The sequence below is a fragment of the Staphylococcus simulans genome (genome assembly GCF_003043455.1).
Lineage (GTDB): Bacteria > Bacillota > Bacilli > Staphylococcales > Staphylococcaceae > Staphylococcus > Staphylococcus simulans_A.
In genome coordinates this window covers 1-57,671 of sequence record NZ_PZGG01000010.1, presented here as the reverse complement: position 1 = coordinate 57,671, position 57,671 = coordinate 1, and the positions used below count along the sequence as shown (strand labels likewise).

The window sequence follows — 57,671 nt, the reverse complement described above, 5'->3', positions numbered from 1 at the left end:
ATCATGATGACACGTTTCACACTTTGAACGTTGTTTCAAATAGCCAAAGTTTAATCGCTTAACAAAACAAAGTTGATATAAAAAACTTTCAATCACTGAAGTCATCAGGATAGCTACAAAAATGTGCAGAGGCTCCACCTACTTTCTGAATTATCAACGTTATTATACTTACTGTAAAGGGTATTTTCAAATAGAATACTTAATTTATTTTATTTTAAAATTTTGCGCATAAACCTCCTATACAATTGTCTTTTTTTCATGCTGAAAACATGAAAACTCCTTCTGAAATGACTTTGAATAGATATCATCTCAAAAGGAGTTTTAAATTGAATATTTAATTTTGATAGTTATGCTTCAAAATTCACTTTGGCTTTCACTTCACTAATGAAGTATAAGCTTCCAGTAATAACTAATGCATCACCTTCATAATTCTCTATAAAGTCAACATAGTCATCAATTAAAACTGGATCAAAATTTTCTGCTTCATTTGCGATTTCTTCTTTTGGCTTCGCACGATAGAAATCAAAGTCTGTAATGTAAACACGATCTGCAATCTGGCTTAAATCTTCTAACATATGATGAATCGGTTTGCCACTCACAGCTGAGAATAAAATATCTACTTTATCTTTATGGTAATAGTTTTGGATTGTATCTACTAATGCATCGATACTTTCATTATTATGAGCACCATCAATAATCATAAGTGGTTTTTCTTTTACTTCTTCAATACGTCCTGTCCAACTGACTTCTTCCATGGCTTTAATCATTTTATTGAAGTCTAATTGAATCTGACCCGCTTCAAACATCACAATTAATGCTGTAATCGCAAGTGCCGCATTCTCTTTTTGATGCTCACCTAACATATGCAATGCAATATTTTCTAATTCATAATCTTTAAAGCGATACGTAAACTCATCTTCTTCTGAAACTACAGAAATATCCTTATCTAACTCATAAGCAGGCGCTTGTTGTTTTTCTGCATATTCGCTTAAGTATTTTAAAGCTTCATCTTCTTTAACAGCATAAACAAATGGCGTATTCGCTTTAATGATATCACCTTTATCTTTAGCAATATCTAAATAAGTTGAACCTAATAAATCTGTATGATCTAAACCGATACTCGTCAGAATCGTCAAGATAGGTGCAAATACATTTGTTGAATCATTTTTAATACCAAGTCCTGCTTCAACAATTACAAAGTCTACAGGTCGTATCGCACCGAAGTATAAGAACATCATCGTTGTGATAATTTCAAACTCAGTTGCAGTTCCATATTCAGTTTCCGCTTCCATCTCTTCACTTACTGGCTTCACACGCGCAACCAGCTCAACGATAACATCATCACTGACAGGCGTCCCGTTCAAGCTGATTCTCTCATTGAACGTTTCAATATAAGGTGAAGTAAATGTACCGACATCATAACCATTTTCGACAAGTGCAGCGCGCAAGTATGCGACTGTAGAACCTTTGCCGTTTGTGCCGCCGACATGGATGCCCTTAATATTTTGCTCTGGGTGGCCTAAACGTTCAAGCATCCATTCCATGCGTTTTGTGCCTGGTTTGATACCAAACTTATTTCTTTCGTGTATCCAATATAAGCTGTCTAGGTAATTCATTATCAGGACTCCTATGCTCTTAATTGTTCAATTCTAGCTTTGACGCTATCATATTTTTCTTGATAGTCTTCTTTTTTCGCACGTTCTTCATTAATAATTTTTTCAGGTGCTTTGTTTACGAAGTTCTCGTTTGATAATTTTTTATCAACACGATCAAGTTCGCTTTGCCATTTATCTAATTCTTTTTCAAGACGTGCAATTTCTTTATCCATATCGATTAAACCTTCTAATGGTAAAATCACTTCACCAGCGCCGACTACAGAAGTCATTGCTTTGTCAGGTGTTTCGATATCTGTTGAAATGATTAATTCGCTTGGGTGGCCGAAGCGGTCAATATAATGTTTGTTATCTTCAAGCATTTGTGTAATTTCCGCATTTTTAGTTTTGATATAAATCGGAATCGCTTTAGAAAGTGGTGTATTCACTTCTGAACGTGCTTGACGGACAGCTTTAATAATTTCTACAACATATTGCATTGCTTGTTTACTGTCTTCATACATAAATTCAGTTTGAACTTTTGGCCATGCACTTGTCACAATTGTTTCACCTTCATGTGGTAAGTTTTGCCAAATTTCTTCTGTTACAAATGGCATGTAAGGATGCAACATGCGCATAGTACGGTCAAGCACATAAGATAATACTGAACGAGTGACTTGTTTTTGTGCTTCGTCTTCACCGTTCATTGGAATTTTACTCATTTCAATATACCAATCACAGAATTCATCCCAGATAAAGTTATATAAAGCACGGCCGACTTCACCAAACTCATATTTATCACTTAAGTCAGTCACAGTTTTAACTGTTTCGTTTAAGCGCGTTAAAATCCATTTATCAGCAAGTGATAAATTTTGTGATAGATCAATATCTTCAAATTTGAAGTCTTCACCGATATTCATCAAGCTGAAACGTGCAGCGTTCCAAATTTTGTTGATGAAGTTCCAAACTGATTCTACTTTTTCAGTTGAGTAACGTAAATCGTGACCTGGTGATGAACCTGTAGCTAAGAAGTATCTTAAGCTGTCTGCACCATATTGGTCGATAACATCCATAGGATCGACACCGTTACCTAATGATTTACTCATTTTACGACCATCTTCCGCACGTACTAAACCATGTAATAACACGTCGTTGAATGGACGTTGATCTGTGAATTCTAATCCTTGGAAAATCATACGTGCAACCCAGAAGAATATAATATCATAGCCTGTCACCAATGCATTTGTTGGATAGTAGCGTTCAAAATCTTCTGCTTCCGTATCTGGCCAGCCAAGTGTTGAGAATGGCCATAATGCACTAGAGAACCATGTATCTAATACATCTTCATCTTGCGTCCAGTTTTCAATATCTTCTGGTGCTTCTTCTCCTACATAAATTTCGCCTGTTTCATTATGATACCAAGCTGGAATTTGATGACCCCACCATAATTGACGTGAAATTGTCCAGTCACGAATATTTTCCATCCATTGATTGAAAGTATGTTCAAAACGTTCAGGTACAAAATTCACGCGGTTATCTGTTTTTTGATTATCAAGTGCACGTTTCGCAAGAGGTTCCATATTGACGAACCATTGCGTAGAAAGATATGGCTCTACAATCGCACCGCTTCTTTCAGAATGACCGACCGCATGTGTATGATCTTCAATTTTAATGACTAAGTCTTCAGCTTTTAAGTCTTCTACTAATTGTTCACGGCATTCGAAGCGGTCCATACCTTCGTATTTACCAGCTTTATCATTCATTTTACCTGATTCATCCATAACAATAATAGATTCAAGATTATGTCTTTTACCTAATTCAAAGTCATTTGGATCATGGGCAGGTGTAACTTTCATTGCACCACTACCAAATTCAACATCAACATATTCATCAGCTAAAATTGGCAATTCACGACCGACAATCGGCAAAATAACTTTTCTGCCAATAACATCTTTATAACGTTCATCATTAGGATTAACAACAATCGCTGTATCCCCTAACATTGTTTCTGGACGTGTTGTAGCAATTTCAATATAGCCTTCGCCGTCCGCGTAAGGATATTTAAAGTGATAGAATTTACCTTGTGTATCTTCATGAATCACTTCAATATCTGAAATCGCAGTTTTCGCAACAGGATCCCAGTTGATAATACGTTCGCCGCGATAAATTAAACCTTTGTTATACATGTCGACAAAGACTTTTTTAACCGCTTTGCTTAAACCTTCATCTAAAGTGAAACGTTCTCTATCATAATCAAGACCAAGACCTAATTTCGCCCATTGCTGACGAATAAATGAAGCGTATTCTTCTTTCCAGCTCCATACTTCCTCTAAGAATTTTTCACGACCTAAGTCATGTCTTGAAATGCCTTGTTCTTGTAATTTCGCTTCAACTTTTGCTTGAGTTGCGATACCTGCATGGTCCATACCAGGCAGATACAATGTATCGTAACCTTGCATACGTTTCATACGCGTTAAAATATCTTGTAAAGTTGTATCCCAAGCATGACCTAAATGTAATTTACCAGTTACATTCGGAGGTGGGATAACAATCGTATACGTTTCTTTTGTAGTATCTCCGCTAGGTTTGAAATAACCTTTCTCTACCCATTCTTGATAGCGTCCAGCTTCAACCTCATTCGGATTGTATTTTGGTTTCATTTCCATAGGACAATTCCTCCTTAAAATAAAAAACACCCGTTCCTATACATAGGACGGATGTTCCGTGGTACCACCTAAATTCAACATAGTTCATCTATATTGCACTTCATAATGATTAACGCTCAATACACGCTTTAACCTACTTTGTTGTTCAGCTAAAGATCCAAGCGGGCTACCTTCAACAGCATCAATTATGTATTTTCACCAACCATACATTCTCTTTGAAATTAATAAACTGTCTACTCTTCCCGAAATCATATTCTCTACTAATTTATAGTATAATAGAACTCTAAAATAAGTCAATGCGAAGGAATGAAATTTTATGAATGAATGTGCATTCAACACAACTGACCCACTCTATATAGAATATCATAATGAAGAATGGGGTCATCCGCTTTATGATAGTCGAAAATTATTTGAATTAATGGCTTTAGAATCACAACATGCAGGTTTATCTTGGTTAACCATCTTAAAGAAACGACCTGCTTATCGCGAAGCATTTCATCAATTTGATCCTTATAGAATTGCACAAATGACAGAAAAAGATATTGATGAACTCATGGAATTTCCTAATATCGTTCACTATAGAAAGAAATTAGAAGCAATTGTCAGCCAAGCCAAAGGCTATATACAAATCGAAAAGGAACATGGCAGTTTTAGCGATTTCCTTTGGTCATATGTCGATTATCAACCGATTGATTTGCAATATCGTTCAACTAAAGACCGCATAACAGTCGATGAACGTGCCAAACAAATGTCTAAAGACTTAAAAGAGTATGGCTTTAAATTTATGGGACCTGTTACTATGTTTTCATTTTTAGAAGCAGCAGGTCTTTATGATGCGCATCTAATTGATTGCCCTTTTAAACCTTCAAAACAATAGGAGCACAACAGTGCCCCTATTTTATTTTAATATTTAAAATTGTCGTAAAATTCTCTCTATTTTATGCTAGAATATCAATTATATTATATTTTTAGGGGGTATTTTATGGAGTGGTTGAAATTAATAGGTATCTTAGTCATTATTGTTGGATTCCTATTTAAGTTTGATACAATTGCGGTTATTTTAGCTGCTGCGATTGTAACCGGGCTAGTATCCGGTATGGATTTCTATGAAATATTAGATGTCCTCGGCAAAGCCTTTGTCGATAACCGTCTTGTTTCTCTTTTCTTATTAACATTGCCGATGGTCGGGCTGATTGAACGCTTCGGCTTAAAGAAACAAGCAACGGTATTAATCGGTAAAGTTAAATCAGTGACCAGTGGACGTTTATTATCTTTATACTTATTGATTAGAGAAATTGCAGGACTCGCTTCAATTCGTATTGGAGGACATCCTCAATTTGTGCGTCCATTAATTAATCCGATGGTCCAAGGTGCATTAAAAACAAAGTACAATTTAAAACCAGAACAAATTGATGAAAAAGATGTAGAGAAAATAAAAGCAGAAGCTTCAGCTATGGAGAACTACGGTAACTTCTTTGGGCAGAATTTATTCGTAGGTGCTGCAGGCGTGCTATTAATGGTTGGTACTTTTAACTCACTTGATATTAAAGTCAATGCGGTAAGTTTGGCATTAGCTTCCGTCCCAATTGCTATCATCACTATTATTATCGTGGTAGTTAAAAACATCTTATTAGACCGTTATTTAGAACGTAAATACAGAAACAAGGAGGACCAAGCATGAGTCAACACACATTAGATACTATCCTTGAATTCTTTTATATTTTAATCGGTATTCAATTACTTTATACAGCGTACCGTGTACTTCGAGACCCAAACAAAGGGAAACGTATAGGCACTGCTCTATTTTGGATTTTGCTCGCAATTACGTTTATTTTCGGACCCTATATTCCAAACGTAGTCAATGGCGCACTTATTTTATTGATGGGTCTATTAACACTAACACGTCAAGTCACAATCAAAAATATTGTGGACGTCACTGAGAAACAAGGTGAGCAAGGCGCTGAACGTTTCGGCAATAAACTCTTTTGGCCAGCTGTTGTTTTAGCTGTTGTTGCGGTTATAGTTTCGAACTGGACACCGTTAGGCGGTGCGATTGGCTTAGGTGTTGCTTCAGTTGTCGGTTTAATTGCTGCATATTTCATTATCAAGCCTAAAGCAAAATACATTTTATATGACAGTGATAGATTGACACAACAAGTTGGGACAGTCGGCATCTTACCACAATTCTTAGCTGCTCTAGGTGTGTTATTTACAGTCAGCGGTGTGGGAAAAGTCATCTCTAACGGGATTTCAAGTTTCTTACCTGAAGGTAATCATTTAATTGGTGCGACTGCCTATATTTTAGGTATGGTCATTTTCACAATGTTGATGGGTAATGCATTTGCAGCCTTCACTGTTATTACCGCAAGTATTGGTATTCCGTTTGTTATTGCACAAGGTGCTGATCCTGCAATCGCGGGTGCACTAGCGATGACTGGTGGTTTCTGTGGTACTTTATTAACACCGATGGCCGCAAACTTCAACACGTTGCCAGTCGCTTTATTAGAAATGAAAAACGAATTTAGCGTCATTAAAGCACAAATTCCAGTTGCCTTTTTATTAATCTTAGTACACATCGGATTAATGTATTTTTGGGCATTTTAATATATAGATAAAGGAGAAGATAACATGAATATACTTGTAACAGCTTTTGATCCATTTGGTAAAGAAAAAACAAATCCAGCTTTAGAAGCGGTGAAGTTATTACCAGAAACAATTGGTGAACATACGATTACTAAATTAGAAATCCCTACTGTATTCAATGAATCTGTCGAAGTCATCAAACAACAACTTAAAATTGAAACATATGATGCGGTGCTTGCTATTGGACAAGCTGGCGGCAGATTTGATTTAACACCTGAGCGTGTCGGTATTAATGTAGATGATGCGAGAATTGCTGACAATAAAGGCAATCAACCGATTGATGAAGTCATTCAAGAAGACGGTGCACCTGCTTACTTTTCAAATATGCCAGTTAAACGACTGACACAAGCGATTAAAGATGCAGGTGTTCCTGCTTCACTATCAAATACTGCAGGAACTTTTGTTTGTAACCATGTGTTATATCAATTGGGATATTTACATGCGACTACTTTCCCATATATTCAATTCGGTTTTATCCACGTACCGTTCATTCCTGAACAAGTGACAAATAAACCAAATACTCCTTCAATGGCACTAGATACTATTGTTAAAGGATTAGAAGCAGCAATCTCAGAATTATCAGCAGATAACAGCGATGAAAATATCGCTTTAGGAGAAACACATTAATTTAATTGTATGAATACAAAATAACCGCCTCATCGGCGGTTATTTTCATGTGTTACTTATTCAATTTACGCTCAGTATAACTTAAGAAGTATTTTATGATTGGCGCAATTATGAACAGGATAAAGAAAATTCTAAAGATATGGAAACTAGAGATGATAGCTACATCCGCATGTGTTTCCATTGCGACCAAGACAATTTGACTCATGCCGCCTGGTGCTGCGCCTAAGAATAAATCGTTCAATCGCATATGATTAAAGAGTGAAATTAAATAAACCATTACACCTGCTAATAAAATGAGCATCACATTTTGAAATGCGATAGCAACTGCAACACGTCCTTTTAAATCATTCATTAATTTAGAAATTTGAATACCAATTCGAATCATATATGCAATTTGTGCTGCTGCAATTAAATAGTTATCTAGTGAAAATGTTTCATTCGTAAACATATTCCAAGCAATCAATACCACTATCGGTGCAAGTAATTGTTTCGTTGGAAAATTAATTTTCGCCATCACAAAGTAAACAATCGCAATGCCAACTACCAACAAAGCAATTTGTCCGAGATTCAATACGCGAGTCAACGGTTCAAGTTCCACTACCTTACTACTAGAGGCATCTCCGCTTCCACTCGACATAAAATAAGACATCATCGGTACTAAAATCACCACGAAAATGACACGTGACGTCTGTGTTAAACTCACCACTAAAATATTTGCACGTTTATCTTCTTCAGCCATAATCAACATCTGACTCAACGCACCAGGTATAACACTTAGCAAAGCTGTTTCATTATTCACTTTCGCGATTTTTTTAAAGAAGTACGCAATCAGTATTGCCATCCCCAACAGCAATACTGTTACTAAAACAATTGATAACCAGTTTTGCGTAATATCATTTAATACCGTACGTGTAAATGTGGATCCGATTTGCACCCCAAGTAAAATCAAACCCAACTGACTGAGCCAAAACGGCCATTCTACTTCCAACTTAAAAACACGGATACAAATGATACTTGCGATGATAGGTCCAAACATATAAGGCAGCATGATATTCATTGCAGATAGAATCAAACTGATAACGATTGCCAGTAACAATACAATAAGATTATTACGCAATTTTTTATTCATTGATTACCACTACCCTTATCCCACTACTTTTCATTCATTACCATCATAACACGCTTTATTCTAAAGTTATAAGAATTGATTTCTAACCGATATTATAATCGTTTTCAAAATTATTATATATAAAAACAGAGTGAGACATCCTTATATACGATGTCTCACTCTGTCATATAGCAAATGATTATTTGTTTGTCACACGTTCAAATGCTTTATCGAACGCTTCAATTGTTTTCTCAATATCTTCTTTTGTATGAGCAGTAGATAAGAATGTTCCTTCGAATTGTGAAGGTGGTAAGAATACACCTTCTTTCGCCATTTCACGATACATTTCTGAGAATAACTTCAAGTCACTTTGATTAGCTTGAGCAAAGTTTGTCACTGGCCCTTCGTTTAAGAAGTAACCAATCATTGAACCTGCACGATTAACTGTTAATGGTACATTATGTTTTTTCGCAACTTTTTTCAAACCTTCTTCTAATAAGTCACCTAGTTCATTGAAGTATTCATAACTTTCAGGTGTAAGTTGACTTAATGTTTCATAACCACTCGTCATAGCTAGCGGGTTACCTGATAATGTACCTGCTTGATAAATTGAACCGACTGGTGCAATTTTATCCATGATTTCAGCTTTACCGCCGAATGCACCGACTGGTAAGCCCCCACCGATAACTTTACCTAGACAAGTTAAGTCAGGCATAACATCAAAGTAACCTTGTGCACAGTTATAACCTACTCTGAAGCCTGTCATCACTTCATCAAAGATTAATAATGAACCATATTCATTCGTGACATCTCTTAAACCTTGTAAGAAACCTTCAATTGGTGGTACAACACCCATGTTGCCAGCTACCGGTTCTACAATCACACCCGCAATATCATCGCCATACATTTCAAACGCTTGTTTAATCGCATCTAAATCATTGTATGGTACTGTAATTGTACTTTTAGCTGTACCTTCAGGCACACCTGGAGAATCTGGTAAACCTAAAGTAGCAACACCTGAACCTGCTTTAATTAAAAGTGAGTCACTATGGCCATGGTAGCAACCTTCAAATTTTACTATTTTATCACGGCCTGTATAACCTCTAGCCAAACGAATTGTATCTTGAGTTGCTTCTGTACCTGAAGAAACCATTCTGACTTTCTCAATTGATGGTACACGGTCAATCACAAGTTCAGCCAATTTGATTTCTTCTAATGTAGAAGCACCGAAGCTTGTACCTTTATCAACTGCTTTATGCAAGCTCTCAATGACTTGTTTGTTTTCATGACCTAAAATTAAAGGTCCCCAACTTAGCACGTAATCAATATATTCATTGCCATCGATATCATAGATTTTTGAACCTTTACCATGATCCATAAAGATGGCCGGCATATCTACAGATTTGAATGCACGTACCGGACTGTTCACACCACCGGGCATTAATTGTTCTGCTTTTTTAAATGCTTCAATAGACTTTTCGTAACTCATTTATTTGTCCTCCTTATCTAAATAACGACAAACATCTTTTGCGAAATACGTAATAATCATGTCTGCACCTGCACGTTTCATTGAAACCATTTGTTCCATAACGTTACGTTCTTCATCAATCCATCCTTGTAATGCTGCTGCTTTAATCATGCTGTATTCACCGCTGACATTATATGCGATAACTGGAACATTCGTTCTTTCTTTTACATCTCTGATGATGTCTAAGTAACTAAGTGCAGGTTTAACAATCATCATATCTGCACCTTCTTTTAAGTCACTTTCAAGTTCAAGCAGTGCTTCACGACGGTTAGCAGGATCCATTTGATATGTTCTGCGATCACCGAATGATGGTGTAGATTCAGCAGCATCACGGAAAGGACCATAGAAACTTGATGCATATTTAATACCGTAGCTCATAATCGGAATATTGTAATAGCCTGCTTCATCTAATCCTTTACGAATTTCAGTCACAAAACCATCCATCATATTACTTGGTGCGATGATATCTGCACCCGCTTCTACTTGAGAAATTGCTGTTTTCACAAGTAAAGGTAACGTTTTATCATTATCCACATCATGCGTATGGTCATCAATTAGACCGCAGTGGCCATGATCTGTATATTCACAGAGACAAGTGTCTGCTAAGACTAACATGTCTGGATAAAGTTTTTTAGATTTTCTTGTTGCTTGTTGAATGATACCTTCATGTGCGTATGCACCTGTACCCACTGAATCTTTTTCATTTGGGACACCAAAGAACATCACTGCTCTGATACCTAAATCATAAGCTTCTTGTAATTCTTCCTCTAGGTGATTCAAGCTGATTTGATATATTCCAGGCATTGATGGAATTTCTTTTTTAACATCGTCTCTTTCTACGACAAAGATAGGATAAATCAAATCTTCTTTACGTACGTGATTTTCTCTTACAAGACTGCGCATTGATTCATTAATACGTAATCTTCTGTGTCTGTCAAAACTCATTTAAGATTCCTACTTTCTTTTATTGTATTGATTAAACCATCAATTGTTTGCTTTTGTGCTATAACAGCGTCATAACCATTTTTGCGAACTGTTTCATAAGTTGGTTGACCTATAGCATAACATTCAAATATTGGTTGAATTCGGTATCGTTTCAACGCATTAAAAAAGTTTTCTGCGGAAGATGAACTTGCGAATGCAATTCCATCCGCTGAACGATTTTTCAACAATTCAATTGCTTCATGAATATTTTGTTGATGCTCAACAGGTTCATATAAATCGATTTTAACCACATCTGCCCCACGTTCTTTTAATTCCTCTTCTAACAAAGGACGTGCTGCTTTACTGCTTGGTATAAAAATAGAGGCGCCATTTTCAAAAGAAAATTTGTCTAGAAATCCTTCTTGTGAAAAATCATCAGGACAAAAATCTACTTCTATCCCATGCTGTTCGCAAAAACGTTGTGTTTTTTTACCGATGACTGCCACTTTTTGATAACTTAGTTGTGAAAGATACGGTAAAAAATATCTCACTGCATTTTTAGAGGATAAAACTAGCCACGTATAGGAACGCTTTAATACTGATTCATCAAAAGATAACGGTTCTAATTTGATGAACGGCAAATGTATCCACGTTTGATCCTCTGTGTGCATTGCACTGGATTGCGTCATTATGACTGATGCACTCATAGCAATTCATCTCCAACTTATAGATTAGGCTTCATCATTGAGTGCTTCAATGATTTCATATGCACCTTGTTCTTTCAAGACATCACTTGCTTCTTTACCAAGTTCAACAGGATTTTGTCCGTTAACTGTATGCTCAAAGCGTTGCTTGCCATCTGGTGACATAATTAAACCTGTAAATGTCAGTTGGCCATCATTATCAACTGTTGCATAACCTCCAATAGGTACTTGGCAGCTGCCGTTCATCTCTTTAAGGAAAGTACGTTCAGCTGTGACACATTCTGCTACACTTTGATTATGCACTTTTTTCAATAAGTCCAAGAGTTCTGTATCATCACTACGACATTCTATGCCTAGCGCACCTTGACCGATTGCCGGAATTAATAAGTCTGGTTGTAAATATTCAGTTACAATATCATCAGACCAACCCATTCTGCGTAAACCAGCTGCTGCTAAAATAATTGCATCATAATCTTCAGTTTCTAATTTATTAAGACGTGTATCGATGTTTCCTCTAATCCATTTGATTTCAAGATTAGGATATTTAGCTAAAATTTGAGCGCCGCGTCTTAAAGAACTTGTACCGACGATGCTGCCATCTGGCAAGTCTGCTAGTTTCACATGATTTTTAGAGATAAATGCATCGAATGGAATTTCTCTATCAGGAACACACCCGAGTGTTAAACCTTCTGGTAATTCACTTGGTACATCTTTTAGTGAGTGGATTGCTAAATCAATTTCACGGTCAAATAAGGCTTGTTGTATTTCTTTCACAAACAAACCTTTGCCACCTACTTTAGAAAGTTGTCTATCTACAATCTGATCGCCTTTAGTGACGATTTCTTTAATTTCAATATCTAAATCTGGTTGTACTTCTTTTAATTTTTCAATAAACTGACGACTTTGAGTCAACGCCAATTTACTTCTTCTTGAACCAACGACAAGCTTACGCATGCCAACGTCCTCCTCTGCATAAAGTTATACTTTATCCGAAGAAATTCGGAAAATGAGAAATAAACAATAAGTTGAACATACTGAAAAGATAAATCAGCATGTTAAATAAAACATGATTTAACGGACTCACCCATTTTCTTGTTCGTAAGAGAATATAGATGCCATAACAAATCATAACAATTATTGAAGATACGACTTTAGGATCTAACAAAATATTGAAACCTATTGTCTGAAAACCCCATTGTGCGCCTAATATAACTCCGATAATTAAAATTACTAATCCAATGACTGTTGAATAAAACGTCATTTTTTCTAAGCTGTACACACTACCTATTCTAAAATATTTTTGATCGAAATGCTTGTGTTTAAGGTTACGATACTGCAATACATATAACACACCATTCACAAAAGCGAGTGAAAATAACGCATAACTGATAATGGCGAGTGAAACATGTATAATCAACAATTCATGATTCACATTAAACGCTGCATCTCGAATATACGTTTCATTTGGTCTGAAGGTATGTATCGACATCACTACAAACCCAATGGCATTAAACAAAAATATAGAAAAGTCTAAGTGCTTTACGACACTGATGACTATCGAAATTGATAATATCATCCAGTTTAAAAAATAAAACACATCAAAGACCGAACCCAGTGGAACTGATCTGGCCATGTTGATATATAAAGACAAAGAGATTGTTTGTAGTAACCAAACAATCCCTAGTGTGTAGAACCCTAAGGTTCTAATTTTATGATTCTTTTTAAAAAAATCATAAAAATAGCAAGAAATACTGAGTAAATAAATCAGCAAGGTTACTTCATGGAAACGCACGAAAAATATATCTTGCATATCATCACCATACTATGGCTGTTTAATCAAAACCTAAGATTTGTCTTGCTGAAAGTCGGCGTTCTTTTTTAGCAACACTCTTTTCATATTCGCTTTCAGCTTCAATATCAAAGATATTTTGGAACAGCTCTAATTTTTCACTGCTATTTTTATCATTACTCAATTCTTTAGCTTGTTTAATCGGGTCTTTCAACATTTGATTAATGATACTTTTCGTATGCTTAGAAATCACTTTACGTTCACGTTCACTTAAATCAGGTAATTTACGATCAATGCTGTCCATAGTTTCTTGTTGGATATGCATTGCTTTCTCACGTAAAGCTCTAATCACTGGAACGACACCTAACATGTTAACCCAATCATTATGCGTTGCGATTTCATTTGGAATTTGTTCAGCGATTTGAGCTGCTGCTGCTTCTCTTTCGCGTAAATTCGCATCAACAAGTCCTTTAAGGTCATCGATATCGTAGCTGAAAATGTTCATATCAGATTCAATAGCTGGATCAATATCTCTAGGTACCGCAATATCAATTAAGACCATTGGCTCTTGTTTACGTTGATGTCTTACAGATTCCATCATATCTCGAGTAATAATATAATCAGATGCACTTGTTGAACTAATCACAATATCTGCATTGACTAATAAAGATTCTAACTCTTCCATTGAGGCATAAGAAGCTTGATGCTTCTCAGCTAATTGGCATGCACGCTCAGCTGTTCTATTCACAACCGTAACATGTTCAATACCTGAACCCATCAAGTTCAGTAGTGAAAGTTCACTCATTTCTCCAGCGCCGATAATCACAGCATGTTGTGATTTAAGATGGCCGAATACTTTTTTAGCTAATTCTACGGCTGCATATGAAACACTGACAGCATTATCAGCAATATCAGTTTCATGATGTGCACGTTTCGCAAATGTGATTGCTTGTTTAAATAAATGATTGAAAATCGTACCTGTTGTACCTACTTCTTGTGCTGTAAAGAATGCATCTCTCATTTGGCCAAGAATTTGTGTTTCCCCTAACACAATAGAATCTAAGCCTGAAGTTACATTAAATAAATGTTCTACAGCTTCATCCCCCACCAATGCTTCAGACATTGATTTAATTTCATCAACTTCTAAACCGAATTTACGTGCTAAGAAGCGTTGGATATAATAGCGTCCAGTGTGAATCTGGTCTGCTACTGCATACACTTCAGTTCGGTTGCACGTTGATAAAATCACGTTTTCTAATATTGATTTTGTTTCAAATAAATCAATATGCGATTCATGTATGGCATCAGCTTTGAAAGCAACTTTCTCTCTCAATGCTACATCAGCGGTACGATGGTTGATGCTTATCGCAATTATATGCATTTTTAACGCCCTCCATACTATTGACAATACACTAATTATAACACACATATTTAAACCTTAAAGTCATCAAACCTTTTTAATTAGAAATATTCTAATCTAGAAAAAGCGTAGTCATAATTTTGTCATATTTCACTTTGATTGCACTATTCATTCATATTTATGACATATTTGCCGAAAGCCGTGATGTAAAGTCGTTACCAAGATTCATCTAAGGCACAAAAATCAAAATTCACATTTTTAGATAAGACTCATTATAAATAACTTTGAATCGCATTCCATATCACTTGTTGATTCTTATTATTAATCGATGAATAACTGATAATTGTATCTTCACTTTCCATTTCTAGTTTTTCTCTAATTACTTTTAGATGTTTTTGGATTTTGCCTTTTGCGATTTTATCTTGTTTTGTCGCAATGATTAATACTGGCAGATCATAATATTTTAAGAAGTCATACATCAACACGTCATCTTGCGTCGGTGCATGTCTAATATCAATCAATTGAATTACCAATTTTAATTGTTCGCGTTCAGTGATATATTTTTCAATCATTTTACCAAACTGTTCTCTTTGTTTTTTACTTACTTTCGCATAGCCATAACCTGGTACATCCACGAAAACAAGTTGTTCATCAATATCATAAAAATTCAGTGTTTGTGTTTTACCTGGTTGTTGTGATGTTCTCGCCATATTTTTACGTCCAATCATACTATTGATGAATGTAGATTTACCTACATTCGAACGACCACTTAAGGCTACTTCATCTAGACCAGTTTCAGGATATTGTTCTGGTTTGACCGCACTGATTAACAGTTCTATATTATTTGGGTTGATATTCATATTCGACCTCTTTTCTACTACTTTTAGATTGATTCGCGTTTCATTATATCAAATTTTAATTTTAAAAGTGAATCCATTACTTAAAATGTACATAAAAATAGCACTCTCCTACCCTCATTAGAGTAAAAGAGTGCTCGATTTATCTTAATTACGCAGAAGTTTTTTCTAAATTCACTTTGTTTCCTTCTGCATCATACAATTCTGGTGTAGATTCATTATTGATTGTATCAGCAGTGATAACCACTTTTGCTACATCGTCTGTAGATGGGATATCATACATGATTTCAATTAATGATTCTTCAATGATTGAACGTAAGCCACGTGCACCAGTTTTACGTTCGATAGCTTTTTCGGCAATCGCTGATAAAGCTTCATCAGTAAATTCTAGTTCAACATGATCGAGTTCAAGCATTTTTTTGTATTGTTTAACTAACGCATTCTTAGGTTGCGTTAAGATATTTTTCAACGCTGAAATATCTAACGTTTCTAAGTTTGCAACAATTGGAATACGTCCGATAAATTCTGGGATTAATCCATAAGATTGTAAATCTTCTGGACGGATGTGTTCTAATAGTGCACTTTCATCAACTTTCGCTGCATCATTGCTTGCGAAGCCGATTACTTTTTCACCTAAACGACGTTTAATCACATCGTCGATACCATCAAAGGCACCACCAAGGATGAATAAGATATTCGTTGTATCGATTTGGATAAATTCTTGGTTCGGATGCTTACGTCCGCCTTGAGGTGGAACGCTTGCAGTTGTACCTTCTAGAATTTTAAGCAATGCTTGTTGTACACCTTCACCTGATACATCACGTGTAATTGAAGTATTTTCTGATTTACGTGCAATCTTATCAATTTCATCCACGTAAATAATACCTTTTTCTGCTTTATCAATATCAAAGTCAGCTGCTTGGATTAAACGTAATAAGATATTTTCTACGTCTTCACCTACATAACCTGCTTCAGTTAAACTTGTTGCATCTGCAATCGCAAATGGAACGTTTAAAGTTTTAGCTAAAGTTTGTGCAAGTAATGTTTTACCGCTACCTGTAGGTCCGATTAAAGCGACGTTACTTTTTTGAAGTTCTACATCGTCATCATTAGGTCCTAATTGTTGGATACGTTTATAGTGGTTGTATACAGCAACAGATAATGATTTCTTAGCTTTCTCTTGACCAATTACATAGTTATTTAATTGATCCATAATCTCTTTCGGGGTCGGTAAATCTGTAAATTCTTCTGTAGCAGTTTGTGCAAGTTCTTCCTCTACAATTTCAGAACATAATTCGATACATTCATTACAAATGTATACGCCACTGCCAGCTACAAGTTTTTTAACTTGGTCTTGGTCTTTGCCACAGAAAGAACATTTCAATTTCTCTTCATCTTCATTGAACTTAAACATTTATTATTTACACCTCTATTCCATAAAGACTATACTAAAACACTTTATAGTATGCAATAAATGTGTTTATAGACTTTATCGTTACTTTTAAAACCTGTATATATCCGACATTTTTTCAGGTTTTAGTTCATTTACAATTAATATTATTATATCTATGGTGATTTCATTACTTTATCAACTTGTATATTGAATATATCATTTTGTAAAGGTTATGCAACAAAATTGCTTACAAACAATATAGCATAAGCATCTCTAAAACGAAATGATTTCGACCATAAATCACTGTAGAGGATGAAATCACACATTATAATTCATATGATGCACATGCATCTTAGTATGAATCAGTTACTATGCAACTTCACCCTCTACCTATTCATTTATTCAATTGGAAATGAATGAATTATTTTTCTTCTTTTTCTTCTTCTTTGTTATCTTCTTTACCTTCAACAAATTTAGCATTGTCTACCAATAAATCGATAACTTTTTTAACACGTACATCACCTTTAATTAAGTCAGTGTTGCCTAATGTTTTCTTGATATCTTCTGCAGAGATACCGAATTGTGTACTCATTGCTTCTAACTCTTTATCTACATCTTCTTCAGATGCTTCTACGTCTTCAGCATTCGCAATTGCAGTTAATGTTAAGTTAGTTTTAACACGTGCTTCTGCATCGTCTTTCATTTGTTCTCTTAATTGAGATTCATCTTGACCAGAGATTTGGAAGTAAGTTTCTAAGTTTAAACCAGATTGTTGAATACGTTGTTCGAATTCTTGCATCATGCGGTTTAACTCAGTGTTAATCATTGCTTCTGGGATGTCTACTTCAGCATTTTCAACTGCTTTGTTGATTGCTTCTTCTTTTTCAACATTTTCAGCATTGACTTTCTTTTCTTCTTCAAGACGTTTGCGAAGATTTTCTTTATATTCTTCAACGTTATCTGCATCTGAATCTAATTCATTTGCAATTTCATCGTCTAATTCTGGAACATTTTTGTATTTGATTTCATTGATTTTAACTTTGAATGTTGCTTCTTTACCAGCTAATTCTTCAGCGTGGTATTCTTCTGGGAATGTAACTTTAACGTCTTTTTCTTCACCAGTTTTTAAGCCAACTAATTGTTCTTCGAAACCAGGGATGAACATACCTGAACCGATTTCTAAATCGTAACCTTCAGCTTGTCCGCCTTCAAATTGTTCACCATCAACATAACCATCGAAGTCTAAGTTTACAGTATCGCCTTCTTCAACTGTACCGTCTTCTTTGATTACCATTTCAGCTAAGTGACCTAAGCTGTGATCAATTTGTTCTTGTAATTCTTCGTCTGTTAATTCAGCATTTTGTCTTTCAATTTCAAGACCTTTGTATTCACCAAGTTTTACTTCTGGTTCAACTGTAACAGTAGCGTTGAATTTCAAGTCTTTACCTTTTTCGATTTGTGTTACTTCGATTTCTGGTTGATCAACTGGTTTGATACCAGTTTCTTCGATAGCTTCACCATAAGCTTCTGGTAATAAGATATCTACTGCATCTTGGTAAAGTGCTTCTACACCAAAACGTTGTTCAAAAATTTGGCGAGGAACTTTCCCTTTACGGAAACCAGGAATATTTACTTGTTTAACTACTTTCTTGAATGCTTGATCGATTGCTTGATCTACTTTTTTAGCAGGAACTGTAACTTCTAAAACGCCTTGGTTACCTTCCTTTTTTTCCCATGTTGCTGTCATGTATAAAAACCTCCATGATAATCCTTTTTTAATTTTTCAACTTTTTCATTATAGCATACGTATAAATTGGTTACAAACCTCGTGATTAGAACGACTACGCAATGTTATAACAAACTGTTTTTTATATTTCTATCAAGGTCAATAATATCATATTACCCCAATTATTGAGTGATATTCTGTTCAATCGCATGAATCCACTTTAAGACAGGCTCACTCATATCTTTTTCTGCTGATTCCGAAAGATTCAACATACTTTCTATATAATTAAAGAATGTGTCTATCCAATCTTCTACAGGTGCTTCCTCTTCGATTTCCAGTGGATAAATACCAATAGCGAAGCCTTGTAACATCTGTGAAATTTCACTACGCATCTGACTGCCGAATTGGTCTTCAAAACGCTGCATCACTGCTGGAATCACTTTTTGTGTGAAAGCCGCATTTTCGAGTCCCGGCAATGCTTTTGGCAACACTTCGAATGCTGCATTATTTTTAATGAAATGAATTTGATGTTGATACTGGGCTTTTTTCAAATATTCTAAGATAATCGTCTGCACATGTGAATGAAGTTGCTCTTGGTTTAATATTTCAGCGAAAGTTTCAGCAAAGCCATATTGACCTTCATGCATCATATCAAACAACAAATAAAGTTGTTGATCAATATTTAAAGATGTAAAGCGGCTCATTTTTGAAATATAGTGTTTCTTATTTTGATTCAGCTGCATTTGCGCATCTTCTTTTATAGGAAACAACTGCATACGTATATCATGATCTTTCACTTGATCAATAATTTGATTGAAAAGTTCTACACATTCATAATATTGACCTAAGCCATGCAAACTAGTCATGTAGTAAACCATTAAACGATTGTATGCATCGAAACCTTGTTTCAATAAGATAATCGCTTCTTCTCTCAACTCTAAATATTGTTCCATTCGTAAAAGCATTTCACACTTTAATAAAGCTAATTCAGTATCGAGCTCAAAATCTTTCTCATACTTCATAAAAGTGTCATACATCTCATCATATTGTTCATGCTTAAAAGATGTTTTAATATCATTAATCAATTTGGCTTGATTTTGTGGAAATGGGATTATATCAGTCATTGTTTACACCCGCTTCTAATTAAATGCTTTTAAGATTAATGCACTCCATGTTTCAAAGTCATCGTAATTATCAATTTTGCCTTGATTCATCCATTTGATTTTAAGTGTATCAGTTTCTTTTGCTTCAACACTATTAGAATCTACTCTAATTTTAAATACGACACCTAAATGAACTTCTCCGACTTCATTCGTGTCATCATTTATAAAACCGATGTATTCCATATTTTGTGTTTTACTGCTATTTAGTCCTACTTCTTCTTCTAATTCACGTTGTGCGTTAACACGTAGGACCTCATTAATGGATTGTGCATCCATCACATCATTCATATGACCGCCGACACCTATCGATGACTGTCCATGTAAACGACTTTCACCACCACCTGACAGACGTTCATATACTAATATTTCGCCTTTTTCGTTCTCTAATAAACAATATGAGATTAATTGTTTATATGTCGGATCTTCTTCCATATCGCCGCGACGTTTCACTTCATACTTTTCTAAGTTATCGAAAATCGCTTCCCCTGATGGATCATTTTTTGATAAGAAACCATTGAATGCATCTTTTTCTTGGTTAAAAACAATTTCTCTTGGTACTACAATTATTCTTTCATCAAATTTCGACATGTGTTTCTCCTTTACTTTGTGTTTATGTACTTGTCTGTATTCTATCAAAGTTTTAAAATCCACGTAAAGTTGTATTAAAAAACTCAATCATCAGTATGCTTATCTACCAATGATTGAGTATTGTAAGTGCATTATTTTAAAGCTGCTTTAGCTTTTTCAACTAATTCACCGAAAGCTTTGTCGTCTGAAATCGCAATTTCAGAAAGCATTTTACGGTTGATGTCGATGTCAGCTTGTTTTAAGCCGTTCATTAATTTTGAGTAGCTTAAGCCGTGGTTACGAGCTGCCGCATTAATACGAGTAATCCATAATTTACGGAAATTACGTTTTCTTTGACGGCGGTCACGGAATGCGTATTGACCTGATTTCATTACTTGTTGTTTAGCTACTTTATATAAAGTATGTTTAGAGCCGAAGTAACCTTTAGCTAATTTGATTACTTTTTTACGACGCGCTCTTGTTACTGTTCCACCTTTAACACGTGGCATATTGAATTCCTCCTTGGTTATATCTATAACTCTGATTATTTTTAATTGGTTTCAGGCGCTTTCTTTATTTCAAAGCTAAAGCTGACCTGTGCGTTTATCTCATTAATAACTTATTTTTTGTAAGCTAATAATTGTGCTACACGTTTCATATCACTTTTAGAAACTAAAGCTGATTTACGTAATTGACGTTTTTGTTTAGTGCTTTTGTTTGCGAATAAGTGAGAAGTATAAGCTCTTGAACGTTTTAATTTACCAGAAGCAGTTCTTTTAACACGTTTAGCTGCTCCGCGGTGTGTTTTCATTTTAGGCATAATGAAATTCCTCCTGTAATATCTTTAAAAATTATTTTTCTGCTAGTGGTGCTAGCATAATAAACATTTGACGGCCTTCCATTTTAGGCTTTTGTTCAACTGAAGCGATGTCTTTGCATTCTCCTGCAAATTTCTCTAATACACGTTGACCAATTTCCTTATGTGTAATGGCACGTCCTCTGAAACGAATTGAAACTTTACATTTATCGCCTTTAGTTAAGAATTTGCGTCCTTGTTTCAACTTAGTTTGGAAGTCATGTTCCTCAATAGTTGGACTTAAACGAATTTCTTTAACGTTGATAACTTTTTGTTTTTTCTTCATTTCTTTTTCTTTTTTCTGTTGCTCGAACTTGTATTTACCGTAATCCATAATACGAGCAACAGGTGGTTTAGCGTTAGGCGCTACTACGACTAAATCTAAACCAACACGATCCGCCATTTCTAGTGCTTCACGTTTTTGTTTAACACCGATTTGTTCACCGTCTTGACCAATGACACGAATTTCTCTTGCGCGAATTCTATCGTTAACTTGCGTTTGATCTTTTGCTATGGTTAACACCTCCGTTATATTTACGAAATATCCCAAGTAAAAAAAGAGCGGACACAGAAGTGCCCGCTCTTTTCCATAAAGTCAACGTTATCATTGTAACGTTGTTTTGGACCTGCCAACAGCCTTAAGCGTCGCTACAGGTGAGAAGCGGGAAGCTTCTACTTGGTTCGTTTCGTATTCAACGTATACAATCATATCAACATTACAAGACAAAGTCAATTAAAATTTCAAACTTTATTTAAATTGGCTCATATCCACATCTTGACTTAAGTCAACTTGTTTCAATGGTATTTTTTTAGTTTTATATCTGATTTTGTGATACAAGAAGAATGCTAAGAAAACTGGAATACCCATATAAGTGATGATAAAGCGGTTCGGATCAAAATCACCTGTTTTAATGAAGTCAACATCTTGGCCGATAATAACGATTACACATAAGATACCTGCGAAAATCGGGCCGAATGGGAACCATTTAGCTTTATACTTCAATTCATGTTTATCATAATTTTGGACTTTAAATGCACGTCTGAATCGATAGTGACTAATTGCAATACCGACCCATGCGATAAAGCCTGTCATACCACTTGCTGCAACGATATATTCATATGCGTCACCGCTTAAGTGTTGTAATAAGAAGATGAATACTGTTACCACACCAGTAGCAATCAATGCTAAGAATGGTACACCATGCTTAGTTGTTTTACCAAAAGCTGATGCTGCCAGTTTATCTTTACTCATAGAGTACAACATACGTGTTGATGCGTACATACCTGAGTTACCTGCTGATAATACTGAAGTTAAGATAACTGCGTTCATAAATGACGCCGCAAATGCTAAACCAGCATTTTTAAACACTAATGTAAATGGTGATGTTGCAATATTATCTTCTCCACCCATCAATGCCGGATGAGTATAAGGAATAATCATACCAATTACAAAGATAGCTAAAATATAGAATAATAAAATTCTCCAGAATACTTGTTTAATTGCTTTTGGTACTGCACGTTCAGGGTTTTCTGATTCCCCTGCTGTAATTCCGATTAACTCTGTCCCTTGGAATGAGAAACCAGCAATTAAGAATACACCTAAGATTGATAATAAGCTTCCGCCTAAATTACCACCTAGGATTGGACCATCACCAGAAGTGAATGTTTCAAAACCAATGAATTTTCCACCCATAATTCCGACAATAGTAAGTAAGCCGATACCAATAAAGACAATAACTGTTACTACTTTAATTAATGCAAACCAATATTCACTTTCACCATATACTCTTACTGATAAAGAGTTTAAAGAGAAGATGATGATAAGGAAGAGTACACTCCATGCCCATGCAGGAATGCCTTTCATTGGATCCCAGTACTGGATAACTTGTGCTGCGATGGTTACGTCCGCTGCTACAGTGATGACCCAGTTAAACCAATAGTTCCATCCTAAAGCAAAGCCTAATGATGGGTCTACAAATCGTGTTGCGTACGTACTGAATGAACCAGATACTGGTAAGTACGTTGCCATTTCTCCTAATGATGTCATCAAGAAGAACACCATAATACCGATAACCGCGTATGCGATTAATGCTCCAAGTGGTCCAGCGTCATGAATTGCACCGCCTGATGTAACGAATAATCCTGTTCCGATACATCCCCCGATAGCAATCATGGAGATATGACGGTCTTTCAGACCTCTTTGGATGCCTGCATCCTGATTAGATTGATTGTTCATAATCGATTCCTTTCTTTAGTATAGAGGCTTGCATGAATACAAAAAATGATGGCCGCTTGATATGCGACCATCATTTGAAATTTATCATATACGGTAGCACATCACATTATGTGACAGTTCAGTTCCTATTCGGAAACTGACCCAAAATACAATAGTTATGGCTATTGTAAATTTCGGCATCTTTGCCTTTAACTTATTCAACCTACGCTCCAATAAAGCTTCTGATAAGCAACTCATCAAAGATGCAACCTCTAACACTTTTTTAATATTTAATTAACTACATTGTAATATACCTTAATTCACGCCTGATTTCAAGGTCTTAATTCGAACGTTGTTTTTTTAAACGGATTTCATCCACTAAATTCCAAATGAATTCATCTTTTTCTACAGTTTCTTGATCTTTAGAACCATACTTACGCACGTTCACTTCGTTATTTTCAATTTCTTTGTCTCCGATTACAAGTTGATATGGGATTTTGTGCATTTGAGCTTCACGGATTTTATAACCCATTTTTTCATTACGATCATCAATTTCAACACGCACACCTTGTGATTTTAATTCATCTTGGATTTGACGTGCATAATCGTAATGTAAATCAACGTTAACAGGGATAATTTCAACTTGCATTGGTGCCAACCAAGTTGGGAAAGCCCCTTTTGTTTCTTCAGTTAAGAATGCGACGAAACGTTCCATAGTTGATACCACACCACGGTGAATAACTACTGGACGGTGTTCTTCTCCGTCTTTACCAATATATGCTAAGTCGAAGCGTTCTGGTAATAAGAAGTCAAGTTGAACTGTAGATAAAGTTTCTTCTTTACCCATAGCTGTTTTAACTTGAACGTCTAATTTAGGACCGTAGAATGCCGCTTCACCCACCGCTTCTTCATACGGTAAGTTCATTTCATCTACTGCTTCTTTCAACATCGCTTCTGCTTTATTCCACATTTCATCATCATCGAAGTACTTCTCAGTATCTTCTGGGTCACGGTAACTTAAACGGAAGCTGTAGTTTTCGAAACCGAAATCTTTATAAACTTCTTGAACCAATTCAACAACACGTTTGAACTCTTCTTTAATTTGGTCTGGACGTACGAAGATGTGCGCATCATTTAAAGTCATACCACGTACACGTTGTAATCCTGATACCGCACCACTTGCTTCGTAACGGTGCATTGTACCTAATTCAGCAATACGAATTGGTAATTCTCTATAAGAGTGTGGTTTATTTTTATAAATCATCATATGGTGTGGACAGTTCATTGGACGTAAAACCATTTCTTCAGTTTCATCCAATTTCATTGGTGGGAACATGTCATCTTGATAATGATCCCAGTGTCCAGAAGTTTTGTATAAGTCAACATTTGCTAAAACTGGTGTATAAACGTGGTCATAGCCTAAGCTGACTTCTTTATCAACGATGTAACGTTCGATTTCACGACGAATTGTCGCACCGTTTGGTAACCATAGTGGTAAACCAGCACCTACTAATTGACTGTTCATGAACAAGTCTAACTCTTTACCGATTTTACGGTGGTCACGCTCTTTACGCTCTTCAAGCATTTTCAAATGCGCTTTTAATTCTTTTTTATCGAAGAACGCTGTACCGTAAATACGTTGCAGCATTTTATTATTGCTGTCACCACGCCAGTAAGCACCCGCTGTAGATAACAGTTTGAACTCTTTAATTTTTGAAGTTGAAGGTACATGTACACCGCGGCACAAGTCAGTAAATTCACCTTGTGTATAAAGTGTCACGTTTTCATCTTCAGGAATTGCATCGATTAATTCTTGTTTATATGGATCATCTTTAAAGAATTCTTTTGCTTCCTCACGGCTGACTACTTTACGTTCAATTTTATGATTTTCATTCACAATTTGTTTCATTGTTTTTTCGATTTCAGGGAAATCGTCTGATGAAATTTTAGCATCTGTATCGAAATCGTAGTAGAAACCACCTTCAATAACAGGACCTACACCGAATTTCACGTCACCATACAAACGTTTTAATGCTTGTGCCATTAAATGTGCAGTTGAGTGACGTAATACTTCAAGTGCTTCTTCGCTACCCGGTGTAACGATTTCAATTGATCCATCTTCTTCAAGTGGACGAGTCAAATCAACCATTTGTCCGTTAAATTTACCTGCTACTGCTTTTTTTCTTAATCCCGGACTGATTGATTGTGCGATTTCTTCAGTAGTAATGCCTTTGTCAAATTCAGAACTGTTGCCATCTGGAAATGTAATACTAATTTTATCCATTCATAAACGCCTCCATTTATAATCTTCACGTAAAACAAAAAGAACCCCGCCCAATAAAGGGACGAGGCTCTCGTGATACCACCCTAGTTTAAGAAACAGAACATTCCCATGATACTGTTTCTTATCTCTGCATAAGATAACGGTCTTGAGCCGGATACTCATTACGAATATCATATATCTAAAGGGAGTAACATATTAATATGTTAACTGCTTTCTCATCACCAGCAACTTTCTGTATAACAGGGAATAACATGTCATATCCTTTAATGTTTACGTTGATTTAGATTTAATTCTATTATAACTGATTTTCAAAAAATATCAATCGTCACGATAATTTTCGCCGACTAATTCATAAGGCTCTGCTAACGATTTAATACGTTCCATAATTCTAGCTGCTTTCGTCTGTTCCGAGCCATCTCTTGTCATCGCTAAATGATGTTCCAATGCTTTAAAATCGAAGTTTGAGCTAAAGAAGGTCGGCAATTCTTGAACCATTCTATAATGCAGTAATGGACCGATGACTTCATCGCGCACCCAAGGTGTAACTTCTTCTGCACCGATATCATCTAACATTAAAATATTAGCTTCTCTGACCACTTGTAATTTACGTTCAAACGAACCGTCTTTAAATCCGTTTTTTAACGTACGGATAAATTCAGGTAAATACACAATTGTTGAAGGAATCAGTTTAGATTTCAATTGGTTCGCAATCGCACCTAAAATAAAAGATTTTCCTGTACCAAAAGAACCATATAAGTATAAACCTTTGACACTTTCTCCTCTTACAATCGCTTTACACAATTCGTCTGCTTTCATAGCTACATTTAAACGCTCACGATTATCCATATAAATATCGGCTAATTTAGCATCTAATGTATCTCTTTGCATATGGTGTGAAGTGATTAAATGTGCTTCTCGCTGTTCTTGATCGTGTTTGATTTTACATGGACATGGAAGGTATTTGATTTTAATTCTGCCATGTTCAATATAGAGTTCAGGAACATGCCCTTTAACAAAGTTAGGACAATCTTTGAATTCATGGCCGTCATAATGTTTTTGTTGATCTTTGTATTCTTGTAGAATATTCAAATCTTCTTCAATCATCCGATTTGTTACTTCAGATTGATGTTCTTCTAAGAAGCGTTTAACGTCAGGATCATTAATGACATCTCTTTTGATTTTCTCAAATCTTTTTTGGAAATCTGGAGATGTTTGCATGATATTGCTAAAACGTTTCATATTATTCATCCTCCTTCCATGTTTCTTTTAAGTGTTGTAAAAAGGCTGCACTGTCTTGTGCGAGAGATTGGTCGGTTGAAGCGGATGACCGTTTTTCACCTTTCTTACGACGTTTTTCATGTTCACGGTTCAATAGCCATTCAGGTGTGATTTCTTTGGATATAGTATTTCTTCTATTATTAAAGCGTTTTTGACCGCTTGGTTGCTGATAACTTTTATTTTGACGTTCTTGTTCAGCTTTTTTCAATTTCATCACATGATGATAGGCTTCTTCAGCTGAACTGATTTCTAATTTCTTCCAATTCGATGCAATTTCTAAAATGTATGACTTCGTTAATTTCATATCATTTTTCAACATAGCATATTGTAACAACATGTTAATTACACCAAATGGCAATTGTTCACGCACAATCAAGTCTTCAATCAGATACTTTTGCTTCGGAGTTGGCTCTGCTTTGGCCCACCCTGTCAACATATCAATTGGACTCAAACTATCCATCAATTTAAACCATTGTTTAAATTCTTCATCGGTTTGAGGGATAGAAGTAATTTCTATTTGAGTTTCTTCTGCAGCTTCAGGACGAACAGGTTCTGCTTTCGTTTCTAGAGCCGGCAATTGATTTTCATGTTCAATCGCGTAGTATGCACGTGCTTGTTTACGTAACTCTTCAAATGAAATCTTTTGCGCACTTGTCAGTGATTTAAGTATTAGATTTTTCATCCCTTCAGGTGTAATACCATATAACACAGCTAATTGTGTTATGAGATGTTTTGTGTTTTCTTCTATAATTTCAGCGCTGACAAAATGATTACTTAATAATTGATATAGTAATTCAAAGTCAAAACGAACACGGTCTAAATTCATACCTTCGTATTTTTGACTTTCGATTATTTGATGTGACATATCTATTTTATCAATTGCTTGATTCGGTACTTTAAATACATCTGTAAAGTTTTTTGTCACTTCATGATAATTTGATAAATCGATCGGTGTAGTTTCAAAATAACGGCGTAATTCATGAAATCGTTTGCCTTCAACTTCTTTATAAAGATAAACGGATAACATAGGATCATTGAAAAATGTTTTTGGTGATGGCGGATCGACTAAGTGGTATACAAATTGCGATTGATTTTCATCATGTTTCGCATAAGTTTTAATCAGTCCAATCGCTTCTAAACGATTCATTTCTTCTCTAAATTGACCCAAATTCAACTTCAACTCACTCATTATCACATAATGTGTATAGTCGTTTTGTTGCTTTGTCTCTGTAAATTGAGAAAGATAATGATAAACACCGATTGCTGTTGTACCAATTAGCGGTGTAAATAAACGGTTTAATACTTCAAGTTGAGATGCAGAGAGTTTTTGCGCTTGCAGTACTTTAAATGGATCTTGCGGACGTAATCCAAAGTCATTTTGACTCAACTTCATCAAGATTCACTCCGTTTATTTTTTTCCTGCAATATGCCTTGCATTGATTCAAGCAACTGATCCACATCTTTAAATTCTTTATATACAGAGGCGAATCTTACATAGGATACTTGATCCACATGCATTAATAAATTCATCACATGTTCACCAATTTCTCTTGAAGAAACCTCTGCTTGGCCTTCATCTCTTAAACGCCATTCTACTTTATTTGTAATATCTTCAAGCTGTTGATAACCGACTGGTCTCTTTTCACACGAACGAACGAGCCCATTCAATATTTTGTCACGTGAAAACTGTTCACGTGTACCATCTTTTTTCACTACAATCAGCGGACTCATTTCTATATGCTCAAATGTAGTAAAACGAGTGCCGCAATTTTCACATTCACGACGTCTGCGAATGGCATTGGCTTCATCAGCATGTCTGGAATCTATCACGCGAGAATGCGTAGAATTACATTTTGGGCATTTCATTCATTTTCACCTCTTTGATTGATTACGCCTATTATACTATAAAAGTGCAAGTCACAAAAGAAAGGAAACTAACGCAGAAAAAAACCAGTTAATCAGAGCCCTACTTCTGATTAACTGGTTAAAAATTTATGACAGCAGTTTCAATTAAGCTGTTGCTTTTTCTTTTGTTTTTAACAATTCACCAATTTGAACTGCAATATCAACAACGCGGCTAGAGTAACCCCATTCATTGTCGTACCATGCAATAACTTTAACTTTCTTATCGTCCATTACAAGTGTAGACATTGAATCAACGATTGCTGAGTTAGGGTTAGTATTAAAGTCAACTGATACTAGTGGTTCATCTGATACAGCTAAAACGCCTTCTAAGTCAGCATCTTCAAATGCTTTGTTCACTTGCTCAGCTGTAACGTCTTCTTTTAAGTCTACTACTAAGTCAACTAATGAAACGTTTTTAGTAGGAACACGAAGTGCCATACCATGTAATTTACCTTCTAATTCAGGTAATACTTCTTTCAATGCTTTAGCAGCACCTGTTGAAGTTGGGATAATACTTTCGTTACAAGAACGTGCACGGCGTAAATCTTTGTGTGGGTTATCAATATTTTTTTGGTCGTTTGTAATCGCATGAACTGTAGTCATTAAACCGTTTTCGATTCCGAAGTTATCGTTTAATACTTTTGCTACTGGACCGATACAGTTTGTCGTACATGAAGCATTACTGAAGATATCGAATTCTTCAACGTCTAAGCTGTCATCGTTCACACCTTTAACAACCATTTGTACGTGACCGCCTTTTGAAGGACCTGTTAATAAGACTTTTTTAGCGCCTGCTTTAATATGTGCATCCGCTTTGTCTCCGTGATTAAATTTCCCAGTCGCTTCTATGACAATATCAATATCTAAATCTTTCCAAGGTAAATTTTCTGGATTACGATCTGAAACTAATTTAATATCATGACCATCAATACGAATACCGTTTTCTGTCGGTTCTACATCACCGTCATATTTACCATGTGTTGTATCGTATTTTACTAAATGTGCAATCGTTTCAGGTGGATAACTCGCATTGATTGCTACTACATTTAAATCATCATTTTTAGAAGCAATGCGCAAAACCATGCGCCCAATGCGTCCCATTCCGTTAATTGCAATATTCGTTGTCATAAAAAGCACCCCTCGTTTTATATGTGTTATACTTTATGGAATCAGTATAACATATTCACGACAGAATGAAAGCGTTTTAGCAAAATAATTAAAAAAATTACTTATCACTAATGATAAGCAATTTTTTGTATTCAAGTTCAGAATTAAATTACGTTCACATTAAACTTCTTCATAACCTTGAATATAACCTTCTTCCATTAACAACGCTTCAAGATTTTGTTTAAGTTCTAATAATGTACCGCGATTATCAATGACGCGATCAGCCATACGACGTTTCTTATCAATAGAAATTTGACTATATACACGTGCTTTCGCTTCTTCTTGTGTTAAGTCATTACGTTCCATTAAACGTTCAACTTGGATACTTTCTGAAGCATAGACTAACCATGTTTCATCTACTGTATCTTGAAGATTATTTTCAAATAATAACGGAATGTCCATTATTACATTATAACCATCATTTAAATATGCTTCTTTTTGTTTTTCCATTAAAGTTCTCACGATAGGATGAATAATTTGGTTTAATTTTTCTCGCATTTTGTCATCATTAAATACGATTTCACCGATGTATTTGCGATTCATTTCACCATTTTCATCTATCGCTTCATCGCCAAATACTTGGCGGACTTGTTCTAAACCTTCAGAACCTTTTTCTACTGCTTCTCTCGCTGCCACATCTGCATCCACAATTTTAAAACCATGGACTGCAAGCAATTCAGATACAGTAGATTTTCCTGTTCCGATTCCGCCTGTTAAACCAATTACTTTTTGCATAATCTAATCTCCCTCGTTCAATTTATTTATTTTTGACAATTTGGACAAAAGTGACTATTTCTGCCGCCTATCACTTCTGTTTCAATCGGTCCGCCACATACAGGACATGTCTTCTTTTTATAAACTTTTAAATATTCCTGCATGTGTCCGGTTTGACCATCTGCATGGCGATAATCAGAAATACTTGTGCCGCCTTGTTCAATGCCTAGCGCAAGTACATCCACCACTTCATCAAACACACGCTTTTGTTCTTCTTTCGTTAAAGAATGTACTTTGCGTTTTGGATGAATCCTTGCATTAAATAAAGCTTCACAAGCATAAATATTACCGCAACCTGCAATTACGTGATGATCTAATATAACTTGTTTTATCGGCTTATTCTGATACTTCGGCAATGCTAATTGTTTTAGATAATGTGTGTAAGCATTGTCATCAAAAGGCTCTGGAGCCATCTTTTCAAATGACGTATATGCTGTCATATCATCAACATTTTTAATTTCGCCAAAGCGTCTGATATCAGAAAAAATTAATTGTTTGCCGTTACTCAGTTTAAAGTTAACGTGCCAATGTTTTTGGTAATTCGGTACAATGATATCTGTTAAATCATTGACTACGAAATAGCCGCCAGTCATACCTAAATGACTGACCAATACTCTTTTATCTTCCTCTTTTTCTAAATATAAAAGAATATACTTGCTTCTGCGTTCTACACGTGTAATTTTATAGCCTTCTGTACGATTTTTAAACATCGGCAACTCAATTTGTTTAATAATAGTGTCTCTACCGCTCGCTTTTCCATCGATGACTTTATCTGAGAACTCAACACTTTCAATAATTTGATTGATTACAAAAGGCTCAATTCCTCTTTTAACGTGCTCTACTTCTGGTAATTCAGGCAATTTGCGACCTTCTTTCTATTTTGCATCGTACCATGTCGGACCGTAATTAGTATCCACTTGTAATGGTACTTTTAATTCAATAGCGTTATCCATAATATCTTCAATAAATTCACTGAAAGCCTCTACTTCATCTTTCGGCAATTCAAAAATCAACTCATCGTGCACTTGGAGTAATAAGTGTGCATTGAAGTCAGTTTCCTTCACAGCTTTATCATAATTCACCATTGCGAGTTTAATAATATCTGCTGCGCTTCCTTGAATTGGTGTATTCATAGCTGTTCTTTCTGCGAAACTGCGCTGATTAAAGTTTCTGCTTGTAATATCAGGGATATATCTACGACGGTGTAATAACGTTTCTACATAACCTTTTGCTTTTGCGTCTTTCACAATATCACTCATATACTGTTTAACGCCTGGGAAACTGTCTAAATAGTCATCAATAAATTTCTTCGCTGCTTTTCTCGTAATCCCTAAACTTTGGCTTAAGCCATAATCACTGATACCATACACAATTCCAAAGTTTACTGCTTTGGCCTGTCGACGCATTAAGCTATCAACTTCATCCGCTTCTACGTCAAACACTTTCATTGCTGTTGCTGTATGAATGTCTCGACCTTCTCTAAAGGCATTCATCATACTTTCATCTTGTGTAATATGAGCAAGCACACGTAACTCAATTTGTGAGTAGTCTGCTGAAAGGATAACATTATCCGGTTCTGCCGGTTTAAAGGCTTTTCTAATACGACGTCCTTCTTCTAAACGTACAGGAATATTTTGCAAGTTAGGATCTACAGATGACAAACGTCCTGTTTGCGCTAATGTTTGGTTAAAGTGTGTATGAATACGGTTATCCTCTTGAATCACTTTTTGCAATCCTTCTACATAAGTAGATTGTAATTTAGATAACTGACGATATTCTAAAATATCTTCAATAATCGGATGTTCACCTTGTAACTGTTCTAAAACATCCACAGCAGTGGAATAACCAGTTTTTGTTTTCTTAATCACTGGCAACTTCAAGTTTTCAAATAAGACCACTCCAAGTTGTTTAGGTGAGTTAATATTGAATTCTTCTCCTGCTGCTTCATGAATACGTGCGATTAAAGTATCAAGTTTGCCTTGAATTTCATTTTCCATTTCTTTAAGTTCTTCAATATCGGTATAAATACCCATTTCTTCCATTTGACCTAAAATGCGTGCCAGTGGCAATTCTAAATCATTAAATAAGTCAAGTTGATTATATTCTTTTAAAGCATCAATCATGATAGGCGTACTTGCATCAATCGCATCTAAAATTGAAGCAATATACGGATTTAACACGTCGTCCTCAGGCACTTGGCGTTTTTTACCTTTACCAAAAATATGCACTGCTTCAGGCACATAACCTTGCCCATAATCCACAACAACTGAGTGAACATCATCAATTGAGCGAGATGGATTTAGAATATAACTCGCTAACATGATATCAAACGTAATGTTTTTAATATCAATATTCATACGATGTGCTTCTGCATACGTTTTCTTCGCATCATAGACATACTTCTCTGTTTGCTCATCTTCTAACCATTTAATTAATTCAGGATAATTATGGATTTCATCCGCATTAACCACGACAAAGTGCTCGTCTGCTTTAAATCCGAATTTCAAAATATCTGCAGTGAGATAGTCACCTTCATCCACTTCAAAATACACTGCTGCTTGTTTTAATTGTCTGAAATCAACTGCGTTGAAATCTGTTTCGATATCATATGTGCGGTCAGATTCTGTATTTGTATCTGCATCGACATCAATTTGGTTCAACATTTGTTTAAAATCTAGTTCTTTAAACAGTTCAATTTTTTGTGACTGATCCACTTCATCAGGTAATTTCGTTTCTTCAAGTGTAACTTCAATTGGACTTTCTCTATTAATCGTTGCAAGTTCTTTACTCATTAAGGCGTCATCATGACCATTCTCAAGTTTTTCTTTCAACTTTTTACCGGATACTTCATCTAAATGATTGTAAAGATTTTCAACCGAATCAAACTGATTTAATAATTTAATCGCAGTTTTTTCTCCAACACCTGCAATACCAGGGATATTGTCGGAACTGTCCCCCATTAAACCTTTCATATCAATAATTTGTGATGGTGTTAAACCATTATATTTCTCTGCGATAAATGAAGGTGTGTAATGATCTACATCTGTTACGCCTTTTTTCGTATAGTAAATTGTGACATTATCAGAAGCTAATTGTGTTAAATCTCGGTCACCCGTCACAATAATCGTTTCAAAACCTGCTTTATCTGCTGCTTTACTCAGCGTACCGATAATATCATCCGCTTCATAATTTTCTAATTCATAATGTTTAATGTGATATGCATCTAATAATTGTCTGATTAACGGAAATTGTTCACTTAATTCTGGTGGCGTCTTTTGTCTACCGCCTTTATACTCTTTAAATGTTTGATGTCTGAATGTTGTTTTCCCAGCATCAAATGCGACTAAGAAGTGCGTCGGTTTCTCTTCTTTGATAATTTTTTCTAATAACATCGCAAATCCATAAGTGGCATTTGTATGAATACCTGCACGATTCGTTAAAAGAGGCAATGCATAAAATGCTCGGAAACTTAAACTATTCCCATCAATTAACACTAATTTTTCCACACTATAACCTCCAGAATTGATTTGTTTCTATTTTATCATATGTCGCATGACCACTCATAAAAATAGCGCCGGAATTCTATCCAGCGCATCGTTTAAGATAATTTAATTGATTTGTTTTTGTTGTCGAAAAAGATAACTTTAAACGTTGTGCCGACACCGACTTGACTGTCGATTTGAATACGTCCGTGATATGCTTCGACAATATGTTTTGTAATGGATAAACCAAGCCCTGTGCCACCTGAATCACGGCTTCTTGCTTTATCTACACGGTAAAAGCGTTCAAAGATATGTTTTTGATCTTCTGGTGCGATACCAATCCCAAAATCTTCAACCTCTAGTACACGCTTTTCTCCCTCTTTATAGACACGCACATGAATACGACTATCTTGAGGTGAATAGTTGATCGCATTGCTGACGATGTTTACTACTACTTGAGCAATTTTTGATGTTTCGGCATCGATAATCACGTAATCTTCAATATCTGTTTCCAGCGTAATATTTTTCTTTTTACCATTTGTATATAAAGTTTTCACTGTATTTCTTGTTACTTCAGATAGATCTACAGGTTCTGTTTCAACTTCTTTTTGTTGTTCAATATGTGATAAGTCTAATAAATCTTCGACTAATGACTCAATACGATTAGACTCTTTCAAGATAATATTTAAGAATTCATCCAATGTCGTTTCATCATTTTTTGCGCCGTCAATTAATGTTTCCGCAAAACCTTTGATTGATGTAATTGGCGTTTTCAGCTCGTGAGAGACATTTGCGACAAATTCACGACGTAAATTCTCTAACTTTTTCAAGCTGGTAATATCATGCAGAACGACAACCATCCCTTGCATTCTTTTCTTTTTACGGGATAGAATCGGTACACAAACTGTATCAAAATAACGTTCATGCACGTTATTCAAATAAACTTTTACTTGTTCATTCATCGTTTTTTCAGTTTTAAAGGCATCTATAATTAAAGTATTCAGTTTGCCTTTAATAACACGATTATAATTTTGATTGACGACGTTTGTTTCAGGATTGAACATTTCATAATAAGCTGTGTTCGCAATGACAATTTTACCGTATTTATCAATCATTAAAACAGAACTTGGAATGTTCTCAAGTGTCGTTTTTAAACGATTGGATTGAATTTTTTGTTCATTATACATTTTTTGTAGACGACGGGCTAATTCATTCGTTGTCACAAATAAATCTCGTGTTTCTTTCACATTACTTTCAGGTACTCTGATGTGATAGTGCCCTTGCGCTAAGAGTTTCGTCGCATAAGTTACATCATTAATTGGTCTGATATATGTGCGATTAATATTTCTAACAATTAAAAAGACTAAGGCAATAATGAATAAACCAATCATCGCAATATATTTCCAAGCTTCAAATTGTAGTTGTGTAATTTCATTATCGTAACCTGTAATTATAATAAAATGATCATTACTAATATATTTATAAGTAAATCTTCGATTGTCTTGATGCGTATCATAAAGTAGATTAGATGGATTACCAACTACATTGATGTTTGGATTTGCGGGTACTTTTTTATCTGATTTAAATAATGTTTTACCTCCATCATTGCTATGTATGGATATTGTAAAATTATTTAAGTGTGCGTATTCTTTTAATGCGGCTTCATGATGTGCTTTATAAGTCTTGTTGATACGTTCGGCATCATGCTTTAGATTTTCAGCATCTCTAGATGAAATAGTGGTGTAAATCGCATGATTAATCAGTAATCCTAAAGCAACAAGACAAGAGATAATCAAGATGGCTAACGTCAGCAGTAATCTTGTGTAAAACTTCAATTTGCAGATTTAGGTCTTTCTAGTTTATAGCCTAATCCACGAACCGTTTTAATAAGTTTTGGCTGCTTAGGGTTTTCCTCTAATTTATCTCTTAAGTGACTGATATGCACATCAACAATTCTGGAATCTCCAGTAAATTCATAATTCCAAACAGAGTTCAACATATGTTCTCTTGTAATGACGCGACCTTGGCGTTCGATTAAATAAAGAAGTAATTCAAATTCCTTAGGGGTCAATTCTAACAGCTCATTATTTTTATATACTTCAAAGTATTCAGGTCTGATTTTAATTGAACCGATTACTACATCTTCACTATCTGTTTCTTCTTCTTTTTGACTGTGAACTTGTTTAGATCTGCGTAGAATGGCTTTCACGCGTGCCACCACTTCTCTTGGTGAGAACGGCTTCGTCATATAATCATCTGCACCGAGTTCCAAGCCTAATACGCGATCAAACTCGTCATCTTTGGCAGTCAACATTAAGATAGGAACAAGATTTCGGTCTGAACGAATCGTTTTACAAACTTCAATACCGTCCAACTTTGGCAACATTACGTCTAATACGACTAAATCTGGTTGTACGGCATTCAGTTTTTGAAGTGCTTCTTCACCATCATAAGCAACTTCTACTAAATAACCTGCTGTTTCTAAATTGTATTTCAGCAAAGTTACAATTGATTGTTCATCATCGACTACTAAAATTTTTTGTGTCATAGTCTTACCCCCTGTGTATTTTTCATCTTAATTATAACTTATATTTTCAAAAAGATAACATACTACGAAACATCTTTACATAAACTTAACATTCGCTTAACAAGATAAATTATCCAAAAAATAAAGCTATACCGCCCTTAGTAGAGCAGTATAGCTTGAAAACATTTAAAGCTTATAGATTTTTGATTAATTCATCAGCAAACTCAGAAGTTTTGACTTCTTTAGCGCCATCCATCATACGTGCGAAGTCATATGTTACAACTTTAGATGCAATTGTTTTTTCAATTGAATCTGTAATTAAGTCAGCTGCTTCTTGCCAACCTAAGTGTTCTAACATTAATACTGCACTTAATAATTCTGAAGATGGGTTTACTTTATCTTGGTCTGCATATTTAGGTGCAGTACCATGAGTTGCTTCAAAGATAGCGTGACCAGTATCGTAGTTGATGTTTGCACCTGGTGCAATACCGATACCGCCGACTTGTGCTGCTAACGCGTCAGAAATGTAGTCACCATTTAAGTTCATAGTTGCTACTACATCATATTCAGCTGGACGCGTTAAGATTTGTTGTAAGAAGATGTCAGCAATTGAGTCTTTGATAATGATTTTACCATCTGCAACTGCTTGATCTTGAATTTTGTCCGCTTCTTCTTTACCTTTTTCATCTACTAAGCGGTCATGTTGTTGCCAAGTGAAGACTTTGTCGCCAAATTCACTTTCAGCTAAGTCATAACCCCATTGTTTGAATGCACCTTCAGTAAACTTCATGATGTTACCTTTGTGCACTAATGTTACTGATTTACGATTGTTATCAATCGCGTATTGGATAGCTGAACGTACTAAACGTTCAGTACCTTCTTTAGATACAGGTTTTACACCGATACCAGAAGTTTCTGGGAAGCGGATATTTTTAGCTCCCATTTCATCTTGTAAGAAGTCGATTAATTTCTTAGCTTCTGGTGTACCTTCTTTAAATTCGATACCTGCATAGATATCTTCAGTATTTTCACGGAAGATTACCATGTCAGTGTCTTCTGGACGCTTAACAGGAGATGGAACACCTTTGAACCAACGTACTGGACGTAAGCAAGCGTATAAGTCTAATGTTTGACGTAATGCCACGTTTAATGAACGAATACCGCCACCGATTGGTGTTGTTAAAGGTCCTTTGATAGCGATTAAATATTCTTCAATCGTATCTAAAGTTTCTTGTGGTAACCATTCGCCAGTTTCATCATATGCTTTTTGACCAGCTAAGATTTCTTTCCATTCGATTTTTTTCTCACCATTATAAGCTTTTTCAACCGCTGCATCTAATACACGGCTAGATGCTCTCCAGATATCTGGTCCAATACCATCGCCGATGATAAATGGAATAATAGGATTATTCGGTACTAATAAACCGTCTTCTTGTTTAACAATTTTTTCTGGTGCCATTCTAAATTCCTCCGTTAAATAAATTTTGTGATAAATGATTCAAGAATGTCGCTGTTAAAACTTAGCGCTCTTCAATTGGTAAATACTTACGATTTGTTTCACCAATGTACTGAGCACGTGGTCTCATAATACGATTATCTCTATATTGTTCGAAAATGTGTGCTAACCAACCTGCAGAACGACTTACTGCGAAAATCGGTGTAAATAAATCATGTGGAATGTTCATACTGTGATAAACAGTCGCACTATAGAAGTCAACGTTAGCAATGATGCCAGTGCGTTCTTTCATTAAATCTTCAATTGCTACTGAGATATCATATAGATGTTTTTGTCCTGTCTCATCAGTAATTTTTTTACTCATAGTTTTTAAATATTTTGCACGTGGATCTCCGTCTTTATATACACGGTGTCCGAATCCCATGATTTTCTCTTTGTTTTTCAATTTATTATCAATATATGGTTCAACTTCATCCACTGAATGGATTTCAGACAGCATGTTCATTACACGCTCGTTTGCGCCACCGTGTAAAGGCCCTTTTAATGAACCTACTGCAGCAACAATACCTGAATACATATCTGATAAAGATGATACTGCACAACGTGCTGTAAATGCAGAAGCATTCAATTCATGGTCTGCATGTAATACTAATGCTTTGTTAAATGCTTCAACTTCAATGTCAGTTGGTTCTTCACCGCGCAACATATATAAGAAGTTAGCTGCATAGTTTAATCCTTGTTTAGGATAAACTGGTTCTTTTCCTTGTCTTACACGTTCAAATGCCGTTACTAGTGATGCCATTTTTGCTTGAATTCTGATTGCACGTTCTAATTTTTCTTCATCAGTTTCTGATTCTGCATTCTCATCAAAGTGTGCAATATAAGAAACTGAAGTTCTTAATGCTGTCATTGGATGAACGTCATCCGTTGCATAATCTTCGAAATGCTCATAAACTTTTTGGTCTAACTTCGCATATTCGTATAATTTTTCTTGCAACTTGTTCAATTCGTCTTGCGTCGGAAGTCTGTAGTTCCATAATAAAAATACAACTTCCTCAAATAATGCGTTTTCTGCTAAATCATCGATGTCGTAACCAGCATATGTCAGTTGGCTATCGATAATTGAGCTTACCTTTGTTTCAGCTGCAATTACCCCTTCTAAACCTTTATGCAATTCTGCCATATTAATTTCCCCTTTTCTATAACAAATTGAAATGGCTTTCATTTAGTATTATATCCAATATTAACGGTTTTGTGAACAATTTCGAAACTATGTATAAAGCGGTTACATTACTCAAACAGCTAAAACACCCTGTTCAGACCACATCTCATTGCCATTATTGGTATTATATTACATTTTTATAGTTTTAAGTAACTAAAACCCATGTAAATTAACGGATTATTTTTAATTTATTATCATTCATCATAACTTATATTCATTGATAATTACATGAAAATTCTCAATATTTTTAAAAACCATTTGTCATATTCTATGGATATGTGCATAATATTATTAAGGTGCAAAAAGGGAGTTGAATTAATTTATGGCAAACAATTTACAAAGAGAATTAAGCAATCGGCACATACAGTTAATCGCAATTGGCGGTGCGATCGGTACTGGATTGTTCTTAGGGGCAGGACAAACGATTGCGATGACGGGACCTTCGATTTTATTAACCTACATCATTATTGGTTTAATGTTGTTTATGTTTATGAGAGGCTTAGGGGAAATCTTAATTTCAAATACAAAATTTAAATCATTCGCAGATGTGACCAATGAATATATCGGACCCTTTGCAGGCTTTGTGACGGGTTGGACATATTGGTTTTGTTGGATTATCACAGGGATGGCAGAAGTAACAGCCGTTGCGAAGTATGTCAGTTTCTGGTGGCCTGAAATTCCTAACTGGGTCAGCGCATTAGTCTGTGTACTAGTGTTAATGGCATTCAACTTATTAAGCGCAAAACTTTTTGGAGAATTAGAATTCTGGTTTGCGATTATCAAAGTTGCGACAATCATTGTATTGATTGTTGTCGGATTAGGTATGATCTTCGTAGCTTATGAAACTAAATTCGGTCATGCAAGCTTTGCTCATTTATATGACCATGGTATTTTCCCTAAAGGGGTATCAGGCTTTTTCATGTCATTCCAAATGGCACTCTTCTCATTCGTAGGGATTGAGTTGATTGGTGTAACTGCTGGTGAAACGAAAGACCCTGAAAAGATTATTCCAAAAGCGATTAATAGTGTACCTGTACGTATCTTACTTTTCTATGTAGGATCACTTGCGGTAATTATGTCAATTATTCCTTGGTATAAAGTAGACCCTTCTGACAGTCCATTCGTTAGATTGTTCGCGTTAGTCGGAATACCTTTCGCAGCAGGTATCATTAACTTTGTAGTACTGACAGCTGCCGCATCATCTTGTAATAGTGGTATTTTCTCAAACAGCCGTATGTTATTCGGTTTATCAAGACAAGAACAAGCACCACCTGTTTTCAATAAAACAAATAAAAATGGTGTGCCGCACATTGCTATCTTTGTTTCATGTGCGTTATTACTTATCGCAGCATTATTGAACTATATCTTCCCAGATGCAACATTAGTATTCACATATGTAACAACAGTTTCAACTGTATTATTCTTAGTCGTTTGGGCATTGATTATCGTTGCTTATATTAATTATCAAAGACGTAATCCACAAGCACACAAAAATTCAATTTATAAATTACCTGGTGGACGTTTCTCAGGATACATGATTTTAATCTTCTTTATCTTTGTATTCGCATTATTGTTCGTTAACCCGGTAACGAGAACTGCAGTATTTTTATCTCCAATCTGGTTTGTCCTATTAGGATTCATGTACTGGAGATACACACAACAACTTAAGAAACATCAATCATAAAAAATTAAAAATACGCACCCTAACAAAATGCGTTTACTCACTTTAAGAGTAAGCGCATTTTGCTTTGTGCGCATCTTTTATCCCCTCTTACTCCCCAAATACCGCCATATAGATTCAGTCTAATACCCATTATTAAATGTCTTGTAGTCGTTGTCTTAAATGTACTTAAAACAGTGTATGACAATGCATTCAAATTAGTAATAGATCATATATTTAGAGACAGACTCAAAATATAATCCAATTAAAAAAACTGCCTGCTCCAATGGAACAGACAGCTTGTATATTGAATGTTTAATGTGAATACCTTAAAGATTAAAGTACGTTTGCATAACCGTCGTAAACACGGCCAGTGTTTGCATCTACTGTGATTGTAACATCATCAGCGATTAATTTAGTTGCGTTTTTAGCACCAACGATTGTTGGGATACCTTGTTCTAAACCGATAATTGCACTTGGTGATGTGATACCAGCTTCTTCAGCTACTAAACCAGCAGCTTGTTCTACATAAGGTACGAATGTTTCGTCTGTAGAATGTGTAACGATAACTGAGTTTGAAAGATCTCTGCCTTCTAATTCAGAAGCTTCGTTTACAACAACTGCGTTACCTACTACTGAGTTACGACCTACACCTTGACCTTTAACAAGTTCGTCGCCAACTAAGTGTAATTTCATCATGTTAGTTGTACCTTTTTCACCAGTTGGAACACCAGCAGTGATGATTAATAAGTCACCATTTTGAACGCGGCCAGTTTCGATTGCTGTTGCTACTGCATTGTTAAGTAATGCGTCAGTAGTTTTGCGTCCTTTTTTAACAACTGGGAATACGCCCCATACTAATGCTAATTGACGTGCTGTTTCTGGGTTTGGTGTTACAGCGATGATGTCTGAATGTGGACGGAATTTAGAAATAGTTCTTGCAGTTGAACCACTTTCAGTTGCAGCTACGATTGCTTTAACTTTTAAGTTAAGTGCAGTATGTGCTACAGAAACACCGATTGCATTTACTAAGTTAGTTTCTTCTAATTTAGTACGGTCATTTAATAATTTTTTGTAGTTTTGAGCTGCTTCAGCTGCAACTGCAATGTTTCTCATTGCTTTAACAGCTTCTTCTGGATATAAACCAGCAGCAGTTTCACCAGATAACATAACTGCATCTGTACCATCATAGATAGCGTTGGCTACGTCACTTGCTTCGGCTCTTGTTGCACGTGGGTTACGTTGCATAGAGTCTAACATTTGAGTTGCAGTAATAACTGGTTTACCTAATTTATTACATTGTCTGATAAGGTCTTTTTGGATAACTGGTACATTTTCAGGTGGAATTTCAACACCCATGTCACCACGTGCTACCATTAAACCATCAGAAACTTCAAGAATTTCTTTAATGTTGTCGATACCTTCTTGGTTTTCAATTTTAGGAAGAATTTGGATATTAGTGTTGCGTTCTTCTTCTAAAATTTTACGGATATCTAAAACGTCACTTGGGCGACGTACAAAGCTTGCTGCGATTAAGTCGATGTTTTGATCGATACCGAAGCGGATATCATCAGCATCTTTATCAGTAATACCAGGTAAGTTAACTTTAACGTTTGGTAAGTTAACACCTTTTTTATTTTTAATTTCACCTGAGTTGAGGACTTCACATAAAACTTCGCCTTTATCTTTATCGATTTCTTTAACTTCTAATTCTACTAAACCATCGTCTAATAAAATATATGAACCGATTTCAATGTCGTTGATTAAATCTGCATAAGTCACAGAAAATTTATCAGCTGTACCTAAAACTTCTTCCATGCTTACGATAACGTCGTTACCTTTTTCTAAGAAGATTACGCCATCTTTCATGTTGTGTGTTCTTATTTCAGGTCCTTTAGTGTCAAGCATGATTGCGATAGTTTTATCTAAACGTTGTGCAACTTCTCTGATGCGGTCAATACGAACTTTATGTTCAGCGTGATCACCGTGAGAGAAGTTCAAACGGGCAACGTTCATGCCAGCGTTCATTAATTTTTCTAACATTTCTTCAGATTCTGATGCAGGTCCAATCGTACAAACGATTTTAGTTTTTCTCATTATAAAAGCCTCCTAAAAATTTCACTAAATCTATCATTAAATTGATAATTCTTGTGCTAACTCATACATATTAAAATTAAACTTACTACCTTTATTACTGAAGATATCATCAAATGGTGTTTGAGTTAATTCATTTTGTTTAATGCCAACTCCCAATGCTGTTTTACCTTCAATTAATAATTCTACAGCATGACCGCCAAGTCTTGATGCCAACACTCTGTCTTGTCCAGTCGGGCTACCACCACGTTGGATATGACCAAGTACAGATACACGTCCATCTACATGGATGTATTTAGCTAATTCTTCTGCACATTCTTGTCCTGACATAACACCTTCAGCTACCATAACGATAGAATGTTTTTTACCTCTTTTAATACCGGCTTCTATTTTTTCTGCGATATCTTTGATATCTGTTTTTACTTCTGGAACGAGGATTGTTTCTGCACCGACAGCTAAACCAGCCCACAATGCAAGGTCACCACAATCACGACCCATAACTTCGATAATAAATGTTCTCGCGTGACTTGATGCAGTGTCTCTGATTTTATCGACAGAATCAATAATTGTATTGAGTGCTGTGTCAAAACCAATTGTGAAGTCTGTACCTGGAATATCATTATCGATTGTTCCCGGAATACCGATAGTTTGAATTTCTGGGCATTCTTCACTGATACGTTGTGCACCACGGTAACTACCGTCACCGCCGATAACAACTAATCCGTCAATACCATGACTTCTTAAGTTGTTAATTGCTTTCGCACGTACTTCTTTGTCCTTGAATTCTGGGCAACGTGCAGAGTAAAGGAATGTACCTCCTCTTTGAATTGTATCTCCCACTGATCCTAGTTCAAGCTTTTTAAGATCATCATTTATCAATCCGAGGTAGCCTTGATACACACCGTAAACTTCAATCCCATTATAAATGGCAGTACGCACAACTGCTCGAACAGCAGCGTTCATTCCCGGAGCGTCTCCACCACTAGTCAAAACTGCAATTTTTTTCATGACAACTGACCTTCCTAACTTGTATGATTTACATTAAAAATACCATAAAATAGCGTGGTTATCCATAAAAATACCATGCAATCCATAATGTAAACGTTTTATATTTCTATTTTCGAAATATAGCCACACTTTTTATTTAATATGGTTTCAATAGACATATTTTTACAGTCTGAATTTTCCAATTTCTGTGATTTTTAACTATCATACCGTGATTAATTCTTAAATACAAAACGAAAAGGATTCTACACTCTTCCCTAAAATAGAAGTATAGAATCCTTTTCCCTTATTGTTCTTTATATTCACCCATTTGACGGAATTTATCAAATCGATCAGCAGCTAATGCTGGCCCATCTAATTTTTTCAATGCATCTAAATGAGAAACAAATGCTTTTTTAATACTGCTCGCTTGTTGTTCAATATCTTTATGTGCGCCGCCAAGCGGTTCTGTAATTACTTCATCAATGACACCTAATTCTTTTAAATCAGGTGCTGTAATTTTCATTGTTTCAGCAGCAATCTTTGAAAGGTTACTATCTTTCCATAGTAACGCTGCTGCGCCTTCAGGTGAAATAACTGAGTACGTACTGTTTTCAAGCATCAATACTCTGTTTGCGATACCTATACCTAAGGCACCGCCGCTTCCGCCTTCACCAATAACTAATGTAATGACAGGCACTTTCAAGCTTGACATTTCAATTAAGTTTTTAGCAATTGATTCACTTTGACCTCGTTCTTCAGCAGATTTACCAGGGTATGCACCTTTTGTATCAATAAACGTAAAGATAGGTCTGTTGAATTTTTCTGCTTGTTTCATTAAACGTAACGCTTTACGATACCCTTCTGGATGTGCCATACCGAAATTACGATAAATATTATCTTTCGTATCTTTACCACGTTGCTGTCCAACTATAGTGACCGGCTGACCGTTTAAATAACCAATACCGCCTATCATTGCTGGATCATCTCTGAAATTTCTGTCCCCATGCAATTCCATAAAATCATCGAAAATGTATGGAATATAATCTAGTGTAGTAGGTCGCTCTTGCAATCTAGCTAATTGAACACGATCCCAAGGTTTAAGATGCTTGTAAATTTTTTCAGTTTCACGTTCTAGAGAAGCTTCTAACATATCAATCTCTTCTTGCAAATCTACATCGTTTTTCTCTTGTGATTCTTTCAAAGCATCTATTTTATTTTTAATATCAAATAACGGCTTTTCAAAATCAAGCATCTTTACTCACCTCTTGTCCTGTATGCATTTTCAATAATTGACTTAAAGTAGCACGCATATCTTTACGATGTACTACTTTATCTAATTGACCGTGTTCTAATAAGAATTCCGCAGTTTGGAAATCATCCGGCAATTTTTCATTAATTGTCTGCTCAATGACACGACGGCCCGCAAAACCAATTAAAGCACGTGGCTCTGATAAGTTGATATCACCAACAGATGCAAAGCTGGCTGAAACACCGCCTGTAGTAGGGTGTGTCATATATGAAATGTATAATAAGCCCGCATCAGAATGACGTTTCAATGAAACACTTGTTTTACCCATTTGCATTAATGAAATAATACCCTCTTGCATTCTGGCACCGCCACTTGCAGAAAATAAAATAAATGGTAAACGTTGTTCTGTACAATAATCAATAATACGGCAGATTTTCTCGCCGACTACAGAACCCATGCTCCCCATTCTGAAACGTGAATCCATCACTGCAACACCGTATTTTGTACCGTCTAATTCGGCTGTTCCAGTGACTACCGCTTCATTCAAGTCAGTTTTGCTTTGATCTTTTTGAATTTTTTCTTCGTAACCAGGAAAGTCTAAAGGATTGGCAGATGTCATTCCTTTATCAAACTCTTTAAATGTTCCCTCATCTGAAATCGCTTCAATACGTTTATATGCAGTCAATGATAAGTGATGATCACAATTGAAACATACATTGAGGTTTTCAGAAAGTTCTTTTGTATACATGATTTTTTTACATTTCGGACATTTAGTCATGATACCTGATGGAACGTCATTCTGTTTTGAATCTTGGACAGTTACATATTTTTTCTTTTTACTGCCTCGATTGAAAAAATCTTTAAACATTGGTCAACCTCCACATCACTATTATGTTGATTTAAAGACATAACAGCACTTTGTAAAAATAATCTATTTAATATCAGTTAATCTCATCGTTTTATTGTATATTTCATCTGGATCAACTTCAACCCTAGCAACTCCAGATTCCATAGCAGCTTTTGCTACATTACGTGCAACCGATGGTGCTACACGTTTATCAAATGGCGCTGGAATACAGTATTCTGGCGATAACTCATCCGGCGCAATTAAATTAGCGATTGCTTGTACAGCGGCTTGTTTCATTTTTTCATTAATATGTGTCGCGCGTACATCTAAAGCCCCTCTAAAGATGCCTGGGAAAGCTAACACGTTATTAATTTGGTTCGGATAATCTGAACGCCCTGTTCCAATTACTTTTGCTCCTGCCGCTTTCGCATCATCTGGATTAATTTCCGGATTAGGGTTTGCCATCGCGAAAATAATACTATCTTTATTCATTGATTTTACCATATCTTGAGATAATGCATTGGCAACAGAAACACCGATAAAGACATCAGCGTCTTCGATAACATCCGCTAATTTACCTTCTTGCTTATCTTTATTTGTCCATTCTGCTACGAATTCTTTCGTTTCATTCATACCATGCGGACGTCCTTTATAAATAGCCCCTTTAGAGTCACACATAATCATATTGCGCACACCGTATGAATACAACAACTTCACAATCGCAATACCTGCAGCTCCTGCACCATTTAATACTACTTTGATATCTGATAAAGATTTATCAGTGATTCTTAAGGCATTAATCAACCCTGCCATTGTGACAATTGCTGTCCCATGCTGATCATCGTGGAAGACTGGAATTTTTGTTTCTTTCTTCAAACGATTTTCAATTTCAAAACAGCGTGGTGCAGAAATATCTTCTAAGTTGATACCGCCATAATTCGGTTCTAATAATTTAACAGTTTTGATAATTTCTTCTGTATCTGTCGTATTTAAAGCTATTGGTACACCGCTGACTCCCGCAAAGCTTTTGAATAGAACTGCTTTACCTTCCATTACAGGAATACTTGCTTCAGGCCCAATATTACCTAAACCTAATACCGCAGTGCCATCTGTCACTACTGCTACAGTATTGCCTTTTGATGTATAATCATAGACTTTACGAGGATCCTCGTAAATCTCTTTACATGGTTCTGCAACACCAGGAGAATAAGCTAAGCTTAATTCTTCTTTATTTGTAACTTTTACTTTGGGTGTAACATCAAATTTACCTTGATTTCTTTTATGCATTTCTAAAGCATCGTCTCTTAATGACAAACCAATCGCTCCTTTGTTTTGTTTCGTTATATCGAAATAAATTCACTCGTTTTATGTTCAATAAATCACTTAGTTGTTTCATTATTTTACCGAAAATTTACAATTAAACTTTCGATATTAGTACTACTCTGAATTTTATGTACTGATTATAACACAGATGTCATTATTGCACTGATTCTCATGGGTCAAATTATTAATTTCCTTAATTTTGTCAATGAAACGCTAAAAATTTTAAAAGTCTGTAACGAATGTGAACCATTGTCACAGACTTAAAATTACATTAAGCGAATATTTTCAGGTGCAATTTGTTCAACCAATCTTTCAATCGTCTCAACATCGCGCTCAATCCTTCCAACTTGTCTCATTTGATTGTTCTTTTCATCATAGTAATAAATTGGAAGCTGTTGACGTGTTTCTGAGATTTCTCTATCAAACTCTAAATCATCAACGTTAATTTTTCTTAAAACAATACGCGTTGCTTTTTCAAACATCATTTTTTCATAAGCTTCTAATGGTTGTACTTCATTAATGATGAGTTGATGTTTTTGATTACGGTTTTCAAACTTCCCTTTTACAATAAACGGTTTTTCTTCTAATAGTACTGTTTCATAACGTTGAAACGTATCAGGGAAAATAACGCCATCTAATGTATGCTCACCATCGTTTAAAGTCGCAAAAGCCATAGGTTGTCCTTTTTTTGTACGAATACGTCTAAGAGTATCCATTTGTACAAGTACGGGTTGATAATTGCTCGCATTATTTAATTTATAAATGCCAAGAAACTGTTTTGAATCAAACAATTTTTCCATTGGATGTTTGGTAATATAAAATCCTAAGTATTCTTTTTCAAAATTACTTAAAGCTAAGTCAGGCAACTCCTCTTTTTGTTGATACTCTAACTTCGGTGTAACAAAGTCGAAGATTAAAGCGTCCTGTTCAACTTGGCTTGAGGAATCTAAGACTTCATCTAGCGTTCCAAGAAGTGTAGCACGTGTTTCTCCGAATTGATCAAATGCCCCTACTAAAATGAGTGCTTCTAATAGTTTTCTTGTTTTAACTCTTCCAGATAACCTGCGTGTGAAATCAAAGAAGTCTTTGTAACGTCCATTTTGATAACGCTCATCTACAATTGCTTTAACACTTTGATAACCGACACCTTTAATTGTACCTAATGATAAATAAATGCCTTGTTCAGCTGCTTTATAATACCAATGACTTTCATTGATATCAGGTGGCAGAATCTTCAAGTTCATGGTTTTAGCTTCAGCAATCATCTGCTCAGTTTTTTTCTCACTGCCTATCACATTTGTTAATATATTGGCGTAAAAGTAATTTGTGTAATGTACTTTTAAATACGCCATTGTATAAGCTACTTTGGAATAACTCACCGCATGTGCACGCGGGAAACCATAATCAGCGAATTTAAGAATCAAGTCAAAGATTTGTTTACTCAGTTGCTCTGAATAACCATTTTGACTTGCCCCTTCGATAAAGTGTTGGCGCTCATTTTCTAAGACTGCACGATTCTTTTTACTCATTGCTCGACGTAAAATATCCGCTTCTCCATAACTAAAGCCAGCGAATTTGCTTGCAATCTGCATAATCTGTTCTTGATAAATAATAACGCCGTATGTTGATTTTAAAATCGGCTCTAAATCAGGATGCAGATATGCTACTTTAGAAGGATCGTGACGTCTTGCGATATAAGTTGGTATTTCCTCCATCGGACCTGGACGATATAACGAAGTCATTGCGACTATATCTTCAAAGTGTTGCGGTTGTAAACGTCTTAATGCATCTCTCACACCGTCTGATTCTAATTGGAATAAACCTGTTGTTTCACCTAATGACAACATTTTAAATACTTTTTCATCATTAAAAGGTATGGCTTCTATGTCGATATCGATATTCAAATCTTTTTTAACTTGGTTAATGATTTGGTGGATTATAGATAAATTTCTAAGACCTAAAAAGTCGATTTTCAATAAACCAAGACGTTCATCTTCCGTCATCGTCCACTGTGTTAATAATCCAGTATCTCCCATTAATAACGGTACATACTGATACAATGGACGTTCGTTGATGATAATCCCAGCCGCATGTGTTGATGTATGTCTTGGTAAGCCTTCTAATTTCTTACTGAGTTCGAACCACATTTCATGTCTATGATTGCGGTGTACAAAATCTTTAAACGATTCTGCTTCATAAGCTTCATTTAAAGTTACACCTGGTTTAGAAGGAATCAAATGAGAAATTTCACTCAGTGTTTTTTCTTCAAATCCCATTATACGACCTACATCTCTTGCGACTGCCTTCGCTTGTAAATGTCCGAAAGTGACAATACCTGAGACATGGTAATCTCCATATTTTTGTTGCACGTATTCAATCACTCGTTCACGTTTTGTATCTTCAAAGTCAATGTCGATATCTGGCATTGTGACACGTTCTGGGTTTAAGAATCTTTCAAATAACAGATTATATTTTAACGGATCAATTGTTGTGATATTCAATAAGTAACTGATTAAAGAACCTGCAGAAGAGCCACGACCAGGACCAACCATCACATCTTGCGTTTTCGCATAATGAATCAAATCACTAACGATTAGGAAGTAATCTTCATACCCCATTTTTGTAATGACATCAAATTCATAGTCTAAACGTTCTCGATAGCGCGGATTATCTAAATTCATGCGTTTGATTGCGTTATCTAACAATTGATATAAATAATCTTTTGAAGGAATATTATCAGGTGTTTCGTATTGCGGTAAGAGAGACTGATGATATTCAATCGTAATATTACATAGCTCAGCAAGCGCATTCGTATTGTCGATAATATCTTGAGATAAACTTAAACGGTCAATATCCGCTTGACCATAAAAATGTGCATGTTGTTCACTGCCTGTATTAACTAAATCTAAGGCTTCATTGTTTTTAATCGCTTGTAATGCACTGACAGTTTCAGCATCTTCTTCATCAAGATATTTGGCTTCTTGCATTAAAACTTGATTAAAATCTAATTGCTCTGCAGCCCCACTGCTCAAATGATCTGTAAAAACGTCCGGATGGTTACTAAACATTTCAGCTAAATTCATTTGTTCGGCCTTTACACGCTTAAAAATAATGACTAAATCATTTTGATAATGTTTTAGCCATTCCGTAGAAATTGTGCGCTTATCTTGTATTTTAATTGCTGAAGAAAGTTGATAGAGAGATTTCAATCCTTGGTTGTTTTTAGCTAATAAAACTGTTTCTAACTCAGTTAAACCGTCACTTAAATCTACCGTCATACCGATAATAGGTTTGATGCCTGCTTGTCTGCATGCATCATAAAATTGAGGGACCGCATACAAGACGTTTCTATCTGTCAGAGCCAAAGCTTGGTAGTCTTCTTTTATCGCTTTTTCAACAATGTCAGAAATACGTAAGCTTGATTCTAATAAATCATATGCTGTATGGATATTCAGATGTGCCTTCATGTTTCGTGTCCCTCCTTTTCATTTATAATCTTAGTCGATTAATTTTTGATTTAAAGCTTCTGCTAAACGGTCAAATTCATCCCAACTGTATACAGTTACGCCAGATGCATTCGGATGACCGCCGCCTCCGAATTGTTGTGCAACATCATTGATGACAATTTTTTTAGAACGCAAACGACAACGAATATCTTCACCTTCATCTACTGCAAAGACCCAAATTTTCAAACCTCGTAAATCAGCAATTGTATTTACAAATTGAGAAGCTTCATTCGGTTTGATATCAAATTGTTTTAATACCTCTTGTGTAATTTGAACTTTCGCAAAGCCATTATCATTCATTTCAAAATTTTGAAGTACATAACCTTGGAACGGCATCAGTTTAGGATCTTTTTCAGCCATTTTATTTAACTCTGCAGTATGGTCGAATGGATATTTTAAAAGCTGAGCTGCAACTTCCATTGTATGCACTGTTGTATTGCTGAATAAGAAGCGTCCAGTATCTCCGACAATACCTAAATATAGTAAACGTGCTGTCTCAGCATTAATTATTGAGGCATCATTAAAATGCGCAATAATATCAAAGATGATTTCACTTGTGGATGAAGCCTCAGTGTTCACATAATTTAACGCTCCATATTGATCTAGTGCTGGATGATGATCGATTTTGATTAAGCTTTTACCATTTGCATAGCGTTGGTCATCAATACGCGGTGCATTGGCTGTATCACATACGATGACTAACGCATCTTTGTATGTGTCATCACTAACTGCATCAAATGTACCCATAAAGTCTAAAGAAGGTTCACTTTCGCCTACAGCATAAATCTGTTTATCTGGAAATTTTAGTCGTAAATAAGATTTTAAACCTAATTGAGAACCATAGGCATCTGGATCTGGCCGAACATGTCGATGGATAATAATTGTATCTTCTTGTTCAATTCGGTTCATAATTTCATTAAATGTATTCATATCATTACTCCTTCGTTCATTGTTGATGCAGTACATCAGCTTTCTAGCATTTGGCATATAATCAGTGCTTTAGCTACGTCTTGTTGTCCTTCGCGCATACTGACTTCAATTTTGGCAAAATGACGACCTACATCTAACATGTCATAATTGATTTCAAGTTCAGTTTCAATGGAAACCGTCTTCATGTAAATAATGCTTAAGCTTTCAATCATAACTTCTTGTTTTTTGATTTGACGCATCTTATAACGAATCGTTTCTTCAATAATTGCGACAAAGGCACCTTTACTTAACGTCCCATATTGGCTTGTCAGCTGAGGTGCGACATCTACTGTAATTTTATCTTTATTAATAGAAATGTACTTGCCGACTTGATCGTTAATGGTTTCACCGACTTGCGGTTGACGTCCTAACAACTGCATTGCGCGCAATACATCTTCGCGCGACACTACACCTAGCAATTTCTTATTGATTGTTGTGACTGGCAGTAACTCGATACCTTCCCAAATCATCATATGTGCACATGTCGCAACTGTAGTTGACACTTGCACATTTAATACCGGCTTTGTCATCACTTTATAAAGATACTCTTCTGAATCTTTCGCGATAATATCTTTACTTGTCACTATACCTATTAATTTAAAATTATCATCGACAACTGGGAATCTTGAATGGCCTGTTTCTTGCGAACGGCTTTTGACATCTGCAACTTTCATTGTTTCTTTCAACACAGTCTCTTCAGTGACAGGTTTAACAATATCTTCAACGATTAAGATTTCTTTACGAATGATCTGATTATACATCGCACGGTTGATCATGTTCGCAACTAAATAAGAATCATAGTTAGAAGATAAAATTGGCAAATCGTGTTGATCTGCATAACGTTTAATTTCAGGTGTTGTATTGAAGCCACCTGTAATCAACACAGCACTGCCATGCCTTAGTGCTTCTAATTGCACATCAGTTCTATTGCCGACAATCAACAAAGTATTTTTAGTAAGATATTTAACCACATTTTCTAATTTCATGGCACCAATAGCAAACTTAGTCAGTGTGTTATGTAGACCGTTACGACCTGCAAGTACCTGACCATCAATAATTTTAACAATTTCACCAAACGTTAAATGTTCAATTTCTTCTCTTGTTTTCTTTTCTATTCTTACAGTGCCGACTCGGTCAATTGTTGCGACAAGTCCAAGTTGTTCAGCATCTTTAATTGCACGGTAAGCTGTTCCTTCAGATACCTCTAAATCTTTTGCTATTTTACGGACAGATATTTTCTGACCCACAGCGAGTGATTCAATGTGTGCAAGAATCTGTTCATGTTTTGTCATTACTTACTTCCCTCATTCTCTGCTTACTCTTCTTATTAATTATAACTTGATTCAGTCTAAAAATCGAAGTTAATCTCTCTTGAATTTTAACATGTTATAGGTGGAGTACCTAACTCAATTGTTGACATTTTGTAATTTAAACACCGTTTATTAAGTTGACAATAAATTTAATTGGAAAAGTTGACACATTTTTATTAGAATATGTATTAAGGAGGGATTGAGAATGTATAAAAATATTTTACTCGGCGTTGATACTGATTTAGAAAACAAAAAAGCATTAGCAAATATCAGAAAATTGTCTGGTGAAGGCACAATTGTCACTTTATTGAATGCGATTTCCGAACAAGATGCACAAGCATCTATTAAGGGCGGCACACATTTAAATGAATTAACAAAAGCGCGCAGTCAAGAATTACAACCTACACGTGATATCCTTGACGAATATGGCATCGAATACGATGAAATCATTGTGCGCGGTAATCCAAAAGAAGAACTTGTTAAATTTGCGAATAGCGGTGACTATGACATTTTAGTAGTAAGTAACCGTAAAGCACAAGAGAAAAAGAAATTTGTGCTTGGCAGCGTCAGCCATAAAGTCGCTAAACGTGCTCATATCCCAGTATTGATTGTAAAATAATGAAAAAATGCTTGTACATTGAGTTGTACAAGCATTTTTATTATCACTGTTATTTGAATTCTACAGATTCACCTGGTTTTAAGATTTGCACTTCGCCTTCTTTAACCAATTTCTTGAATTCCTCAGGATCTTGTTCGATATATGGGAATGTGTTGTAATGCACTGGCACAGTGATTTTCGGTTTGATAAATTCGTTAATCGCGTAGCTGGCATCTTCAATACCCATAGTGAAATTGTCACCGATTGGTACAAAGCATACATCGACCGGATGACGGTCTGCGATTAATTTCATATCACTGAATAAACCAGTGTCACCGCAATGGTAAACTGTCTTACCTTCAATTTCTAAAATTAAGCCAGTTGATGAACCTAAATAAACTGGGATTCCGTTTTCATTAGTAATACTTGAACTATGGAACGCTTGTACATATTTGACTGTTCCAAAATCAAACTCCCATTTACCTCCGATATTCATAGGGTGTACATTTTCTACACCTTGTGCAGTTGATAAATAATCTGCAACTTCTGCAAGGCCGACAACTGTCGCATTATTTTTTTGCGCAATTTTCACAGTATCACCGAAGTGGTCTGCGTGACCATGCGTTAAAATAATATAATCTACCTCTAAATCTTCTGCATTTAAATCTGATAATTCATTTCCAGTTATAAATGGATCTACGATGACTTTCTTTCCGTTTGCTTCAAAATAGATTGTTGATTGTCCATGAAATGATAATTCCATTTGAAAAGCCCCCTTATGCTTCATTCTTAACTCTAGTATAACATTTACCCCACTTTAGTCTAAATGACACCCTCCCGCTTTTGAATTCTGAACAGCTTTGACTTAAAATAAAGTTAATCATATGAATGGAGGTTGAAGAATTTTGAAAACAGAAGAAATTGTTAATGAAATACGTAACCAAGATGCAGGGGCTGCTTGGATTACGACACCGCTTAACGTATTCTACTTTTCTGGCTACTTAAGCGATCCTCACGAACGTTTATTAGCCTTATTAATTACTGCTGAGGGTGAAGAAGTTTTATTTGTCCCTAAATTAGAAGTAGAAGAGGTTAAAGCCTCTCCGTTCACTGGTAGAGTTGTCGGAAATGCAGATGGTGAAGATCCATTTAAACTTGTTGATTACAACTTCGACAAAATCTTAGTAGAAGAAGATCATTTAACATTAAAACGTCAAAAAGAACTCATTGAAGGTTTCGATGTAGAAACATTCGGTCCGATTGACCAAACAATCAAAGATTTGCGTAATGTCAAAACACCTGAAGAAATCGATAAAATTAAAGAAGCTGCAAAACTTGCTGATAAATGTATTGAAATCGGTGTAGACTTCTTAAAAGAAGGCGTTACCGAAAAACAAGTTGTTCGTCATATTGAATATGAAATCCAAACAAACTACGGTGTCAGTGCTATGAGTTTCGATACAATGGTCTTATTTGGCGATCACGCTGCTTCACCACATGGTATTCCTGGAGATCGCCAACTTCAAAAAGATGAATATGTATTGTTCGACTTAGGCGTTATCTACGAAAACTATTGTTCAGATATGACACGTACTGTTGCTTTCGGCAATCCAAGCGAAAAAGCAAAATCAGTTTATGATGTTGTATTAGAAGCTGAAAAAGCTGCAATTGATATGATTAAACCTGGTGTAGTTATTGGTGACGTTGATAGAAAAGCACGTGGCATTATTGCTGATGCTGGTTATGGTGAATACTTCGTACACCGCCTTGGCCATGGTTTAGGCTTAGAAGAACATGAATACCAAGATGTTGCTGGTTTCAATACAAACAAATTTGTGCCAGGTATGGTGGTTACTGTTGAACCTGGTGTGTATGTACCAGGTGAAGTTGGTGTTCGTATCGAAGACGATATCTTAGTAACAAAAGACGGCAATGAAGTCTTAACACACTATGATAAATAATAATATAGTTAATATGATTTAAGGTGGAGCGCTAATGCTTCACCTTTTTTATGAGCTAAAAAGCTTTTATGTATAGAAAGACGCCACCCCATCGCTGTTTATACCCCAAACAGCGATGAGATGGCGTCATTTTGATGTTTTCAGAGCATTAAACGCTCCTTACATCCCATTAAATCAATAATTAATTTAATGCTTGATCTACTGGTGTATACGGAAGATCAAACGTGTTAGCTACACCTTCATTTGTAACTTTACCGTCGTACACATTCAATCCTAATGATAATGGTTGGTTATCTTTCAATGCTTGTAAATAACCTTTGTTTGCGATTTGTAACGCATAAGGTAATGTCGCATTGTTTAAACCAATTGTAGAAGTACGTGGTACCGCACCTGGCATGTTTGCTACTGCATAGTGAACCACACCATGTTTAACATAAGTTGGATCATCATGCGTTGTAACGTGGTCAGATGTTTCGAAGATACCACCTTGGTCGATAGCGATATCTACCAATACAGCACCGTCTTTCATATCTTTAACCATTTGTTCAGTTACAAGTTTTGGTGCTTTAGCGCCTGGAATTAATACCGCTCCGACAACTAAATCACTTTGCGTAACATTTTGTTCGATATTTAGCGGGTTAGACATAACTGTATGCACACGTCCGCCAAATAAGTCATCAAGTTCTTGTAGACGTTTTGGATTAACGTCTAAGATTGTTACGTCGGCACCTAAGCCTAAAGCGATTTTCGCAGCGTTTGTACCTGCTTGGCCGCCACCGATAATTGTGACTTTACCTTTAGGTACACCAGGAATTCCTCCTAGCAATACGCCCATACCACCATAGAATTTTTGCAAGAATTGTGCACCGATTTGTGTCGCCATTCTTCCTGCAACTTCACTCATTGGTGTTAGTAATGGTAATGATCTATCTGGTAATTGCACCGTTTCGTATGCAATCGCAACGACTTCATTATCAACAAGTTCTTTTGTTAATGTTTCGTCGTTTGCTAAGTGTAGATAAGTGAATAAGATTAAATCTTTCTTGAAATATTTGTACTCTGGTTCAATTGGTTCTTTAACTTTGATAACCATTTCCACATCCCAAGCTTCGCCAGGTCCGTCAACAATTGTTGCACCTGCGCCTTTATAATCCTCATCTGTAAAGAATGAACCTTCACCTGCGCTGCTCTCTACTTTAACTGTGTGCCCTGCTTCAACTAAAGCATGAACACCGCTTGGTGATAAACCTACTCTGTTTTCATTATTTTTTATCTCTTTTGGAATACCTATTTTCATTCCGTACACCTCCCATCCTTATCCTAACGCTTATATGCTGAAAGCGCAATCATTACC

At 35.7% G+C, this 57,671-nt stretch carries 48 protein-coding genes, 1 riboswitch and 2 other annotated features (1 of these 51 running past the window's edge); of the genes, 7 read left to right on the top strand and 41 right to left on the bottom strand.

Annotation, left to right across the window (positions count from 1 at the left end; translation table 11 throughout):
* The 3 genes from BU038_RS12815 to BU038_RS03295 all read right to left on the bottom strand — a co-directional run.
* Nucleotides 1–105 carry the 5' portion of a prepilin peptidase gene (locus tag BU038_RS12815; RefSeq protein WP_107604800.1) on the bottom strand. The gene continues 519 nt to the left of window position 1, outside the view, so only the first 105 of its 624 coding nucleotides appear in the window; its start codon is at nucleotides 103–105; the stop codon falls past the left edge of the window.
* A gap of 242 nt (nucleotides 106–347) precedes the next feature.
* Nucleotides 348–1,616 carry a bifunctional folylpolyglutamate synthase/dihydrofolate synthase gene (locus BU038_RS03300; RefSeq protein ID WP_107604799.1) on the bottom strand — a complete coding sequence of 423 codons (1,269 nt, stop codon included), beginning with the start codon at nucleotides 1,614–1,616 and terminating at the stop codon, nucleotides 348–350.
* A gap of 11 nt (nucleotides 1,617–1,627) precedes the next feature.
* Nucleotides 1,628–4,258: a valine--tRNA ligase gene (locus BU038_RS03295; RefSeq protein ID WP_107604798.1), complete on the bottom strand. Its 2,631-nt coding sequence runs from the start codon at nucleotides 4,256–4,258 to the stop codon at nucleotides 1,628–1,630.
* Nucleotides 4,259–4,298: 40 nt separating this feature from the next.
* Nucleotides 4,299–4,512, bottom strand: a binding site (T-box leader).
* Between the two features lie 62 nt (nucleotides 4,513–4,574).
* Here BU038_RS03295 and BU038_RS03290 point away from each other — a divergent pair.
* The 4 genes from BU038_RS03290 (at nucleotide 4,575) to pcp (ending at nucleotide 7,528) form a co-directional block, all read left to right on the top strand.
* Nucleotides 4,575–5,135 carry a DNA-3-methyladenine glycosylase I gene (locus BU038_RS03290; RefSeq protein ID WP_107604797.1) on the top strand — a complete coding sequence of 187 codons (561 nt, stop codon included), beginning with the start codon at nucleotides 4,575–4,577 and terminating at the stop codon, nucleotides 5,133–5,135.
* Nucleotides 5,136–5,240: 105 nt separating this feature from the next.
* Nucleotides 5,241–5,939, top strand: a complete 699-nt coding sequence (locus tag BU038_RS03285; RefSeq protein ID WP_107604796.1) for a DUF969 domain-containing protein — start codon at nucleotides 5,241–5,243, stop codon at nucleotides 5,937–5,939.
* Complete coding sequence (locus BU038_RS03280; RefSeq protein WP_107604795.1) at nucleotides 5,936–6,862, top strand: DUF979 domain-containing protein; 927 nt, start codon at nucleotides 5,936–5,938, stop codon at nucleotides 6,860–6,862. The genes BU038_RS03285 and BU038_RS03280 overlap by 4 nt, the downstream gene beginning before the upstream one ends.
* A 24-nt stretch (nucleotides 6,863–6,886) precedes the next feature.
* Nucleotides 6,887–7,528, top strand: a complete 642-nt coding sequence (pcp, locus tag BU038_RS03275) for a pyroglutamyl-peptidase I (protein ID WP_107604794.1) — start codon at nucleotides 6,887–6,889, stop codon at nucleotides 7,526–7,528.
* Nucleotides 7,529–7,580: 52 nt separating this feature from the next.
* Here pcp and BU038_RS03270 read toward each other — a convergent pair whose 3' ends face one another.
* The 28 genes from BU038_RS03270 to BU038_RS03135 form a co-directional block, all read right to left on the bottom strand.
* Nucleotides 7,581–8,657: an AbrB family transcriptional regulator gene (locus tag BU038_RS03270; protein ID WP_107604793.1), complete on the bottom strand. Its 1,077-nt coding sequence runs from the start codon at nucleotides 8,655–8,657 to the stop codon at nucleotides 7,581–7,583.
* A 178-nt stretch (nucleotides 8,658–8,835) separates the two neighbouring features.
* Nucleotides 8,836–10,125 (bottom strand): glutamate-1-semialdehyde 2,1-aminomutase, encoded by a 1,290-nt coding sequence (gene hemL / locus BU038_RS03265; protein ID WP_107604792.1) that lies wholly within the window; start codon nucleotides 10,123–10,125, stop codon nucleotides 8,836–8,838.
* The gene (gene hemB / locus BU038_RS03260; RefSeq protein ID WP_107604791.1) at nucleotides 10,126–11,109 is read right to left on the bottom strand and encodes a porphobilinogen synthase; all 984 of its coding nucleotides are present in this window, start codon (nucleotides 11,107–11,109) and stop codon (nucleotides 10,126–10,128) included.
* Nucleotides 11,106–11,795 carry a uroporphyrinogen-III synthase gene (locus BU038_RS03255; protein WP_107604790.1) on the bottom strand — a complete coding sequence of 230 codons (690 nt, stop codon included), beginning with the start codon at nucleotides 11,793–11,795 and terminating at the stop codon, nucleotides 11,106–11,108. The genes hemB and BU038_RS03255 overlap by 4 nt, the downstream gene beginning before the upstream one ends.
* A 24-nt stretch (nucleotides 11,796–11,819) precedes the next feature.
* On the bottom strand, nucleotides 11,820–12,746 hold the full coding sequence (gene hemC, locus BU038_RS03250; protein WP_107604789.1) for a hydroxymethylbilane synthase: 927 nt from the start codon (nucleotides 12,744–12,746) through the stop codon (nucleotides 11,820–11,822).
* Nucleotides 12,747–12,777: 31 nt separating this feature from the next.
* Nucleotides 12,778–13,602: a cytochrome C assembly family protein gene (locus tag BU038_RS03245; protein WP_107604788.1), complete on the bottom strand. Its 825-nt coding sequence runs from the start codon at nucleotides 13,600–13,602 to the stop codon at nucleotides 12,778–12,780.
* 22 nt (nucleotides 13,603–13,624) lie between these two features.
* Nucleotides 13,625–14,962 (bottom strand): glutamyl-tRNA reductase, encoded by a 1,338-nt coding sequence (gene hemA, locus BU038_RS03240; protein WP_107604787.1) that lies wholly within the window; start codon nucleotides 14,960–14,962, stop codon nucleotides 13,625–13,627.
* A 251-nt stretch (nucleotides 14,963–15,213) separates the two neighbouring features.
* Nucleotides 15,214–15,801 (bottom strand): ribosome biogenesis GTP-binding protein YihA/YsxC, encoded by a 588-nt coding sequence (gene yihA / locus BU038_RS03235; RefSeq protein WP_107604786.1) that lies wholly within the window; start codon nucleotides 15,799–15,801, stop codon nucleotides 15,214–15,216.
* A 148-nt stretch (nucleotides 15,802–15,949) separates the two neighbouring features.
* A complete protein-coding gene (gene clpX / locus BU038_RS03230; RefSeq protein ID WP_107604785.1) occupies nucleotides 15,950–17,212 on the bottom strand; it encodes an ATP-dependent Clp protease ATP-binding subunit ClpX in 1,263 nt (420 codons plus the stop codon).
* Nucleotides 17,213–17,612: 400 nt separating this feature from the next.
* A complete protein-coding gene (gene tig / locus BU038_RS03225) occupies nucleotides 17,613–18,938 on the bottom strand; it encodes a trigger factor (RefSeq protein ID WP_107604784.1) in 1,326 nt (441 codons plus the stop codon).
* Nucleotides 18,939–19,099: 161 nt separating this feature from the next.
* On the bottom strand, nucleotides 19,100–20,041 hold the full coding sequence (locus tag BU038_RS03220; RefSeq protein ID WP_107604783.1) for a hypothetical protein: 942 nt from the start codon (nucleotides 20,039–20,041) through the stop codon (nucleotides 19,100–19,102).
* 15 nt (nucleotides 20,042–20,056) lie between these two features.
* Complete coding sequence (locus tag BU038_RS03215) at nucleotides 20,057–20,668, bottom strand: NUDIX domain-containing protein (protein ID WP_107604782.1); 612 nt, start codon at nucleotides 20,666–20,668, stop codon at nucleotides 20,057–20,059.
* A gap of 131 nt (nucleotides 20,669–20,799) precedes the next feature.
* On the bottom strand, nucleotides 20,800–21,156 hold the full coding sequence (gene rplT / locus BU038_RS03210; protein ID WP_107604781.1) for a 50S ribosomal protein L20: 357 nt from the start codon (nucleotides 21,154–21,156) through the stop codon (nucleotides 20,800–20,802).
* A 110-nt stretch (nucleotides 21,157–21,266) separates the two neighbouring features.
* Entirely contained in the window at nucleotides 21,267–21,467 is a 201-nt protein-coding gene (rpmI, locus tag BU038_RS03205; protein WP_002481156.1) for a 50S ribosomal protein L35, read from the bottom strand.
* Nucleotides 21,468–21,498: 31 nt separating this feature from the next.
* Nucleotides 21,499–22,026 carry a translation initiation factor IF-3 gene (infC, locus tag BU038_RS03200; RefSeq protein ID WP_107604780.1) on the bottom strand — a complete coding sequence of 176 codons (528 nt, stop codon included), beginning with the start codon at nucleotides 22,024–22,026 and terminating at the stop codon, nucleotides 21,499–21,501.
* A gap of 24 nt (nucleotides 22,027–22,050) precedes the next feature.
* Nucleotides 22,051–22,187 (bottom strand) — a sequence feature (ribosomal protein L20 leader region).
* Between the two features lie 64 nt (nucleotides 22,188–22,251).
* A complete protein-coding gene (locus BU038_RS03195) occupies nucleotides 22,252–23,739 on the bottom strand; it encodes an amino acid permease (protein ID WP_107604779.1) in 1,488 nt (495 codons plus the stop codon).
* Between the two features lie 86 nt (nucleotides 23,740–23,825).
* A riboswitch (Lysine riboswitch) is annotated at nucleotides 23,826–24,001 on the bottom strand.
* A 57-nt stretch (nucleotides 24,002–24,058) separates the two neighbouring features.
* Nucleotides 24,059–26,002 (bottom strand): threonine--tRNA ligase, encoded by a 1,944-nt coding sequence (thrS, locus tag BU038_RS03190; RefSeq protein WP_107604778.1) that lies wholly within the window; start codon nucleotides 26,000–26,002, stop codon nucleotides 24,059–24,061.
* Nucleotides 26,003–26,320: 318 nt separating this feature from the next.
* Entirely contained in the window at nucleotides 26,321–27,241 is a 921-nt protein-coding gene (dnaI, locus tag BU038_RS03185; protein WP_107604777.1) for a primosomal protein DnaI, read from the bottom strand.
* Between the two features lies 1 nt (nucleotide 27,242).
* Nucleotides 27,243–28,673 carry a replication initiation and membrane attachment family protein gene (locus tag BU038_RS03180; protein ID WP_107604776.1) on the bottom strand — a complete coding sequence of 477 codons (1,431 nt, stop codon included), beginning with the start codon at nucleotides 28,671–28,673 and terminating at the stop codon, nucleotides 27,243–27,245.
* Nucleotides 28,673–29,146, bottom strand: a complete 474-nt coding sequence (nrdR, locus tag BU038_RS03175) for a transcriptional regulator NrdR (RefSeq protein ID WP_107604775.1) — start codon at nucleotides 29,144–29,146, stop codon at nucleotides 28,673–28,675. Before nrdR ends, BU038_RS03180 begins: the two co-directional genes overlap by 1 nt.
* Nucleotides 29,147–29,290: 144 nt before the next feature.
* Nucleotides 29,291–30,313 carry a glyceraldehyde-3-phosphate dehydrogenase gene (locus tag BU038_RS03170; RefSeq protein ID WP_107604774.1) on the bottom strand — a complete coding sequence of 341 codons (1,023 nt, stop codon included), beginning with the start codon at nucleotides 30,311–30,313 and terminating at the stop codon, nucleotides 29,291–29,293.
* Between the two features lie 159 nt (nucleotides 30,314–30,472).
* Complete coding sequence (gene coaE, locus BU038_RS03165) at nucleotides 30,473–31,087, bottom strand: dephospho-CoA kinase (protein WP_107604773.1); 615 nt, start codon at nucleotides 31,085–31,087, stop codon at nucleotides 30,473–30,475.
* Nucleotides 31,088–31,113: 26 nt separating this feature from the next.
* Nucleotides 31,114–31,986 (bottom strand): bifunctional DNA-formamidopyrimidine glycosylase/DNA-(apurinic or apyrimidinic site) lyase, encoded by an 873-nt coding sequence (gene mutM, locus BU038_RS03160; protein ID WP_107604772.1) that lies wholly within the window; start codon nucleotides 31,984–31,986, stop codon nucleotides 31,114–31,116.
* 15 nt (nucleotides 31,987–32,001) lie between these two features.
* Nucleotides 32,002–34,632 (bottom strand): DNA polymerase I, encoded by a 2,631-nt coding sequence (polA, locus tag BU038_RS03155; protein WP_107604771.1) that lies wholly within the window; start codon nucleotides 34,630–34,632, stop codon nucleotides 32,002–32,004.
* A gap of 92 nt (nucleotides 34,633–34,724) precedes the next feature.
* Entirely contained in the window at nucleotides 34,725–36,443 is a 1,719-nt protein-coding gene (gene pnpS, locus BU038_RS03150; RefSeq protein WP_107604770.1) for a two-component system histidine kinase PnpS, read from the bottom strand.
* The gene (locus tag BU038_RS03145) at nucleotides 36,440–37,156 is read right to left on the bottom strand and encodes a response regulator transcription factor (RefSeq protein WP_107604769.1); all 717 of its coding nucleotides are present in this window, start codon (nucleotides 37,154–37,156) and stop codon (nucleotides 36,440–36,442) included. The genes pnpS and BU038_RS03145 overlap by 4 nt, the downstream gene beginning before the upstream one ends.
* 172 nt (nucleotides 37,157–37,328) lie before the next feature.
* On the bottom strand, nucleotides 37,329–38,594 hold the full coding sequence (gene icd, locus BU038_RS03140; protein WP_107604768.1) for an NADP-dependent isocitrate dehydrogenase: 1,266 nt from the start codon (nucleotides 38,592–38,594) through the stop codon (nucleotides 37,329–37,331).
* Nucleotides 38,595–38,655: 61 nt separating this feature from the next.
* A complete protein-coding gene (locus BU038_RS03135) occupies nucleotides 38,656–39,774 on the bottom strand; it encodes a citrate synthase (protein WP_107604767.1) in 1,119 nt (372 codons plus the stop codon).
* 361 nt (nucleotides 39,775–40,135) lie between these two features.
* Here BU038_RS03135 and BU038_RS03130 point away from each other — a divergent pair, with 361 nt between their 5' ends.
* Complete coding sequence (locus tag BU038_RS03130) at nucleotides 40,136–41,497, top strand: amino acid permease (protein WP_107604766.1); 1,362 nt, start codon at nucleotides 40,136–40,138, stop codon at nucleotides 41,495–41,497.
* Between the two features lie 312 nt (nucleotides 41,498–41,809).
* Here BU038_RS03130 and pyk read toward each other — a convergent pair whose 3' ends face one another.
* The 8 genes from pyk to BU038_RS03090 all read right to left on the bottom strand — a co-directional run bounded on the left by pyk (nucleotide 41,810) and on the right by BU038_RS03090 (nucleotide 53,740).
* Nucleotides 41,810–43,570, bottom strand: coding sequence for a pyruvate kinase (pyk, locus tag BU038_RS03125; protein ID WP_107604765.1), 1,761 nt, complete (start codon nucleotides 43,568–43,570; stop codon nucleotides 41,810–41,812).
* 36 nt (nucleotides 43,571–43,606) lie between these two features.
* Complete coding sequence (pfkA, locus tag BU038_RS03120; protein ID WP_107604764.1) at nucleotides 43,607–44,575, bottom strand: 6-phosphofructokinase; 969 nt, start codon at nucleotides 44,573–44,575, stop codon at nucleotides 43,607–43,609.
* A 283-nt stretch (nucleotides 44,576–44,858) separates the two neighbouring features.
* Nucleotides 44,859–45,806: an acetyl-CoA carboxylase carboxyltransferase subunit alpha gene (locus tag BU038_RS03115; RefSeq protein ID WP_107604763.1), complete on the bottom strand. Its 948-nt coding sequence runs from the start codon at nucleotides 45,804–45,806 to the stop codon at nucleotides 44,859–44,861.
* Nucleotides 45,799–46,671 carry an acetyl-CoA carboxylase, carboxyltransferase subunit beta gene (gene accD / locus BU038_RS03110; RefSeq protein WP_107604762.1) on the bottom strand — a complete coding sequence of 291 codons (873 nt, stop codon included), beginning with the start codon at nucleotides 46,669–46,671 and terminating at the stop codon, nucleotides 45,799–45,801. Before accD ends, BU038_RS03115 begins: the two co-directional genes overlap by 8 nt.
* Nucleotides 46,672–46,734: 63 nt before the next feature.
* The gene (locus BU038_RS03105; RefSeq protein WP_107604761.1) at nucleotides 46,735–47,964 is read right to left on the bottom strand and encodes an NAD(P)-dependent malic enzyme; all 1,230 of its coding nucleotides are present in this window, start codon (nucleotides 47,962–47,964) and stop codon (nucleotides 46,735–46,737) included.
* 275 nt (nucleotides 47,965–48,239) lie between these two features.
* A complete protein-coding gene (locus BU038_RS03100) occupies nucleotides 48,240–51,440 on the bottom strand; it encodes a DNA polymerase III subunit alpha (protein WP_107604760.1) in 3,201 nt (1,066 codons plus the stop codon).
* A gap of 30 nt (nucleotides 51,441–51,470) precedes the next feature.
* Complete coding sequence (locus BU038_RS03095; protein WP_107604759.1) at nucleotides 51,471–52,409, bottom strand: DHH family phosphoesterase; 939 nt, start codon at nucleotides 52,407–52,409, stop codon at nucleotides 51,471–51,473.
* Nucleotides 52,410–52,444: 35 nt separating this feature from the next.
* Nucleotides 52,445–53,740, bottom strand: a complete 1,296-nt coding sequence (locus tag BU038_RS03090; RefSeq protein ID WP_107604758.1) for a DRTGG domain-containing protein — start codon at nucleotides 53,738–53,740, stop codon at nucleotides 52,445–52,447.
* A gap of 223 nt (nucleotides 53,741–53,963) precedes the next feature.
* On the opposite strand from BU038_RS03090, the gene BU038_RS03085 reads away from it, so the two are divergent.
* Complete coding sequence (locus tag BU038_RS03085) at nucleotides 53,964–54,377, top strand: universal stress protein (protein ID WP_107604757.1); 414 nt, start codon at nucleotides 53,964–53,966, stop codon at nucleotides 54,375–54,377.
* A 49-nt stretch (nucleotides 54,378–54,426) separates the two neighbouring features.
* Here BU038_RS03085 and BU038_RS03080 read toward each other — a convergent pair whose 3' ends face one another.
* Complete coding sequence (locus BU038_RS03080) at nucleotides 54,427–55,119, bottom strand: metal-dependent hydrolase (protein WP_107604756.1); 693 nt, start codon at nucleotides 55,117–55,119, stop codon at nucleotides 54,427–54,429.
* A gap of 142 nt (nucleotides 55,120–55,261) precedes the next feature.
* On the opposite strand from BU038_RS03080, the gene BU038_RS03075 reads away from it, so the two are divergent.
* Nucleotides 55,262–56,317, top strand: coding sequence for a M24 family metallopeptidase (locus BU038_RS03075; protein ID WP_107604755.1), 1,056 nt, complete (start codon nucleotides 55,262–55,264; stop codon nucleotides 56,315–56,317).
* Between the two features lie 181 nt (nucleotides 56,318–56,498).
* Here BU038_RS03075 and ald read toward each other — a convergent pair whose 3' ends face one another.
* Entirely contained in the window at nucleotides 56,499–57,614 is a 1,116-nt protein-coding gene (gene ald / locus BU038_RS03070; protein WP_107604754.1) for an alanine dehydrogenase, read from the bottom strand.
* Nucleotides 57,615–57,671 lie beyond the last annotated feature (57 nt).

Coding starts and splice junctions, on each gene's coding strand:
- BU038_RS03255 (WP_107604790.1), bottom strand. CDS start 11,795: ATGAGTGCATCAGTCATAATGACGCAATCCAGTGCAATGCACACAGAG.
- BU038_RS03080 (WP_107604756.1), bottom strand. CDS start 55,119: ATGGAATTATCATTTCATGGACAATCAACAATCTATTTTGAAGCAAAC.
- BU038_RS03095 (WP_107604759.1), bottom strand. CDS start 52,409: ATGAATACATTTAATGAAATTATGAACCGAATTGAACAAGAAGATACA.
- BU038_RS03115 (WP_107604763.1), bottom strand. CDS start 45,806: ATGCTTGATTTTGAAAAGCCGTTATTTGATATTAAAAATAAAATAGAT.
- BU038_RS03085 (WP_107604757.1), top strand. CDS start 53,964: ATGTATAAAAATATTTTACTCGGCGTTGATACTGATTTAGAAAACAAA.
- icd (WP_107604768.1), bottom strand. CDS start 38,594: ATGGCACCAGAAAAAATTGTTAAACAAGAAGACGGTTTATTAGTACCG.
- BU038_RS03285 (WP_107604796.1), top strand. CDS start 5,241: ATGGAGTGGTTGAAATTAATAGGTATCTTAGTCATTATTGTTGGATTC.
- BU038_RS03245 (WP_107604788.1), bottom strand. CDS start 13,602: ATGCAAGATATATTTTTCGTGCGTTTCCATGAAGTAACCTTGCTGATT.
- dnaI (WP_107604777.1), bottom strand. CDS start 27,241: ATGAAACGTTTTAGCAATATCATGCAAACATCTCCAGATTTCCAAAAA.
- BU038_RS03090 (WP_107604758.1), bottom strand. CDS start 53,740: ATGACAAAACATGAACAGATTCTTGCACACATTGAATCACTCGCTGTG.
- BU038_RS03145 (WP_107604769.1), bottom strand. CDS start 37,156: ATGACACAAAAAATTTTAGTAGTCGATGATGAACAATCAATTGTAACT.
- BU038_RS03215 (WP_107604782.1), bottom strand. CDS start 20,668: ATGTCGAAATTTGATGAAAGAATAATTGTAGTACCAAGAGAAATTGTT.
- hemA (WP_107604787.1), bottom strand. CDS start 14,962: ATGCATATAATTGCGATAAGCATCAACCATCGTACCGCTGATGTAGCA.
- BU038_RS03195 (WP_107604779.1), bottom strand. CDS start 23,739: ATGAACAATCAATCTAATCAGGATGCAGGCATCCAAAGAGGTCTGAAA.
- thrS (WP_107604778.1), bottom strand. CDS start 26,002: ATGGATAAAATTAGTATTACATTTCCAGATGGCAACAGTTCTGAATTT.
- hemB (WP_107604791.1), bottom strand. CDS start 11,109: ATGAGTTTTGACAGACACAGAAGATTACGTATTAATGAATCAATGCGC.
- hemL (WP_107604792.1), bottom strand. CDS start 10,125: ATGAGTTACGAAAAGTCTATTGAAGCATTTAAAAAAGCAGAACAATTA.
- ald (WP_107604754.1), bottom strand. CDS start 57,614: ATGAAAATAGGTATTCCAAAAGAGATAAAAAATAATGAAAACAGAGTA.
- BU038_RS03220 (WP_107604783.1), bottom strand. CDS start 20,041: ATGACTGATATAATCCCATTTCCACAAAATCAAGCCAAATTGATTAAT.
- BU038_RS03135 (WP_107604767.1), bottom strand. CDS start 39,774: ATGGCAGAATTGCATAAAGGTTTAGAAGGGGTAATTGCAGCTGAAACA.
- clpX (WP_107604785.1), bottom strand. CDS start 17,212: ATGTTTAAGTTCAATGAAGATGAAGAGAAATTGAAATGTTCTTTCTGT.
- BU038_RS03280 (WP_107604795.1), top strand. CDS start 5,936: ATGAGTCAACACACATTAGATACTATCCTTGAATTCTTTTATATTTTA.
- yihA (WP_107604786.1), bottom strand. CDS start 15,801: ATGAATATCAACCCAAATAATATAGAACTGTTAATCAGTGCGGTCAAA.
- nrdR (WP_107604775.1), bottom strand. CDS start 29,146: ATGAAATGCCCAAAATGTAATTCTACGCATTCTCGCGTGATAGATTCC.
- pyk (WP_107604765.1), bottom strand. CDS start 43,570: ATGAGAAAAACTAAAATCGTTTGTACGATTGGACCTGCATCAGAATCT.
- pfkA (WP_107604764.1), bottom strand. CDS start 44,575: ATGAAAAAAATTGCAGTTTTGACTAGTGGTGGAGACGCTCCGGGAATG.
- BU038_RS03300 (WP_107604799.1), bottom strand. CDS start 1,616: ATGAATTACCTAGACAGCTTATATTGGATACACGAAAGAAATAAGTTT.
- BU038_RS03270 (WP_107604793.1), bottom strand. CDS start 8,657: ATGAATAAAAAATTGCGTAATAATCTTATTGTATTGTTACTGGCAATC.
- coaE (WP_107604773.1), bottom strand. CDS start 31,087: ATGCAAAAAGTAATTGGTTTAACAGGCGGAATCGGAACAGGAAAATCT.
- BU038_RS03130 (WP_107604766.1), top strand. CDS start 40,136: ATGGCAAACAATTTACAAAGAGAATTAAGCAATCGGCACATACAGTTA.
- BU038_RS03290 (WP_107604797.1), top strand. CDS start 4,575: ATGAATGAATGTGCATTCAACACAACTGACCCACTCTATATAGAATAT.
- rpmI (WP_002481156.1), bottom strand. CDS start 21,467: ATGCCTAAAATGAAAACACACCGCGGAGCAGCTAAACGTGTTAAAAGA.
- accD (WP_107604762.1), bottom strand. CDS start 46,671: ATGTTTAAAGATTTTTTCAATCGAGGCAGTAAAAAGAAAAAATATGTA.
- hemC (WP_107604789.1), bottom strand. CDS start 12,746: ATGCGTAAGCTTGTCGTTGGTTCAAGAAGAAGTAAATTGGCGTTGACT.
- rplT (WP_107604781.1), bottom strand. CDS start 21,156: ATGCCACGTGTTAAAGGTGGAACAGTAACAAGAGCGCGTCGTAAAAAA.
- BU038_RS03170 (WP_107604774.1), bottom strand. CDS start 30,313: ATGACAACGAATATTGCAATTAACGGAATGGGACGCATTGGGCGCATG.
- pcp (WP_107604794.1), top strand. CDS start 6,887: ATGAATATACTTGTAACAGCTTTTGATCCATTTGGTAAAGAAAAAACA.
- BU038_RS03100 (WP_107604760.1), bottom strand. CDS start 51,440: ATGAAGGCACATCTGAATATCCATACAGCATATGATTTATTAGAATCA.
- BU038_RS03180 (WP_107604776.1), bottom strand. CDS start 28,673: ATGAAGTTGAGTCAAAATGACTTTGGATTACGTCCGCAAGATCCATTT.
- BU038_RS03295 (WP_107604798.1), bottom strand. CDS start 4,258: ATGGAAATGAAACCAAAATACAATCCGAATGAGGTTGAAGCTGGACGC.
- tig (WP_107604784.1), bottom strand. CDS start 18,938: ATGACAGCAACATGGGAAAAAAAGGAAGGTAACCAAGGCGTTTTAGAA.